The organism is Arthrobacter sp. AD-310, assembly GCF_054656615.1.
On the sequence record NZ_BAAHNO010000001.1, the window covers coordinates 70,932 to 119,671 of the forward strand.

A 48,740-nucleotide genomic window follows, 5' to 3' on the forward strand; every position below is an offset into this window, starting at 1 on the left:
TTTTCCGGCGGGGGCGGGGTCCCTGGGGGGTCCGGCCACTGCCATGTCCGCGGCCAATCGGCAGCGGTGCCACATTCCCGCCACCTTAGGATTGACCCATGACTGACACCTGGCTGATCGTCGGCCTCGGAAACCCGGGAGCCCAGTACCAAGGCAACAGGCACAACGTCGGCCAGATGGTGCTTGGTGAACTCGCAGGGCGCATGGGTGCCGGTTTCAAGACCCACAAGGCGCGCGCCCAGGTGGTGGAGGGCCGCCTCGGAATCGGCGGCCCCCGCGTCGTGCTGGCCAAACCGATGACCTACATGAACGTCTCGGGGGGACCCGTCGTCGGCCTTGCGAACTTCTACGGCATCGCACCCGACCACGTGGTGGCTGTCCATGACGAGATCGACATTCCGTTCAATACCGTCAAGCTCAAGATTGGCGGGGGAGAGGGCGGCCACAACGGGCTGCGCGACATCTCGAAAGCCCTCGCCACGAAGGACTACCTGCGGGTCCGGGTTGGGGTGGGACGCCCTCCCGGCAGGATGGATACCGCAGACTATGTCCTCCGGGATTTCGGCACCGCCGAGCTGAAGGAACTGCCGTTTTTGCTCGATGAGGCAGCTGACGCGGTAGAGGTGCTGCTGCGCGACGGCCTCACTGCTGCCCAGCAGAAATTCCATCCGGCGAAGTCCGCGGGGTAGCAAGCCAAAAGTTTAAGCGGTTTCAACCTGTTTCCCTGTCGGTGCCACAAGGTACTCTTCTTCCTATGCGGGGGAGCAAAGGGGCTACACTCCGCTATCGGGGATGTAGGGGATAAGTTCATGTCAATCGAGCCACTCAGCTGGGGACGTGGGTCAACACCTCACGACGTTGGACAGCGGCCGCACAGCACCGGGGCACCGGGGCCGCATTGGTCTGCGCCGGCCCGAAGTGCAAATCTCGATGCCGTCCGGACCGCGCTCACTACGGAAAACTCCCTGGGCGCAGTCATTACCGGCGGGCGGGGCGTCGGAAAATCGTCCCTTGCGCGCGCGGCCGTGGCAGACCTCGGGCCGGACGTCTGGTCGCTGCAGCTCCGCAGCGGACCCGCCGGATCCACCACCCCCTACGGTTGCCTCTCCTTCCTGCTGGCCCGCCTTCCCCAGGCCTACATGGGGTCACCGACCGCCATTCTCCGCGGCATCACATCCCTGATTCGCAGCGACGCCGCCGGCAGGCCCTGCGTCATCACCCTTGACACCTCCGGCAGCATCGATGACATGAGCGCCGGGGTGCTGCTGAACGTACTCCTGACCGGGACCGCCCGGATTATCGCCGTCGCCCCCAACATCAGCGACCTCCCGGCGGACTTCCACTGGCTGCTCACGGACCGGCGGCTGACCGAAGTCCGCCTCAGCAACCTCAACGAACTGCAGACCCGGCAGGTGCTGCTGTCCCTGCTCGGCCACCGGGTCTCAGCCAACCTGGTCGGCACCTATCACCGGATGGTGGGCGGAAACCCGCTGCTCCTCAAGGCCCTGGTCACGGAACAGCAGCTGTCCGGAAACCTGGTGCTCTCCGATTCGGTCTGGACCCTCCGCGACAAAGTGGTGCTCGACGGCGCCGCAAGCCTTGACGACATTGTCCGGTCCCGCTGGTCCCGGGAAACACCGGAAACCCGGGAAGTCATCGAGATGCTCTCGTGTGCGCGGCGGGTGGAGCTGTCCCGCCTGACCGCAATCTACAGTGCGGTTGTCGTCGCCGATATGGAAGACGGCGGCCTGCTGGAAATCGACGACTCCGACCACCGGTGGGTTTCGCTGCGGGAGAAGTACATCGGCGACGTCGTGCGGACATGGCTGAGTATCGCCCGGCGCCGGGAACTGCGCGGTATCCTGCTGGGCGGCACCGAACCGGACCCGGCGGCCATGACCGTCGAAGAGCTGATGGCTTTTGCGGCGTGGACCCATGAGTGCGAGGCCGAGCTGAGCCCGGCCCTGGCCCTGGCGGCCGCGGAGGCAGCCGTCCAGCTGTTCGACCCCAGATTCGCACTGACCTACGCAGACATGCTGCAAAGGACCGATCCGCAGTGGGTGCCCGCCCAGCGCCAGAAAGCGGACGCCTACCTCCAGCTGGATCTTCCCGCCCAGGCGCTGGCAGCGCTTGACGGAATTTCCCGGCCGGAGCTGGACGCCCTCGACGACGTCGAAGAGTACGCCAGCGTGGTGGCCACCAAGGCCCGGGTCATGATGCGGCTTCCGGAGCAGGCAGGCAACGTCCCCGGCCTGCTGGAGGAAGCCCGGAACCGGCTCGCGGCTTCTGCCGTCGGCGCCTCCTGGCCCGAGCCCGCCGCTGTGGCTGACAACCGGATCGCCCTCAGCGGCTTCGAATACCGCGCCTTCACGGGCGACTATGCCGAGCTCATCCCCGAACTTGAGGCAGCCGCCGATCCCGCCGTCAATCCGGACCCGGCCTACCGCATGCACTCGTCCATCATCCTGATGACCGCGCTGGCCATGACGGGAAGGGAGATGGATGCCCTGAGCCTGATGCGGCAGCTGGGCGGACAGATCAGCGACGCCTCCCACGTGGTGGGCCTGCGCGAACGGTACACGCGGGACGCCTACCTGGTCCTGCTGGTTGCCGGGCAATGGCGCCGGTGCATCGACCTCATGGGCAGCCAGGGCACGGAGGAACCATTCCGGCTTCCCTACGGCAGCGCCTCCGCAGAGCTTGCCACGGGCGTTGCGTACGTGTTCGCCGGCCGCGGGTCCGCCGCCCTGGAACCCCTGATGTCCGCCGCCGCGCAGCTCGAGCTGCAGCCCGTCCAGACCGCACTCCGGTTCGCCTATGCGGCCACGGCCCTGGCCCATGCACAAACAGGCAACGTCGTCCCGGCACGGAAGTACCTGGCCAAACTGGCCAGGACCTCGGGCACCTCCGGGGTCGCCACCGAATGCCTGATCGATTTTTGCGCCCTCGTGGCCGGCCGCTGGCTCAACGACCCCGATGCCGCCGCCCAGCTCAAGCAGTCTTCCCGGCGGAACATGGAGGCCGGCCGGTACACGCTGGCCGGGGTGGAACTCCTCGCAGCCACGGTCAACGGCAGCGACGCGGACTTCCGGCTCCTTGAGGACATCGCCGGGCACCGCCAGGGACCACTCGCGGAGGTTTCCCGGCTTATCGCCCTGGGCAGCCGCACCAAGGACGCCAAGACATTGCTGGCCGGTGGCGAACTGGCAGCCACCCTCGAACTGGACACCGTCGAGGCCCGCTGCATGGCGCTCGCCGTCGACTTCGCACGTCAGGACGGCGATTCCATCTCCGCCCGGACCGCCCAGGCCCGGCTGGACATCCTGGCCGCCACCGTCACCAACCTGCCCATCGTGCCCAGCAGTGGCAGCCCGCTGCTCACCAGCAGGGAGCGCCAGATTGCCCGGCTTGCCGGCCGGGGTGCATCAAACCGTGACATTGCCCAGGAAATGGGCGTGTCGGTCCGGACTGTGGAAGGACACCTCTACCAGGTGTTCACCAAGCTCGGCGTAACTTCCAGGGGTGATCTGACTGGACTCGTCTAACGGACACAAGCCCGCACCGGCCCACCGACCCCTTACCGGACGGCGGGAGCCGCTGGACCGGATCTGCAACATCATCCGCAACAACACGAGCCAGGCAGTCTTTGTCATGGCGGGACCAGGCCTTGGCAAATCCTCGCTCACGGAGGCCATCGCCGACCGGCTGGGCAGCGAGCTGAACATCCTCCAGATCCACGGCAGCTCCGCCCTTGCCGCGGTGCCGTTCGGGGTCCTTACCCCCTACACTGGCGACCTGACAGCGGAAGAATCAGTCTCGCCCGTCGCGGTGCTGCGCTCCATGTGGACGTACTTCGAGGGCCTCAAAGCCGGAAACCCTGGCCATGTCCTGCTGGTGGTGGACGACGCACACCATCTGGACGACGCTTCGGCGGGCGTCTTGGCGGACCTGATCTCGGCCGGATGGGCCAGCGTGGTCGCTGCGGCACGGCCCCGGCCCGGGCTGCCCCAGCCCCTGGACCAGTTGTGGTACGACGGGCTTGCGGAGCGGGTGGACCTGCGCCCACTGAACCGGGAACAGATCGAGGAGGTCCTGGAGCACCTCCTGGACGGCACGGTTCCGGCCGCCACCATTGATACCGCCTGGAGTGCCTCCGGCGGCAACCCCCGCCTCCTGGACGCGCTCCTGCACGACGCCGCGGAAGCCGGGATCCTTTCCAAGCGGAACGGCATCTGGATCCTGCTGGGCTCCCTGCCGGCGGACGGCGCCCGGCTGACGGCCGTGGTGGCCAAGGACCACCTCCGCCGCCAGCCGGAAGAGCAGGAAGCCATCAAACTGGTGGCGCTGGCAGGACCCGTGGGCCGGAAAGTCATCGAGGACATTTGCGGGGCGCCGGTCGTGCGGTCCCTCCTGGACCAGCAGATGGTGGTCGAAAACTCGGGCGTACCGGCCGAACTTTCCTTGTGGAACAGCCTGTTCGCCCATGCCATCAGGAATACCATCTCGGTATCACGCAGCCTGCAGCTGCAGGAAAAAATCCGGGCGCACCAGGACGGGGCGGTACTGCGGGGTGAAGGCAGGCTTCGTTCCGTGGAGTGGGCCCTGGAATGCGGCCTGAAGGTACCCGATGCCGACATGCTCGAAGCAGCCGGCGACGCCCTGCAGCTGTTCCGGAACGACAGCGCCCGGTCCATCGCGGTCAGGGTCCACGACCCGGAGCTTGCTCCCTTGGCCCGGGCGGTCCAGGCCAGGGCCCTCTACAACGAAGGGGCCTACGCGGATGCTGCCGCCTTGCTGGACAGCTGCTGGCTGCAGCTTGCCCGCCGGTCTGAGGGGCCGGCAGTCCTGCTGCTGCGCGTCTCCGCGCACCAGGGTGCCGGGCACCAGCTGGCGGCCGTTGCCGAGGACGTATGCGAGCAGGCGAAGCTGCACCCGGAGGCGCTCCAGGGCTGGCCGGCCGAGATCCTGCAGCTGCTGAAGGCCGGCGGCGAAGTGGACCATAAGTTGCTGGCAGCCCGGGTGGAAGACATCAGGGGCCGGGCCGGCAGCGGGGCCGGCCAGCCGGTCACAGCCGTCGGTGAGGCTCTGCTGGCCCACGCCCTGACAGCCGCCGGCCGCCCGGCTGACGGGTTGGACGCCGCGCTCCTGGCAGCCTCCGAGTTGGTCCCGCTGGAGGGCAGCCTGTTTTTCTTCCCGGAATTTGTCCTCGGGCGCCTGGTTACCAGCTACCTGGCCATGGGCGAATGGGAGTCGGCCGGCCGGGAACTCGACAACTACGCGGAAGCACACGCTGCCGGCGCCGGAACGTTCGACGGCAGCCTCCAGCTGCTCCGCGGCTACTCCCTGCTTCGGCAGGGGCGGATGGAACGCGCCTACCAGCTGCTGCTGCCCGCAGTGGAAGCGCTGAGGCTCAACGACCCCCTGCAGCTGTTCCGGTTCGGTTCGGCCCTGGGTTTCTACGTTGCGGCGCGGCTTGGTGATGCCGCCCAGGCGAAGCGGCTGGAACAGGACTACAAGGACGCCGTCGCCGGCGGGCCGGCCCACGACCCCCTGGCAGCCGCCTATGCGGCCGCGGCCGCCGAATATTTGTCCCGTGACGGCAAGGGCCTCGCCACGCTGCACACCATGATGACCGCTGCTGAAGCCGCCGGACGGGCAGGCCACCTGCTCGAACTCCTGGCCGTGTGCTGGGACCTGGGCGATCCCTCCGTGATCCCCATGGTCCAGGACGCCGCCCGCCACGTCCAAGGCCGGTGGGCGGCGGCCATGCTGACGCTCGCCACCAGCTGGGAGGCAGCCGACGGTGACGCGCTGATGGAGACCGCGGCAGCACTCGAGGAAGCCGGCTTCGTCAACCTCGCCCGCGAAGCGTACGCCCGCGCCAGCTCTGTCCTGGAACAGGCAGGGGAACGGCGCCGGTCCCGGCAGGCGGTGGCGCTGCGTGAGAAGTGCGACCACGAACTCGGCGAACGGTTCCGCGAAGGCCGCTTTATCGCCGCTGCCCCCGCCGTTCACCTCACCCGCCGGGAACAGGACATCGTGGAACTGGCCGTCCAGGGGCTCACCGACCGTGAAATAGCGCAGCGCCTGATGGTCTCCGTCCGGACGGTCGAAGGCCACCTGTACCGGACGTACGTCAAGCTGGGCGTCCGCAGCCGCGACGAACTGGAGTCCGCGCTGCCCAAGTAGGCGCCGCCGTCGTCCTCCTTGCGCCGGACCAGCTCCCCAAGCCGCCCTTGCGTTGCCTGATGCCTGCCCGGCTGCCCGGAGGATCATTGCGCGGCCCACCCGCCGTCCGCTGCAAGCACCTAAGTATTGGGCTTCGGGGAAAAACGAGTACACCCTACTCGTGTACGCAACGGCCCCGAAGGATTTACTTAAGGAGGCAAAGCAACGGCAGGCAGGACGGCCGGAGCAGCTGCCAGCAGTACCATCAAGGCCTCTTTCGACTTCCGGTCCCCAAGGGACCGGCTCGAGACGGGGCCGGCGACGTCAGAGTCTTCTGAGACCGAGACTCTCCCCCCAGCCGTCGCCGGCCCTCCGCTCCGCGGGCTGAAGCCCGGAGCGGCTGTGGCGGCTGTCCCTTCGGGCGGCCGCCACAGCCGTGCTGTGGGACAATTGAGTGTCATCCGTTGGCACTCAAGGAGATCGTTTTGGCCGTAGTAACCACGCCAGCCACACTGGAGCAAGCCGTCCCGGTCATCGATAACGCCGAGGTACTGCGGATCCGCAACGACTTCCCGGTCCTGAACCAGTCGGTCAACGGCCGGCCCCTTGTCTACCTCGACTCCGGTGCAACTTCGCAAAACCCGCTGAGCGTCATCGAGGCGGAGCAGGAGTTTTACGAGCAGCGCAACGCCGCTGTCCACCGGGGCGCCCACCACCTTGCCGTCGAAGCCACCGAGGCGTTCGAGGACGCCCGGCAAACGGTCGCGGATTTTGTCGGGGCAGACTACTCGGAGACCATCTGGACCTCCAATGCCACCGAAGGCCTCAACCTGATCTCCTACACCCTGTCCACCGCCGGGCTGTGGGCGGCGCAGGGCAGGGGTGACGCGGCGCTGAAGGATCTCGCCCTCCAGCCGGGTGACGAGATTGTGGTGACCGAGATGGAGCACCATGCCAACCTCATTCCCTGGCAGGAACTGGCGTTCCGGACCGGTGCCACCCTCCGCTATATCCCCATCGACGACGCCGGCAGCCTCCGGATGGACCAGGCCGCCGCGATCATCGGCAGCCGCACCAAGGTCCTGGCCTTCACGCACGCCTCCAACGTCCTCGGCACCATCAACCCGGTCCGTGAGCTTGTCGCCCTCGGCCGGGCCGCCGGAGCGCTCGTGGTCCTGGACGCCTGCCAGTCTGCGCCGCACATGCCCCTGGACGTCAAGGACCTGGACGTCGACTTCGCAGTCTTCTCCGGCCACAAGATGCTCGCCCCCACCGGCATCGGCGTCCTGTACGGCAAGCAGGAACTGCTTGACGTCCTGCCGCCCTTCCTCACCGGCGGTTCCATGATCACCACAGTCACCATGGAACGCGCCGAATACCTGCCGGCGCCGCAGCGTTTTGAAGCCGGCACCCAGCGCATCTCCCAAGCCGTGGCCCTTGCCACGGCGGCCAACTACCTGACGGAAACCGGACTTGACCGTATCCACCGGTGGGAGGCAGAACTGGGTGCCAGGATGGTTGCCGGGCTGGAAGCCCTGCCGGGCATCCGGGTCCTCGGTCCCGCCGCCGGACAGGAACGGATCGGCCTGGCCGCGTTCGACGTCGAAGGCGTCCACGCCCACGACGTCGGGCAGTTCCTGGACTCCCGCGGAATCGCCGTGCGCGTCGGCCACCACTGCGCCCAGCCGCTGCACCGCCGCCTCGGGCTGACCGCCACCACCCGGGCAAGCGCCTACCTGTACAACACCACGGACGACGTTGACCAGTTCCTCGACGCCGTGTCCGGCGTACGGGCCTACTTCGGCGCCTAGCCGCGAGAACGAAGGTAATCCATGAGCCTTGACCAGCTGTACCAGCAGATCATCCTCGACCATTCAAAAGCCCGCCACGGCAGCGGCCTCGCCGGCACAGTTGCTCCCGCAGGAGCAACCACGGGGCAGTCGCACCAGCTCAATCCTGTCTGCGGCGACGAAGTGACCCTGCGCCTGGCCGTGGAGGACGGCAAAGTGGCCCAGGTTTCGTGGGACGGGGCAGGCTGCTCCATCTCGATGGCCTCCGCGTCGGTGCTCAGTGAACTCGCCGAGGGGATGACCGTGGCGGAGCTGCACGAGGTCATCGACAGCTTCCGGGAGGTCCTGCGGTCCCGCGGCAAGGTCCACGCCGACCCGGAGCTGCTGGGGGACGCCGCCGCGTTTGAAGGGGTGGCCCGCTACGCGGCGCGCGTTAAGTGCGCCATGATTTCCTGGGTGGCAGCGGAGGATGCACTGAACCAGGCCGCCTGACCGGGCGCGGCACACACGAAAAAGGCTCTCCTCCCAGCCGGGAGGAGAGCCTTTTTTCGCGCGCGGATTATCCGAACAGTCCCATGATGCCGATGACGGCCGTGGCCGCCCCGAGCACCATGGAGATGCCGACCAGCACCACGTGCACGGTCAGGAACCTGGTGGCCTTGCCGGCGGCGTCGCGGGCACGCGGGTCCTTCATCACCCGGCGCAGGAACTGGGGCCAGACCACCAGCGACCAGAGGCCGGCGACGATCAGGACCAGCGCGGCGAAGACGGGCAGTTCCACGGACCTAGTGGCTTTCCAGCCAGGCCTGCGCCTGCTTGGCCTGCAGGTTCAGTGCCTTGGCCACCATCGGTTCGGCGGCGTCGGCGATCTTCCCGCCCAGGAACGGCACGGAGGACTTGACTTCGCCTTCGAGCTCAACGCGGGTGCCGGCGGCTTCGGCGACCAGGCGCTGCACGGCGGTGACGTCCACGGGTGCGCCGGCAATCTTCAGGGAGATGTTGCTCTGGCGGGAGCCGTCCGCGGCGGGGGCGTCCCAGTTTTCCACCTGGGTCACCTTCAGGTGCTCGCCCACGAACTTCCGGGCAATTTCCGGCAGGCGGGTGGTGGGCAGGGTCCGCACCGAGGTGGCGCTGAAGGCGCCGGCGACGTCTCCGTCAACGGTGAAGGACTCGAGGTTTCCGCCGACCAGCTGGCTGACGTGGCGCTGGAAGTCCTCGTTCACCAGGACAGCTGCGACGCTGTCGACGGAGTGCGGAAGGGAAGTGGTTGCGCTCAGGGCCATGGGTCCTCCTGGACGTTGGGGAACGGTTTTAACTCAAGCCATCCTACGGGGTTCCGGCCGGCCGTTCCGCATCCGCGAGCTTCTGTGCCGCACCGGTGATGTTCCGGGCCATCGCCGGGAAGATCAGGCTGTGGAACGGAAGGACCGCCAGCCAGTACAGCCGTCCACTGAGGCCTTTGGGGAAGAAGATGGCCCGTTGCCGGTACCTGCTTCCGGTTCCGTCAGGCTCCACCGACAGTTCCAGCCAGGCCCTGCCGGGCGCCCGCATCTCCGCCCGCAGCCGCAGCAGCTTGCCCCGCTCAAGCTGTTCGACGCGCCACCAGTCCACTACCTCGCCTGCCACGAGGGAGTGCGGGTGCCGCCGCCCGCGCAGCAGGCCCGCGCCGCCGGTGAGCTTGTCCAGCCAGCCGCGTACCTGCCACGCCAGGGGAAGCGAATACCAGCCGTTCCGGCCGCCGATGCCCTCGATGACGGTCCACACGTGCGCCGGGTCAACGTCGCCATGGAACGTCCGTTCGTCGATGTAGACGGTGTGGCCGGCCCAGTCGGGGTCGCTGGGCAGCGGGTCGGCCGCCGCGCCGGCGTTGGCCCAGGTGGTCTCCACCTGCCCGTCCCGCTCCTTGCCCAGGGCGAGGGCCACGGCGGTACGGTACGGCGTCAACCCGCCCTCGGGCTGCGGGATGACCTGGTCGATGTCATGCTCGTCGGACACCGCGTCGTGCTGCAGGGACTGGACCAGGGGAAAGGCCATGGACAGCGGGATGGGCGTGGTCAGCGCCACCCACATGCCCGCGAGCTTGGGAGCCGGGACAGGCAGGGCGAGGACCAGGCGGTGCGGCAGGCCCGCTTCCGCGGCGTACTCCTTCATCATGCCGGCGTAGGTAAGCACCTGGCGGCAGCCGACGTCGAACGTGCGGTTGACCGGTCCGTCCAGCGACGCGGCGGAGACCAGGTAGTACAGGACATCGCGCACGGCGATCGCTTCGATCCGGTTCCGCACCCAGCTGGGCGCGGGCATCAGCGGCAGCGTTTCGGAGAGGTGCCGGATCATCTCGAAGGAGGCCGAGCCGGAGCCGATCACCACCCCCGCCTGGAACACAATGGCGTCGACCGGGCTGTCCAGGAACACCTGGCCCACCGCTTCCCTGGACCGCATGTGCGTGGACAGCTCCACGCCCTTCGGATGCAGGCCACCCAGGTAGACGATCCTGCCAACCCCGGCGTCGGCGGCAGCCTGAGCGGCGACCCTGGCCATCGCCTTTTCCTTGGCCTCGAACCCGGCTCCTGCGGCCATGGAGTGCACCAGGTAATAAAAGACGTCGACGCCGGCCAGCGCCTTCTGCAGCGCATCGCCGTCGTCCAGGCTGCTTTCCACCACCTCCACACTGGAGCGCCACGGCACCCCGGCAATCTTGTCCGGGGACCGCACCAGCACCTTGACCGTGTGGCCGGCCTCAAGGAGGCGGGGCACCAGGCGGCCGCCGATGTAACCGGTGGCCCCGGTCACCAGGACGGTCTTCGGGGAAGGCTGCGCAGTTGAGGAGGGCTGGGCAGTTGAGGAGGGCTGTGCGCTGGTTCCGGTCATGCTGGCTCCTGTTCGTCAGGTTCTTTCCTTCAGCCATTCGGAGCCGCGCGTCCGGTGGACGGCCGCCCCGGCTGCAATGGCCCGGCCCTGCCAGCCTAATCTCCGGCCCTGCCAGCCTAACCCCCGCCCCTGATCGGGCAGCCGGGAATGTCGCAGCCGCGGGGTAGGCTGGAGGGTACCCGGGATTCGCAGCGAATTTCGGGTTTTCGCGTTGCCTGCGATCCACGATGATTCACCACAGGAGCTTCCGCCATGAGCCTTTCCGGCCCGGCCGCCGCCGGCACAGCCACAACAGCCCCGTCGCTGGACGGACTGCGCCGCGTCCTTGCCTCGGACCAGACCTTCGCGCGCGTCCGCGCGGAGGCAGCCAGGGGCTTCTCCGTCCGCGGGCAGGATTACCAGATCAGCGCCCCGGCCGGGCTGCGTCCGGTGCTGCTCGCCGAAATGGCAGACGGGCTTGCCGCCGCCGCTGAACAATCAGGCAGCGGGGAACCTGGCGTGGTGCTGGCCGTCACCGCCACAGGCCGGGAGGCGGAAGACCTGGCCGGCGCCCTGCGTGCCTACCTGCCTGCGGACGCCGTCGCCGAATTCCCCAGCTGGGAGACGCTGCCGCACGAGCGCCTGTCGCCCCGCTCGGACACGGTGGGCCGGCGCCTCTCCGTCCTGCGCCGGCTGGCCCACCCGCAGAGCTCGACGGCGGGACGCCTGCGCGTTGTGGTGGCGCCGGTCCGGGCAGTGGTGCAGCCCGTCGTGGCCGGCCTGGGCGACCTCGTACCGGTCACCTTGAAGGTGGGGCAGGACGTTTCGTTCACCGACGTGGTCAAGAGCCTCGCCGACGCCGCCTACGCCCGCGTGGACATGGTGACGCACCGCGGCGAGTTTGCCGTCCGCGGCGGCATCATCGACGTCTTCCCGCCCACCGAGGACCATCCCATCCGGGTGGAGTTCTTCGGCGACGAAGTGGACCAGATGCGCTGGTTCGCCGTGGCCGACCAGCGCTCGCTGTCAGCGCCGGGCATCCACCATCCCACCGAGCTGCATGCGCCGCCGTGCCGGGAAATCCTCATCACCCCCTCCGTGATGTCCCGCGCCGCGACGCTCAAGGCGCAGCTGCCGGCGGCGGCGGACATGCTGGAGAAGATCGCCGGTGGAATCGCGGTCGAGGGCATGGAATCCCTGGCGCCCGTGCTGGTGGACTCCATGGTCCCGTTCGTGGACCAGCTGCCCGGGGACTCGATTGCCGTTGTCATCGAGCCGGAGAAGGTCCGGACCCGGGCGCACGACCTCGCAGCGACCAATGAGGAGTTCCTGGAGGCGGCGTGGTCCACGGCGTCCGACGGCGGTGCCGCGCCCCTGGATTTGACGTCCCAGGCCACGGCGGCACTTCACTCGGCCAGCTTCCGTTCGCTGGCCGAGACCCGCGCGTCCTCGCTGGAGCACACCGTCTCCTGGTGGTCCATCACCTCGCTCGCCCAGGATGCGGAACTGCTCCCCGAGGTCGACGTCCTGAACCTGCACGCCCGGGAGCCCCGCGGGTACCAGGGCGACGTGGCCGAGATGATGGACTTCATCGGCTCCCACGTGCGCGACCAGTGGCGCATCGTGGTGGCCACCGAGGGACCCGGCCCGGCCCAGCGCCTGGCCGAGCTGTTCCATGACGCGGACATCCCCTGCGCCCGGGTGGACAGCCTGGACCACGAGCCCCAGCCCGGCATTATCGAGGTGACGACCGCCGCCGTCGGACGGGGTTTTGTCCTGGACGGACTGAAGCTGGGCCTGCTCACCGAAGCCGACCTGCTCGGCAGGACGTCCGCGGCGTCCACCAAGGACATGCGCAGGATGCCATCCAAGCGGCGCAACGCCGTTGACCCGCTGCAACTGGTGGCGGGCGACCACGTGGTCCACGAGCAGCACGGCATCGGCCGGTTCGTTGAACTCCTGCAGCGCAAGGTGGCCGGGGGCAGCGACGGGGTCCGCGAATACCTCGTCCTGGAGTACGCACCGTCCAAGCGCGGCGCGCCGGGTGACCGGCTGTTCGTGCCCACGGACCAGCTGGACCAGGTGACCCGCTACGTCGGCGGTGACACCCCGGTCCTGAGCAAGATGGGCGGCGCGGACTGGGCGAGCACCAAGTCAAAGGCCAGAAAGGCCGTCAAGGAGATCGCCGGCGAACTGATCCGGCTGTACTCGGCCCGGATGGCATCACGCGGGCACGCGTTCGGCCCGGACACCCCCTGGCAGCGTGAACTGGAGGAAGCGTTCCCGTATGTGGAAACACCGGACCAGCTGACCACCATCAACGAAGTCAAGGCCGACATGGAGCGGGAGATCCCGATGGACCGCCTGGTGTCCGGCGATGTGGGCTACGGCAAAACCGAAATCGCCGTCCGCGCGGCTTTCAAGGCGGTGCAGGACGGCAAGCAGGTGGCTGTCCTCGTGCCCACCACGCTCCTCGCCCAGCAGCACTATGAGACGTTCACCGAGCGCTTCTCGGGCTTCCCGCTGCGGGTCAAGCCTCTGTCCCGCTTCCAGTCGGCCAAGGAAGCCAAGGAGACGGCCGAAGGCGTGAAGAACGGGGCGGTGGACGTTGTCATCGGCACCCACCGGCTGCTGTCCAAGGACTTCGAGTTCAAGGACCTCGGCCTGGTGATCGTGGACGAAGAACAGCGGTTCGGCGTGGAGCACAAGGAGGCGCTGAAGAAGATGCGCACCAACGTGGACGTGCTGGCCATGAGCGCCACCCCGATTCCGCGGACGCTGGAGATGTCCCTGACCGGCATCCGCGAGACGTCCACCCTGGCCACACCGCCGGAGGAGCGCCACCCCGTCCTGACCTACGTCGGCCCCTACACGGACAAACAGACGTCCGCGGCGATCCGGCGCGAGCTGATGCGTGAAGGCCAGGTGTTCCTGGTGCACAACCGGGTGTCCACCATCGAACGGACCGCGGCGAAGATCCGCGAGCTGGTGCCGGAGGCCCGGGTGGAAGTCGCGCACGGCAAGATGTCCGAGAGCCGCCTGGAGCAGATCATTGTCGACTTCTGGGAGCGTCGCTTCGACGTGCTGGTGTGCACCACCATCATCGAGACCGGCCTGGACATCTCCAACGCCAACACCCTGATCGTGGACGGTGCGGACAAGTACGGCCTGTCCCAGCTGCACCAGCTCCGCGGGCGTGTGGGCCGCGGCCGTGAACGTGCCTACGCCTACTTCCTGTACCCGTCGGAGAAACCGCTCGGCGAGGTGGCCCTGGAGCGGCTTAAGGCCGTGGCCACGCACAACGAGCTGGGAGCCGGCATGCAGCTGGCCATGAAGGACCTCGAAATCCGGGGCGCCGGCAACCTGCTGGGCGGCGAACAGTCCGGACACATCCAGGGCGTGGGATTCGACCTGTACATCCGGCTGGTGGGCGAAGCCGTGGCGGACTACCGCGGCGAAGCCGAGGAGAAGGCAGCCGAGATGAAGATCGAACTGCCGGTCAACGCGCACCTGCCGCACGACTACGTTCCCGGCGAACGGCTTCGCCTGGAGGCCTACCGCAAACTTGCCGCCGCCCTCACCAACGAGGCGATCGACGAGGTTGTCGCCGAACTGGCGGACCGTTATGGCGAACTGCCGCTGCCCGCGCAGAACCTGGTTGCTGTTGCCCGGTTCCGGGTGGCGGCGCGGGAGGCAGGGCTGTCCGACGTCGCGCTGCAGGGCAACTTCATCCGGTTCTCCCCGGCTCAGCTGCCCGAATCCAAGGTGATGCGGCTCAACCGGATGTACCCGGGCTCCCAAACCAAGCCTGCGCTTGACGCCGTGCTGATTCCCAAGCCGAAGACGGCGCGGATCGGCGGCCGGGACCTGCAGGACGCGGAAATCCTGGAATGGGCCGACGGCGTCATCCGGAACATCTTCTCGGACGCGCCGCTGGCCGTCCCGCCCACAGCGGGCTGACGGATGATGGGAGGACACCACGCCGCGTCGGGAGCCGCGGCGTGGGTAGCTGTTGCGTCCACCGGACCGTACACGCTGGGCTGGTACCCGCTGGACGCCACGGGAATTTTGATTGGCGGCATGGCCACCGCGGGCACGGCCCTGGTGTGCGACTGGGACCACCGGTCGAGTACCGTGGCGCATGCGCTGCCGCCGCTGTCCAACGCGATAGCGCGGGGGATTGAAAACGCCAGCGGCGGCCACCGCCAGGGCACGCACTCGATCCTGGGGGCGGGGGTTTTTGTGCTCCTTGCCGGCCTGGCCGCCCAGTTCCAGATGGAGACACCATGGGGGCACCTCTCCGTGGGTGCCGGGCTGCTGTGCATGTTCCTGATCAATATCGCGGCCAAGGCACTGAAGTTGTTTCCCAAGAGCGGGTTCATCTCCAACTGGATCTTCGCGCTGGTCATGGCGGGACTGGTCACCGTGTATGCGCCGGAACAGTGGACGTGGCTGCCCATGTCCATGCTGATCGGGGTGGTGGTCCACATCGTGGGCGACCTCATCACCACCGGGGGAGTGCCGCTGCTGTGGCCCCTGGTGGTCCGGCCACCGAAGCTGCTCCGCAAGGTTCCGCTGCTGCGGAACGTGTGGCGGCCCAACGGTGCGTTGTCGTTGCCGCTTCTGGGCCGGGCGGGCTCCAAGCGTGAATGGCTGGTCCTGATTCCCGTCAGCGCCTACGCGATGGTGGGAATGACTGTGGCGGGCTGGTCAATCGCCCACAACCAGTGGACCCGGGTGGCCGACGCGGCCGTCGCCTGGACCCGGCTCTGGTTTTAGAGGCAGGAAGGCCCCCGGGACGCCGTCCCGGGGGCCTTCAGTTGCTGCTGCCTGGTTGGGATCAGTGCTCGCCTGCGGAGTCGGAGCGGCCCCAGATGGTCTGCGGGATCCAGAACGCCAGGGCGAACAGGACCAGGCAGGCGGCCATCGGCCAGGGGTTGTCCAGCGTGAGGAACGACAGCGAGTAGATGGCCCCGAAGAACAGCGCCATGATGATCACGAACAGCACCACGCTGCCGGCCAGCTTGTTCTCATTCTGCGGAGTGCGGACATAGCCCTGGTTCGCCGATTCCTGGCCGGACGCGCTGATCTTGCTGGACATAGTTCCTCCTCGGCCCCCGCGGGGCTCAATCTTGTGGCTGCGTTCCGCCTGCTGTCAGTACGCGGATGAACCCTGTTCACCCTTGACAATGGCAATACCGGAACTGGCACCAATACGTGTTGCACCTGCTGCAATCATAGCCTGAGCGTCAGCAAGGGACCGCACGCCGCCGGAGGCCTTCACGCCCATGTCCGGGCCAACGGTCCGGCGCATCAGTGCGATGTCCTCAACGGTGGCGCCTCCGCCATTAAATCCCGTGGAGGTCTTCACGAAGTCGGCACCGGCTGCCGCGGCAGCTTCGCAGGCAAGGACCTTCTGGGCATCGGTGAGCAGCGCGGTTTCGATGATGACCTTAAGGATGGCACCGCTGGCGTGCACGGCCTCAGCCACCGCGGAAATGTCCTCAACCAGCGCACCCTTGTCCCCGGCCCGGGCGGAGGCAATATTGATGACCATGTCCACCTCGTCGGCGCCGTCCAGGACGGCGCCGCGGGCTTCGAAGGCCTTCACGTCGGTGGGGGTCGCCCCCAGGGGGAAGCCCACCACCGAGCAGGTCAGGACGCCCGAGCCCTTCAGGGCCGTCTTGACGGTCTTGACCCATACCGGATTCACGCACACCGACTTGAATCCGTACTCGACGGCCTCCGCGCAGACCTTCAGGACGTCAGACTCCGAGGCTTCGGGCTTCAGCAGGGTGTGGTCAATGTAGGAAGCGATGTTCCCGCCGACCGCGGTACCGGCTGGTACTGCCTGAACGGAAGGGGTGGCTTCGTTGCTCATGATGGTCCTCTCCAAGGCCGGTGGGCCGGGACGTTGTAACGCCCCTGACTCGTTTCCGAACCATCTTGCCACAGCGCCCGGGACACCGGACCGGCCGGCAATGTCAGGCCGCGGCCTGCAGGACGGGACCGGCGGACGCTGCAGTCAGAAGCTGCGTGGCGCAGGCTCCCGCCGCCGAAGCCGCGGCCACCAGCAGGCCCAGCCGGACGCCGTCGAACGCCGCCGCGTCGCCGATCGCCCAGATGCCGGAAACGGACGTGCGGAAGTCGTGGCTGATGACAATCCCGCCGCTGGCCGCGGTGAGCAGGCCAGCGCTCGCGGCGAGTCCGTCGCGGGCCACCCGCTCCTCGGCGAGGACCACCAGGTCGCCGCTCATGCTGCTGCCGTCCTCGAAGATTACGGCAGAGGCCGCGAGCCCGGAGACCGACTGTCCGGGAACGACGGCGGCGGGCCGGGCGGTGGTGCGGATGGGGCGCACGCCGCGGGCGCGGAGCACCGCTTCGGCCTGCCCGGCCGCTGCGCCATTGCCCACCAGGATGCCCAGCGGGCGCCGGCCCAGTTCGCGGGTTATCCGGCCGACGGCCTCGGCGACCCGGGCGGCGTCGTCGATGGTCGAGTAGCTCAGGCACTGGGCGGCGCCTTCCACCGGCCCGGCCACGGGCGCGGATCCTGTGGCGATGACCAGGTGGTCGTAGGCGAATTCCATGCCGTCGGCGGTGGCGACCGTCTTGTTCACGGCATCGATGTGGCTGGCCGGCTGGCCGAACCGCACCGAAACCTGGGGGAGCATGGCCAGCTCCAGCAGTTCCTCCGGGGTGTCATCCCGGCTGCTAAGCACCGTGATGGTGCCGGCGAACCGGGCGCGGTCCAGCTGCGTGACCAGGGCCTGGGCTGCTGGCCCTGCCCCTGCGATAACAATGCGGGTGGCTGCGGAATCGGACGTGGAGGGTGCCGGAGCGGACATGTGCTGGCCCTTTCGCTGGCGGCCGTGACCGGCCGGAACTTCGTGATGCAACCCAGCGTAGGGCGGTGCTTTTACCGTTGTGTTTCCCGTCCATTGCCGGTCCGGGAGGGGTGCGTTCGCCAGTTTTTACCAGCCGGTAACAGAACCCGTGACGCGCCTCTCATCCGGCCGGCGTTGGACACAAACGCCGGGTGCAGACGGTGCTAGACCCGGATCCGGTAGCCCCGCTTGACCACTGTCTCCACCAGCCGCCCGTCCGGCAGGGAGGAACGCAACCGGCTGACGGTCATGTCCAGGGCGTGCACGGAGCCGCGAAGTTCCAGCAGGTCGGACAGCGATTCCCGGGACAGCACAGCGCCGCCAGCACCCAGCAGCGCCCGCAGGAGCAGCAGCGGGGCGGGGGCCAGCTCAACGGGCTGGCCGTCGATGCGCAGGCTCCGTCCCCGGAGCTCGATGCTGCCGGAGCGGGTGTCCAGCCGGCGGACGTGGTTCAGGGCCAGGTGTTCGCACACCAGCCGGATGAGCGCGCCCATGCGGAAACGTTCCGGGATCAGCGGCTTGATCCCTGCGTCAAGCAGCGGCTGGGCCGTGACCGGTCCCACCACGGCGGTGGTGACGTTTGTCTTCAGGCTCTCAATCAGCTGCTTGTAGACGCCCATCTCGTGGGCGGTGCTCCACATGGCGTCGACGGCGGGGGCGCTGGTGAAGGTGAGCACGTCCAGGTTGCCCGTGCAGGCGGCGTCGATGAGGCGCGGAAGCTTGTCCTCGCCGTCGGGCTTCACCCAGCGGTAAGGCGTGACGGTGAGGACGGTCGCGCCGGACATGCGGAGCCGCTCAAGCTGCCGGACATCCGTGTAGCCGTGCAGCTGCACGGCGACCGTCTTGCCGCGGACACCCTCGGTGAGCAGCATGTCCACCAGTGTTGCGGTGGTTTCGTCGCTGCTGATGCCGACGTCGGCCAGGCCGGCCGCGCGCACGGCGCCGCGGGCTTTGGGGCCGCGGACGAACATCCGGCAGGCCCCCAGCGTTTCGAGCAGTTCATCGCCGATGCCGAAGGAATCCGCGGCCTCGCACCAGCGGCGCATTCCGTACGCGGTGGTCGCGATGCAGAGGTCCGGCTTCGCCGCGATGATGGCGCGGGTGTCCTCGATGAGCCGGATGTCCTCCTGCACAGGGGCGATCTTGAGCGCCGGTGCATGGAGCACTTCCGCGCCGCGCCGTTCGAGGGCCTCGATCAGGTCCCTCGAGCGCCGGTGTGAGGTCACGCCGATGCGGAAACCTTCAAGCGGTGATTCGGCGGCGTCTGTCGCTTCTTCCGCGGGGGTGGCATCAGCCGGTGCAAGTGCAGTCATGGGTGTCAATCCTTTCACGAACCCAGCAGCGAGGCCGCCAGCCTGTCCAGGTCGGCTGCGGCCTCAGCATGCCCGCGGTTGGCTTCGGCCACCCGGACCACCTCGCCGATGACCAGCACGGCCGGGTTGCTGCAGCCGGCTGCGGCAGAGGTGATGGTGCCGAGGTTTGCGATGGTCGTGCGCTGGCCGGGACGGTAGCCGCGTTCCACCACTGCCACGGGCATGTCCGGGCGCATCCCCGCGCGGCGGAGGCCTGCTGCCAGCTGGTGGAGCGTGCCGATGCCCATCAGCACCACTATCGTGCCGCCGAGGCCGGCCAGGTGCTTGTGCTCCTTCTCCGTGAGCGGGGCGTGCCCGGACACGACCGTGAACATGTGGCTGACCTCGCGGTGGGTCACCGGGATGCCGGCGGCGGCCGGCACGGAGATGGCGCTGGTGACGCCCGAGACGACGTTGACCTTGACCCCGGCCGCGACGCACGCGGCGACTTCCTCGCCGCCGCGGCCGAAGACGTACGGGTCGCCGCCCTTGAGCCGGACCACATTGTTGCCCGCCAGCGCGCTTTCCACCATGAGCTTTTCGATGTCGGACTGGCTGACCTTGTGGTGGCCGGGCTTCTTGCCGACGTCGACGAGTTCGGCGGAGGTTAGCGACGGCAGCTCCTGGTAGGGGGCGAGCCGGTCGTAGAAGACCACGTCGGCGTCGCGCAGGGCCTTGATGGCTGCCACGGTGAGCAGGTCCGTGGTGCCGGGACCGCCGCCCACCAGGGTCACGTGGCCGGCCGGCCCGGCTGCAGGTTCGGCGGCCACGGGGATCCCGGCCGCGCGGCAGCGGTCCAGGAGCGCGTCCCAGCCGGGCTGCCCGTCGTCGACGGCCGCCACCAGGAACGGCTTCTCCGGCAGCGGGCCGTCGTGCGCGGCTCCCTCCGGGGTGCTGAGGCGGTGGACGACGGCGCCCGCGGCCTCATAGCGCCGCACGGCCTGCCGCGCCGCGGTGTCGGAGCCGGTGACCAGGACGTCGCGGCCGGTGAGATCAATGGTGAGCTGCATGCTTAGGCCTCGTTCCCGGTGGGTCCCAGCGAGCCGGAGCGGACGGCAATGGATGCGCCGAGGAGGACTTTGCCCTTTTCCTCCTGGGTGGCGGGACGCATCTGGCCGCGCTCGTCCGGGACGAAGGTGATGGAGTCGTCCTTCTGGTCCGGGGCGTTGACGAAGGAGCGGAAGCGGCGCAGGCGCTCAGGGTCTTTCAGGGTGTCCGCCCACTCGTCGATGTAGGTGTCGACGTGCTTTGCCATGGCCGCTTCCAGGTCCGCGGCGATGCCGAGGGTGTCCTTGACCACCACGTCCTCGACGTGCTTAATGCCGCCGTCGAGTTCTTCCTGCCAGCGGGCTGTGCGCTGCAGGCGGTCAGCGGTGCGGATGTAGTACATGAAGTAGCGGTCGATGTACTTGATCAGTGTTTCGTCGTCGAGGTCCTTGGCCAGCAGCTGGGCGTGCGCCGGAGTTGCGCCGCCGTTGCCGCCCACGTACAGGTTCCAGCCGTCGGCCGTGGCGATCACGCCGACGTCCTTGCCGCGGGCCTCGGCGCACTCACGGGCGCAGCCGGAGACACCCATCTTGAGTTTGTGCGGGCTGCGCAGGCCGCGGTACCGCAGCTCCAGCTTGATGGCCATGGCCACCGAGTCCTGGACGCCGAAGCGGCACCAGGTGGATCCGACGCAGGACTTCACGGTGCGCAGGCTCTTGCCGTAGGCCTGTCCGGACTCGAACCCGGCGTCCACCAGCTCCTTCCAGATTTCCGGGAGCTGTTCGAGGCGTGCACCGAACATGTCGATCCGCTGGCCGCCGGTGATCTTGGTGTACAGGTTGTACTTCTCGGCCACAGCGGCGATGACGCCAAGCTTCTTGGGGGTGATTTCACCGCCGGCGATGCGCGGAACCACCGAGTAGGTGCCGTCCTTCTGCATGTTGGCCAGGGCGCGGTCGTTGGTGTCCTGCAGGGTGCCGCGGCCGGCGTCCAGCACGTAGGCGCTGTTCTGGCTGGCCAGGATGTTGGCGATGGTCGGCTTGCAGATGTCGCAGCCCGCGCCGGTGCCGTACTTGGCCATGATCTCTTCGAAGGAGGTGAGCTCCAGGACACGGATGGCATCGAACAGTTCCTGGCGGGACAGTTCGATGTGCTCGCAGAGGGCCTTGGAGACTTCGACGCCGGACTTGGTGAGCTCGGTTTCCAGCAGTTTCTTCAGCATCGGCACGCAGGAACCGCACTGGGTTCCGGCGCGGGTGCAGCCCTTGAGCTCACCCAGTTCCTGCACGGGCGCGTTGCCCTCGCAGGCGCCGCAGCCGTTGATGGCGTCGCGGATGCTGCCGGCGGTGACGTTGTTGCAGGAGCAGAGGGTGGCGTCGTCCGGCAGTTCGGTTTCGGGGGCGTCGCCGCCGCCGGCAGCGGAGAGGAACGCACCGGGTTCCGCGGGCAGTTCGCGGCCCAGGAGCGGGCGCAGGCTCATGTACGGTGAGGCGTCGCCGACGAAGATGCCGCCGAGGAGGGTCTTGGCGTCGTCGGTGGTGACGATCTTCTGGTAGACGCCGCGGGCGGGGTCGGCGTAGACGATCTCGAGCGCGTGCTCGGTCTTGGCGAAGGCATCACCGAAGCTGGCGACGTCCACGCCGGAGAGCTTCAGCTTGGTGGCGGTGTCGAAGCCGGGGAAGGTGGCGTCGCCGCCGTGCAGGCGGTCTGCGACGATTTCGGCCATGGTGTTGGCGGGGGCCACCAGGCCGAGGCACATGCCGCCGAAGTTGGCTACTTCGCCGATGGCCCAGATGCCGGGGACCTCGGTGGCGCAGTAGTCGTTGATGACCACGCCGCCGCGGGGGCCCAGGCTGAATACCTGTTCTTCGCCCTCGGCGGCGCGGAAGAGTTCGTCCCGCGGCCGCACGCCGATGGCGACGATCACGATGTCGGCCGGGATGATGCGTCCGTCGGCCATCAGCACTCCGGTGACCTGGCCGTCGTCGTCCGTCAGAATCTCAGAGGGAAAGACGCCGCCGTGCACTTCGAAGCCCTTCGCCTCGATCAGGCGGCCGAGGGCCTGGCCGGCGCCCTCGTCCAGCTGGGTGTTCATCAGCCACGGGGCTCCGTTGATGACCACGGGGGTGGCGCCGAGCTGCTCGGTGCCTGCCGCCGATTCCAGGCCGAGGAGGCCGCCGCCGATGGTGACGGCATTGATTTTGCGGCCGAGCTTTTCGGTGAGGCCGGCAATGGACTTGTTGATGGCCCAGACGTCCTCAAGGGTCCGGTACACATGGGCGTGCTCGGCGCCAGGGAGCGGCAGGCGCGCGGCGTCGGAACCGGTGGCAACCACCAGCTCGTCGTAGGGGTACTTGTTGCCGGCGGCGGTTTCCACCGTCCTGGCTTCGGCGTTGACCTTCACAACACGCTCGCCGGTCTTCAGCTCGATGGAAGCGTGGTCCCACATGGCCGCGGTTCCCAGCGTCAGGTCGACGTCGACATCAGTGAGGGCCTTGGACAAGGCCACCCGGTCGTAGGGGAGGTGGGCTTCTTCGGTGAGGACAGTGACATGCCAGCCGTCAAGGCCACGGGCATGCATTGCGTCCGCAAAACGGTGGGCCGCGGGGCCGCCGCCGGCGACGACGATGCGGCGCGGAGTCTCGGTGCTGGAAGTCTGTTCGGTCACTGTGGGCCTTTCGCATGGGCCGCAGACGGTGCTCCGCGGCCTTCTCTGTCGAGCAGTAAATCCAGACTAGGAAGAGGCAGTTTCGCTTCAGTTTCCCAATTGTTTCGCCAACTTAACTTCTGCATCACGAACGCATTTCCGGGCGGGTTAGGTGTCTTTTACGCGCCCGACACATTCACTGCACCCCCGTGAAACACCCTGCGCCTAGCGTGGAACACGGCCGCCCAGGCAGCCAGCACCCCCAGACAACAAGCACCGAGACAACAAGCGCAGGGAAAGGAGCCGGAAGATGACGGCAACACTGGAACTTGGGGCACTTGACACCGGAACCGCCGCCGGATGGCACCGCGTCTGCTCCGTCGACGACCTGGAACTCTCCTGGGGCGAAGCCGCCCTGGTCGCGGGCCGGCAGATCGCCCTGTTCCGCACCGGGCTGAGCGAGGTCTTCGCCGTGGCACAGGAGGATCCCGCCACTGGAGCGCACGTTATGGCGCGCGGCATCCTCGGGTCCAAGGGCGCACGCCCCACCATCGCCTCGCCGCTGCACAAAGAGGTCTATGACCTAGAAACCGGGGAGTGCTTCAGCAATCCCGGGCTGCGGATCGAGGCCTTCGGCACCCGGATCGTCGACGGGTTCGTCGACGTGGAGCTGTAACGCACTTCGCAAAAAAGGGGCGCCGCCGGCGCCCCTTTTTAGGCGTTAAAGCCTGAGGCCTTAGAGCCCCAGGGCCTCGCTGACATCCCGGCGCACCTCATCCAGCGCGGCGCGGGCCGCCTGCCGTGCGGCCGGCAGCTCCGCGGCGGACGCTGCATGCTGGATGACCTCCAGGTAGCACTTGAGCTTCGGCTCAGTGCCGCTGGGCCGGATGATCACGCGCGTCAGGTTGCGGGTGACGTACAGCAGCCCGTCGGTGGCCGGCAGCTGTTCGGTACCCACGGCCAGGTCGGTGGACACTTCGACGGCGGAGGACCCGAAGGCCTCCGGCGGTGTAACGCGGAGCCGGTTCATCATGGCATCCAGGAGGCCGAGGTCCGCCACCCTGATGCTGAGTTGGTCGCTCGCGTGCAGGCCGTGCTTCAGGTACAGCTCGTCAAGGGTGTCGAAAATGGTTTTTCCCTCCGCCTTCGCGGCGGCGGCGAACTCGGCAATAAGGACGGCGGCCGAAATTCCGTCCTTGTCCTTCACAAGGTCCGGCGCCACGCAGTAGCCCAAGGCTTCCTCGTAGCCGTAGACGAGGCCGGGGACCCGCGAAATCCATTTGAAGCCGGTGAGGGTTTCCTCATGGGTGTAGCCGGCTTCGGCGGCGATCCGGGCCAGGAGCCGCGACGACACGATCGAATTGGCGAAGACGCCGGACGGTCCCTCGGACCCGTCAGCGTCTCCGGCCGCGAGCCGGGCAGCCACATGCGCGCCCAGCAGGGCTCCTACTTCGTCGCCGCGAAGCATCCGCCACGCCCCTGAGTCGGGGTCCTTAGCCGCGACTGCTGCCCGGTCGGCGTCGGGGTCGTTGGCGATCACAATGTCGGCGTCCAGCCGTGCCGCGGCTTCCAGGGCCAGGTCCAGGGCGCCCGGCTCCTCCGGGTTGGGGAAGCTGACGGTGGGGAAAGCCGGGTCCGGCTCAGCCTGTTCGGCCACCAGCGTGACGTCGGCGAAACCTGCCGCGTTCAGCACTGCCAGCGCCGTGGCACCGCCGACGCCGTGCATCGGGGTGAGCACGATGCGGAGGTCGCGGGCCGGGAAATGCTCCTTGTCTGCCAGGGCGGCCATGGCACTCTGGTAATCCGCGGCGATGGAACCGTCCAGCACGGTCCAGCCCTCGGAAGCCAGCGGAACCGACTCCAGGGGACCCACCTCGCTGATCCGGGACGCGATGTAGGCGTCGTAGGGTGCGACGATCTGGGCGCCGTTGCCGCTTTCGGGGACGGCATGGCGGCCCAGGTAGACCTTGTAGCCGTTGTCCTGTGGCGGGTTGTGGCTGGCTGTGACCATCACGCCGCCGTCGCACTCCAACGCACGGACAGCGTAGGCCAACAGGGGAGTGGGCAGCGCCTCCGGCATCAGGAAGGTCTCAATGCCCGCGGCGGTGAAAATCGCCGCGGTCTCCGCTGCGAAAACGTCCGAGTTGTAGCGGGCGTCGTATCCGACGACGGCGCGGGGCCGCGTTCCGGGCGCGGCCGTGCCCACCGCATCCACCAGGAAGGCGGCCAGGCCGGCAGCGGCACGGCGCACCACCACGCGGTTCATCCGGTTGGGTCCGGGACCCAGCGCCGCCCTTAGCCCCGCAGTGCCGAACTGGAGGGTGCCGCGGAAGCTGTCCTCGAGTTCCTGCCGGGCTGCCGGGTCGCCGCCCTCCACCAGCCGGACGAGGTCAAGGAGGGCTGCCGACGTTGCGGGGTCCGGGTCTTGGGCGGCCCAGGCGCGGGCTTCGTCGAGCAGGCGGAGATCGGCATCGGAAGACGTCATGGGCATAACGCTATCGTCATTGCTGCCGCACTTCGCGTAACGCGGGCTCTGTTCCGGCCCTCCGAAGGCCTGTTATTGGGCGATGGCTGACCCCTGGTTCATCAGAGTTTGGCGATGATATCGGCGAGGAGCCGCGAGATCCGCGGGCCGGCCGCCTGCCCCGATTCGATGACTTCCTGGTGGCTGAGCGGCTGCGGGCTGATGCCTGCAGCGAGGTTGGTGACCAGGGATATGCCGAACACCTCCATGCCTGCGTGCCGCCCCGCGATGGCCTCCAGCGCCGTCGACATGCCCACCAGGTCGGCGCCGATGCGCTTGGCGTACTGCACCTCTGCCGGCGTCTCGTAGTGCGGCCCCGTGAACTGGGCGTACACGCCCTCCTCGAGGGAAGGATCCACCTCGCGGGCCAGGTCGCGGATGCGGGAGGAATACAAATCTGTCAGGTCCACAAACGTGGCACCCTCCAGCGGGGAGGCCGCGGTGAGGTTTATGTGATCTTTGATGAGGACCGGCGTGCCCGGCGCCCATCCTTCATTGAGCCCGCCGCAGCCGTTGGTGAGGACCAGGGTGCTGCAGCCCGCGGCGGCGGCGGTACGGATCCCGTGCACAACGGCCCGTACGCCCTTGCCCTCGTAGTAATGCGTCCTGGCGCCCAGGACCAGGGCGCGTTTGCCCTCCCTGCCCAGCACCGAACGGATGGTGCCCACGTGGCCCTCCACCGCGGGAGCGTGGAAGCCGGGAACCTCTTCGGCGGACAGCGTGGCGGTGGTTTCGCCGATGAGGTCCGCTGCCGCACCCCAGCCGGAGCCCAGGACCAGGGCGACGTCGTGGCTGTCCACTCCTGTTTCCTCGGCAATGTAGTCGGCCGCTGCGCGGGCGGCGGCGAAGGGGTCCGTGTTCAGGAAGTCTGTTGTACTCACGAGTACAAGTTATCCTGCCGCTCCTGTTGCGCCCACCACACATCTGTGTGAAAAGGCTCCGGGATTCTTGGTGCTGCGCCTTCGAATGGGCGAGAATGTTGGATTGTGACTACGCATCCAGATTTCAGTTCACCCCGGATCGCAATCCTGGGAGGTGGTCCGGGCGGGTACGAAGCCGCCATGGTTGCCGCCTCGCTGGGGGCGCAGGTCACCATCGTCGAACGCGCCGGGCTCGGCGGATCGGCAGTCCTCACGGACGTTGTGCCGTCCAAGACGCTCATCGCCACGGCGGACCTGATGACCCGCGTGGCCGAGGCCGGCGAACTGGGCGTCAAGTTCGACGTCGACGGCGGCGACTTTGTCCCGGTAATGCGAGCGGACCTCAAGCACATCAACGACCGCCTGCTCAACCTTGCGCGGAGCCAGTCCAAGGACATCCATGACGGCCTGGAGAGCCAGGGCGTCCGCATCCTCGCCGGTTCCGGCCGGCTGCTGGACAACCACACCATTGAGGTCCTCACCGTGGACGGCACGGAGATCGTGGAGGCCGACACCATCCTCCTGGCGGTCGGCGCGCACCCGCGTGAGCTGCCCACCGCGCGCCCGGACGGCGAGCGGATCCTCAACTGGACGCAGATCTACAACCTGGACGAGCTGCCCGAGGACCTGATCGTTGTTGGTTCCGGCGTCACCGGCGCCGAGTTCGCTTCCGCCTACAACGGCCTCGGCTCCAGGGTCACGCTGGTGTCCAGCCGCGACCGCGTGCTGCCCGGCTCCGACGTGGATGCCGCCGTTGTCCTGGAGGAAGTGTTCGAACGCCGCGGCGTGCGGGTCCTGTCCCGCTCCCGCGCCGAATCCGTGGAACGCACCGACGACGGCGTCGTCGTCACCCTGGGCGACGGGACCAAGGTCACCGGCAGCCACTGCCTGCTTTGCCTGGGCTCCATCCCCAACACTGCCGGCATCGGCCTCGAGGAAGCGGGCGTGGCACTCAGCGAAAGCGGCCACATCAAGGTCGACGGCGTGTCCCGCACCTCCGCGCCCAACATCTATGCCGCCGGCGACTGCACCGGCGTCCTCCCGCTCGCGTCCGTCGCCGCAATGCAGGGCAGGATCGCCGTCGCGCACTTCATGGGCGACGTGGTGACACCGCTGAAGCTGCACCAGGTGGCGTCCAACATCTTCACGTCTCCGGAAATCGCGAACGTGGGCGTGTCGGAGGCCGAGATCGATTCCGGCAAGTACCAGGGCGACGTGGTGAAGCTGTCCCTCCGCAGCAACGCCCGCGCCAAGATGCGCAACGCCAAGGACGGCTTCGTGAAGATCTTTGCCCGGAAGGGCTCCGGCACGGTGATCGGCGGGGTTGTGGTTGGTCCCAACGCTTCCGAACTGATCTTCCCCATCTCGATTGCGGTCAAGCAGAAACTGCACGTGGACGACGTCGCCAGCACCTTCACCGTGTACCCGTCGCTGACCGGATCCATCTCCGAGGCCGCACGGCGGCTTCACGTCCACCTCTAGAGGGGGCGGGCAGGGGACGGGAAAGTCTGGACCCTGCCCGTGCCGCATGCATAGACTCCTTCAAGGACCGGCCGGGAATTCCATTCGAATTTCCGGCCGTCCCTTTATCAGCCATTGATGCGAGGAGAGTCCCATGGAACTGCAGGACGTCAAGTGGAACGAGCAGGCCCGGGAGAAGATCCTCCTGGACGCAGACCGGGCATTGCAGGAGGCGGTCAAGGAGGCTGCCTCGTCCTTGCCGGATGCAGGGAAGGAAGAGGTGTACAAGTTCCTGTTTGAAAAGCTGAAGCCGCAGTTCGTTGACTTCCAGCCCGGGCCGGACCTGACCCAGTACGCCGAGGCCGTGGCCGGCGGGGAATTCTCCGCTAACGGTGAATCACAGGCTGAAGGGTAGGTCCGGGCATGTCCATGGCTCTCGTGCGTCCCCGCCGTGGCAAGATGATCGGCGGCGTCTGCGCTGCCCTCGCCACGCGCTTCGGACTTCCCAAATTCCTGGTGCGCCTCGGCTTCGTGATCTTCGGCCTGGTGGGCATCGGGGAACTGGTCTACATCGCGCTCTGGATCATTATTCCCAAGGAGCAGGGGTAAGTCAGCGGAATGGGTTGGCCCCGGGAATCGGGGCCAACCGCATGGCTCGTTATGGGCCCATCCCCTCGAAAGCCTCCGGGTACGGCCAATCGTGCCCGTTGCAGAGCGTTCCGGGACGTTCGAACGACGTCTTGTCTGTTGGATCCAGGAAGTCGGCCCGCACCGCCTGCCCGTAGGACTGCACCCGGCCGCCCTCAACCGGATCGTCAGGCTCGTCGTTGAGCCCGGAGAAGGAGCAGATGGAGTTGGCGTGCTCCGGGCCCCGTTCTGTCTGCCCTTGGGCGAAGGCAGGCCCGCTGCTCAAACCGACCAGCGCCAGGGTACAGACTGCGGCGCCCAGCAGTGATTTCCTATGCATGGCTTTCCTCTTTCCGTGGATTTTTGCGCATCGGGACACACCCGTGGCGGGAACGATACGCAGGCGGTAGTGGTTCCGGTAGGCGTAGGGCCAATCACTGTGGGAACCCACATCAGATTTCCGGCAGGGGATTGGGGCTCCTGCATACGCGGACTGCGCTGTTACACTCTGCTCATGATCGGGCCTCCCCTTTGCGGGAAACGGGCTGGTGCGTCCCAGGCAGCGGCGCTTCATCATCAGCAGTTTGGCCTGGGCGTCCTTTATGCTGCTGCGAGCGGCGTCTGCATTGGTTCGCTGGCCGGAGCGGTAGCCTGATGTGCATCCGGCGGGCGTGAGGAAGCGCAGCATGAGAGATGACGTTCCCGACTTCCCCAAGCTCCCGCCTCCGCCACGGGACGGCCAACTGGGGCTTGCAACTGTCTTCGGTGCCTTGGGGCTGTATGTGATCTACCTTTGGGCAACGATTGCCGTTGGCCCTCCCATGGCGTGGGCCAGCAGCCTCCTCGCCGGACCGTCAGCCCTCGTGCCGGTCATCGTCTATCTGGGCATGGCCATTGTCCTGGCTGTCGAACCCCGTACTGCCAGGACGGGCGCCGGGCTGCTGATCGGCTTGGGTATTTTTACGCTGCTCGGCGGGGGACTATGCGTGGGGTCCCTTGTGCAGGTGGGGATTTAGGACTGAACGGCTGGGCTGACGGGCGGCCGGCAACGCGGACTTTGGACTCTGGAACGCAGCAGGCGGACAGCCGGACACTGGGACCATGGTTGATTCCGGGTCCCTTGCCCCGCGGCTCCGCTGCTTCAAGCGTGCCCTTGTGGTGCCGGCCGCGGCGCTTGGCCTTTTGCTCGTCTCATGCGCCCCGCAAGGCGGTTCAGCGCCGCCGGCAGGGGGATCCGGGGTGCGGCAGGGAGAAGAAAGCCCGGCCTGCGAGCTCATCACCTACGACATCGCCGCCACTGTCCTGCCGGGACTCACCCCTGTTGGGCAGCAGAGTGCGCAGCGGCCGCCGGGCACCAAGGCCTACCTGTGCAGCTACTCAAACAAGTCCATGGAGGGCGGCATGGTTGCGCTGTCCGTGGCCCTGACATCACCGGCTTCGGACGGCGACAAAGCCAGGGCCAGATCGATGCCCGACTGTACCCCGGTTCAAGGCATCGGTGATTTCGCCTGCCTGCAGTGGACCGGCTACTTCCAGGGTGAAGCCGGGGGTGCATCCGCCAACGTGGTCCTGCATGCTGTCCGCGGCGATGAAGTTCTCGAGATGCCCTATGTTGTGTCCGGTCCCATGAACGGCGGCAGTACTCCCGACGGCGGCGCGATGGCCGGTGCCGTAGCGCAGGCTGCCGTGGATGCGGGGTGGGGCAATGGAGAGGAGCTGGTTGTGCCGGCTGCCCCGCCCGTGGGCCCACTGTCCGCTACGAAGTGATGAAGGGACTGCGGCCCCCTACTCAGGCGGCCGCGACCGCCTGGAAGTGTTTTTCGATGATCCCCTTGATGTCCTCGTGGCAGCCGCCGCAGCCTGTGCCGGCACGAGTGGCCTTGGAGACTTCTGCCACGGTGGAGCAGCCATCCCCGACGGCGCCCTGGATGGCAGCACCGCTGACTCCGGCGCACCGGCAGACGGTACCGGCGGGATCGGCAGCTGCTGATCCGGGCACCTGGTCCGGCCCGTCCAGCCGCAGCAGCAGCGAGCGGTCCGCCGGCAGCTCCGCGGAACGCTCAAACAGTCCCACCAGCTCGGCCGCCGTGCGGGGCATGCCGACGGCCACGAGCCCTTCCAGGACGCCGCCGCGGGTGGTCATTTTTACGTAGCGGCCGTGCTCCGGGTCGGCCCACTGGGAAACCTGGAGCCGGGGACGGCCGTTGGCTGCGCCGGCGCTCAGTGCTTCCTCGTCCCAGGGGTCGGCAGTGTTGTCCCCGGCGACGGCCATGTTCAGGCCGCGGGCCTTGAGGACAATGACCCCTGGCTTTTCGGCCGGCAGTTCGGGGAGCAGGTCGGCCTCCGCCGCGAGGCCGGAGGCCAGGAGCGTCAGGTACTCCGCGAGCCACTCGGCCTGGCGCCACCCCGGACCCACCAGCCCGGACGGACCCTTGGCGTTCCGGCAGTCCGGGCAACCAGGGTCAGGGCAGCGCACCTCCGCGCAGTCGCCGATGGCGAAGATGTGCGGCTCGTGGTGGGCCCGCAGCCGGTGGTCCACGAGGATCCCGGAACCTGTGGACAACCCGCAGCCTTCAGCAAGCCCGGTGCGGGGACGGACGCCGCACGAGATGACCAGGAGGTCCCCGTCGATCGCCGAACCGTCATCGAGCAGCAGTGCCGAGAATCCGCCGTCGGGCGCGTTGTGCTCAACGCCGATGGAGCGCGCGTTGCCGGCCATCCGCACGCCGCAGCGACGCAGCTCCGCGGCCAGGACGGACCCGCCGCCCCGGTCGATGTTGCGCCCCAGCGGGTACGGGCCGTTGTGGACCACCGTGACAGTGGCGCCTTCCTCGGCGGCGGCCAGGGCTGTCTCCAGGCCCAGGATTCCGCCGCCAAGGACCACCACGCGCTTGCCGCCGTCGACCGCCTGCCGCAGCACGTCGGCGTCCCGCAGATCCCGCAGGGCCGTCACGCCGGCCGGCAGGACAGGGGACGTGGGGTCGGGGTTGATGCCTGTCAGATTGGGGATGACGGGCCGCGAACCGGTGGCGAAGACCAGGCGGTCATAGTGGACGGCCGCACCGTCGTCGAGGAGGACCTGCTGCCGGGCGCGGTCCACCCGGCGGACGCGGGTGCCGAGCCGGACGTCTACACCCTCGGCAACCAGCGCGGCGGCGTCCGCGAGTGCCAGTGCGTCAACGGTGGTGCGTCCCACGCCGAGGTCGGCCACGAGTACCCGGTTGTAGGCAGCCTCCCTTTCCTGGCCCACCACCGTCAGCCCGGCCTGTCCGGACCGCACGGCGGGCAGGAGCTCGTCCACCAGCCGGGCGGCAACCGGACCGAATCCCACAATGACAATCTGCTCGCTCATGAGGCCTCCATCGTCTGAAGCACTGTGCTGGTCACGGGCGCGGCCACGGGCCGGACCCATACCTGGTTGAACTTGAACTCGGGCATCCCGGAAATCGGGTCCGTGGCGGCTTCCGTCAGGCGGTTGGCGCTTTCGAGTTCGGGGAAGTGGAAGGGAAGGAACACCGTCTCAGGGCGGATGGCCGTGCTGATCTCCGCACGGCACACCACCTCGCCTCGTTCGTTGGCCACGGAGACCAGGGCGCCCTCGGTGATGTCCATGGCGGCCGCCGCGGCCGGGTGGATTTGAACCCTGGCTTCCGGCCGGGACGCCAGCAGTTCGGGCACCCGCCTCGTCTGCGATCCGGACTGGTAGTGCTCCAGCAGGCGGCCCGTGATGAGGGTCATGGCCTTGGCGCCGGCCTCAGGGCCGGCAACAGGCGTACGACGGCGGCGCGGCGTCACGGGCGTCATAACCGCCTTGCCGTCGGGGTGGGCAAAGCGGTCCCGGAACAGCCGGGGTGTGCCGCTGCTGCCCGCGGGGTAGGGCCAGTAGGCGGCTTCGCCGCGGTCCAGCATGGCGTAATCGATGCCGGAGTAATCGGCCGGCCCGCCTGCTGAAGCGAGCCGGAGTTCCTCGAACACCGTCTCCGGGTCCTCGCTGTAGGTGGACGGGGCGTCGAGCGCTTCAGCAAGCCGGGCCATGATCCAGAGTTCGCTGCGGGCACCCGCCGGCGGGGTAAGCGCCCGGCGGCGGCGGAGTACACGGCCTTCCAGGTTCGTGAGGGTGCCTTCCTCCTCCGCCCACTGCAGGACGGGAAGGATAAGGTCGGCCTCGGCTGCGGTTTCCGACATGAAGAAGTCGCACACCATGAGGAAGTCCAGGCTGCGGAGGCCGGCAATCACGGCGTTGGCGTCGGGGGATGCCACCACAATGTTGGACGCGTGGACGAAAAGGCACCGGACGCCGTCGTCCTTCCCCAGGGACTTCAGGAGCTGCACGGCGGGGAGCCCGGGACCGGGGATCAGGTCCTCCGGGACGCCCCAGACGCCGGCCATGTGGGCGCGGGCAGCGGGATCGGTGATCTTGCGGTAGCCGGGAAGCTGGTCTGCCTTCTGGCCGTGCTCCCGGCCGCCCTGGCCATTGCCCTGGCCGGTGAGCGTGCCGTAGCCGCTGCGGGCGGAACCGGGCAGCCCCAGCAGGAGGCTGAGGTTGATGGCGGCGGTGGCGGTGTCAGTGCCGTCAACGTGCTGTTCCACGCCCCGGCCGGTGAGGATGTAGCTGCCGCCCTTGCGGGCTCCCGCGGCGAGCCGGCGGGCGGTTTCCCGGATCAGTTCTGCCGGGACTCCGGTGAGGGACTGGACGCGTTCGGGCCAGAACGCGTTGACGCTGCGGGCTACGGCGCTGTAGCCGGAGGTGCGTTCCTCGATGTAGGCGGTGTCCACCAGATTCTCGTGGATGACCACGTGCGAGATGCCCAGCAGGAGGGTGAGGTCTGTGCCCGGCAGGGGCTGGAGGTGGATACCACCGCCGTCGGAGGTGAAAGCCGCCGTGGCGGAACGGCGGGGATCCACCACGATCAGCCCGCCGGCGTCGCGCGTTCCCTTAAGGTGCTGGACGAAGGGCGGCATGGTTTCGGCCACGTTCGAGCCGAGCATGAGGATGGAGCTGGCGCTGTCCAGCGCCTCCAGCGGGAACGGCAGGCCGCGGTCCACCCCGAAGGCGCGCATACCGGCGGCGGCCGCGGAGGACATGCAGAAGCGGCCGTTGTAATCGATGCGCGAGGTCCCCAGGGCCAGGCGGGCGAACTTGCCCAGCATGTACGCCTTTTCGTTGGTCAGCCCGCCGCCGCCGAAAACGCCGACGGCGTCAGCACCGTAGCGTGCGCGGGCGTCCTTCACGGCGGACACGGCGATGTCCAGGGCGTGCTCCCAGCTGATGGGCCGGTGGACGCCGTCTGCGCCCTTGAGCAGGGGCTCGGTGATGCGGCCGGGGTGGTTTAGCAGGGTGGCGGAGGTCCAGCCCTTGCGGCAGAGCCCGCCGCGGTTTGTCGGAAATTCCCGGCCTTGTACTTCGAGGGGGGCAGCCGTGGCTGCAGGGGCGGTGGAAAGTGCCACGGGGACTGGCCCCGGCTGGGAAGCCGGGGCCAGTTCCGCTGGTGACGTGAGCGTCATGGCGCACTGCAGGGCGCAGTAAGGGCAGTGCGTGTCGGCGCTGTTGGTCATGTTAGACGTGTCCCATCGCATTTCGGTTGGCGTTGCGGATGTAGAAGAACCAGCACACTGCCAGCATCAGGGCGTAGGCGCCCACGAAGCCGTAGAAGGCCGGGGTGTAGGAACCGCTGGCGGAGTTGGAGGCGTTCAGGACCTGGGGGATCACGAACCCGCCGTAGGCGCCGATGGCGGAGATGAGACCGAGGGCCGAGGAGGCCAGGCGCTGCGTGGCCACGGAGCTGGCGCCCGACTTCGCGGCCCGGCTGGAGGTGGCGAAAATGACCGGGATCATCCTGTAGGTGGCGCCGTTTCCGAAGCCGCTGGCCGTGAAGAGCATCAGGAACAGGACCAGGAACAGCCAGAAGTTCTTCAGCGGCAGGGTCCAGATCATGGTCAGGGTGATTGCGGCCATGGTGGCGAAGGCCGCCACGGTCATCCGGGCGCCACCCATCCGGTCAGCCATGCGGCCGCCGTAGGGGCGGGCAAGGGAGCCGACCAGCGGGCCAAGGAAGGCCAGGGACAGTGCCACGGCGCCGACGCTGATGGAGGAGAACTCGGGGAAGTAGTCCTTGATGAGCTTGGGGAAGACACCGGCGAAGCCGATGAACGAACCAAACGTGCCGATGTACAGCAGCGCCATGATCCACAGGTGAGGTTCCTTCAGGGCTGCCACCGAGCCGGCGACATCCCCCTTGGCGCTGGTCAGGTTGTTCATGTACTTCCAGGCACCGAAGGCGGCGACCAGGATGAACGGTACCCACATCCAGCCGGCCAGCGGCAGGTTGACGGTGCCCATGGCGAGCAGGGTGATGGCAATCGGCACGGCGAGCTGCGCGACGGCGGCACCCATGTTTCCGCCGGCTGCGTTCAGGCCGAGGGCCCAGCCCTTTTCACGCGCCGGGTAGAAGAAGGTGATGTTGGCCATGGAGCTGGCGAAGTTGCCGCCGCCGAAGCCTGCCAGGGCGGCCACCAGGAGCATCACGCCGAACGGGGTTTCCGGGTTGGATACACACAGGGCCAGGCCGATCGAGGGGATCAGCAGCAACAGGGCTGAGACGATGGTCCAGTTGCGGCCGCCAAACCTGGGGACCATGAACGTGTAGGGGATACGGAGCGTGGCGCCCACCAGGCTGGGCATCGAGATCAGCCAGAAAATTTCCGAAGTGCTGAACGTGAACCCGGCTGCGGGGAGCTGGACCACCACAATGGACCACAGCTGCCAGACGACAAAGCCGAGGAATTCGGCGAAGATGGACCAGTTGAGGTTGCGGCGGGCAATGGTACGGCCTGCGGATTCCCACTGTTCCTTGTTCTCGGCATCCCAGTTGGCGATCCAGCGGCCGGGGCGGAATTCAAGGGCGGGAGCGTCTGCGGTGCGGGTAGTGCCGGGCTGTGCGCTGGCGGATGCGGTTGCGGCTCCAGGGCCTGTGGCGTCATCAAGGTCCAGGGCATTGCCGGCGCCGGCATCAGCGGTGCGGTCAACAGTCACGGGGTACCTCCTTCAGGGGATGTTGTTCCTCCAAGGTAGGTACGGCGCGTTTCACGGACGGACGCCTGATGTTAACGGGCTGTGACATTTGCCTATCGGCGGCTTTCCGGCAACGTTAGGCCGCGTGAGGTTCGAAAAATGAGACGCACGGCACACGTCCGCATAGTGGATCTTTCGTCCATTGACTGGACCGCGGGAACTAAGATTGGACTCTAACTATTTCGCGCCGGAGGCTCTCCAGTGCCCCGGCCGGTTCTCACGAAAGCGTTTACATGTCTTCCACCGATACGTCCACGGTGCCGGTCCCGTCCCAGCCGGTGAACTCGCGCGGGCGCGTGATCGTCGCCAGCCTCATTGGCACCACGGTCGAGTTCTACGACTTCTACGTCTACGCCACCGCCGCGGTGCTCGTTTTCCCGCAGCTCTTCTTCCCCAGCGCCAACGAAACCACCCAGCTGTTGAGCTCCTTCGCGGTGTTCGGCGTTGCGTTCATTGCCCGCCCGCTGGGCTCGATCGTCTTCGGGCACTTCGGTGACAAGTTCGGCCGCAAGGGCACCCTGGTCGCCTCGCTGCTGACCATGGGTATCGCCACGTTCCTCATCGGCTGCCTGCCCACCGCCCTCGTGCCGGGCTGGCAGTTCTGGGCTCCGGCCCTGCTGGTGGTCATGCGGTTTGCCCAGGGCCTTGCCCTCGGCGGTGAATGGAGCGGCGCGGCCCTGCTGGCCACCGAAAACGCGCCCGCCAACAAGCGCGCCATCTACGGCACGTTCCCGCAGCTCGGTGCCCCGATCGGCTTCATCATCGCCAACGTCATCTTCCTGGTGTTCAGCTATGCCCTGTCCCCGGCCGACTTCATGGCGTGGGGCTGGCGCGTGCCGTTCCTGCTCAGCGCCATCATGGTGATCATCGGCCTGTACGTCCGGCTCAAGCTGATCGAAACCCCCGCCTTCACCAAGGTGATCGAGTCGAACGAGGTCGCCAAGCTGCCCCTTGGCCGCGTCTTCAAGACCAGCTGGCGGCAGCTGATCCTGGGCACATTCATCATGCTGGCCACCTATGTGCTGTTCTACCTGATGACCACGTTCACCCTGACTTACGGCACCCGCCCCGCCAGCCTGGAAGCGGCCCGGGCGGCTGCGGAGAAGGCAGGCAAGCCCATGACCGAGGCCGCCGCAGCGGCGTTTGTGCCCGGACTGGGCTACACCCGCAACGACTTCCTCTGGATGCTGATTGCCGGCGTCGTCTTCTTTGGCATCTTCACCCTGGTCTCCGGTCCGCTGGCCGAGAAGTACGGCCGCCGCAAGATGCTGATCACTGTCACCGCCGGGATTTTCGCTTTCGGCCTGCTGTTCGTCCCGCTGTTCAGCGGCGGGTTCGTCGGCACCATGGCGCTGCTGATCATCGGCTTCTCCCTGATGGGCCTGACCTTCGGTCCCATGGGCGCGCTGCTGCCGGAACTGTTCCCGACGAATGTCCGGTACACCGGCTCGGCCGTCAGCTACAACTTCTCCAGCATCCTGGGTGCAGCGGTGGCACCGTTCATCGCCGTTGCCCTCTGGGAGGCCGCGGACGGCAGCCCGGTCCTGGTGGGTATCTACCTGACCGCCATGGCCGTGCTGACGCTCATCGCGCTCTTTGTCAGCAAGGAGACCCGCGACCTCGACTACGAGAACAACGTCGCCTGACCTTCCAGCCTGGACGTTCCAGCCCGGTTCGTGACTGAGATGCCCGGTGTGTTCCCCGATTTCGCGGGGGACGCGCCGGGCATCCGGCTTTCCGGCAGGGTGTAACCGGGCAGGAAGACGCGACGGCGGTGGTCCCCGGACATGCCGGGATGTCACCGGGCGTAGCGTGCCACGAAGTTGCGGAGGATCTTCATGGGTTCGGTGACAATGAACTGCCGCGCGTTGTCCATCAGTTCTTCAGCGGACTCCGGTGGGAAGTAGCCGGCATGCCGGTAGATGTCGATGCGGGTGCACAGGCCTTCGGCATCCAGTTCGGGATGGAATTGGGTGGCGTAGAGGTTGGTGCGGATCCGGAACATCTGCACCGGGCAGGCAGCCGACCGCGCCAGCAGCACGGCGTGCGGCGGCAGCGAACTGCACGCTTCCTTGTGGCCGGCAAACGCCGTAAACGCCTGCGGCAGCCCCTGCAGCAGCGGGTCCTGCAGGCCGTCGTCAGTGAGGCTGATCTCCACGGCTGCGAGTGGCTCGCCGTAGGTCCGGTCGATCACGGCGCCCTGGTGCCTTCCCAGCGTCCCGACTCCATAGCAGGCGCCCAGGAATGGGGAATCGCGGGCGACCAGCTGGTCCAGCAGGCCTGACAGTTCCCGTTCCACCCGGTGCTGGGTGGCGGTCTTGTGTTCCGGCGGGTCGCTGGACGTGAACGGACTGCCGCCCACGATCACGCCGGAGTAGTGGGAAAGGTCGAGTTCCGGCAGGGGAGCTGCTTCGAGCCGGATCCGCCGCAGCTCGCGCTCCTCCAAACCGCCGTACTCCAGGTACGCAGCGTACTCATCTTCGGCGGCGGCTTCCTCGGCGCGGGAGGCCAGGAGCAGGAAAGGCAACATCTGCTAAGTGTGCCTGCTCCCGGCCTAACGTGTCAGCAGCCTGCGGCCGCCTAGCTCGCCGCCGGCTGGCTCAGTGAGCGGCGGGACTGCGGCCGTGCTGCCGGGTCCGCGTGCCGGTGGACGAGTTTCCAGTAGCCTTCCTCGCGGCGGAAGACGCTGGTCACGCGGAGCGCAAACTCCTCGGCAACGGGCGCTCCGTCCAGCCGGGCCCGGAAGTGTTCGGTCTCCACCAGGTAGGCGGTGTCCCGGGCCGTGTAGGACGTCACGGTATCGAAGCCCAGCATCTCGCCGTCCTGGAACTGCCGTGCGGCCTGGTCAAGCCGCGCTTCCACCTGCGCCCAGCCGCGGGCGATGCCGCCAAACGGGTTGGCGAGCGTGACGTCGTCAAGCCGCGAGTACAGGTCCTTGATGGGGGCGGGGTTGCCCCGCGTGATTTCGGGAACCGCCGCGTGGTAGCGGTCGACTTCTTCCTGGAAGCTGGGTGCGAGCATGGATGCCTCCGGGGCTTTCTAGTCTTCGATCATGGCGATGATGGCGCCCGCGGACACCGTTTCGCCGGAGGAGGCTTCCAGCCCGATGATCGTGCCGGAACGGTGCGCGGTCAGGGGCTGCTCCATCTTCATCGCCTCCAGGACCACCACAAGGTCGCCCTCGGCCACCACGTCGCCATTGGTGACGGCAACCTTGACGATGGTGCCCTGCATGGGGGAGGTCAGGGCATTGCCGGTGGCAGCTGCCGGACCGCCGGAGCGGACACGCTTCTTCGACTTGGCCGGCTTCGCCGCGGCAGCGGATCCGGTGCCGGACGCACCCAGGGATGCGGGAAGGACCACTTCCAGGCGCTTGCCACCCACTTCCACCACCACGCGCTGGCGCTCCTCGGCACTCTCCTCACCAGCAGCGCCGTCGGGCGTCCAGGCCGGAAGGTTGTTGACGAACTCGGTCTCGATCCAGCGGGTGTGGACCTTGAACGGACCCTCGGCCGGTGCGAACGCCGGGTCGGACACCACAGCGAGGTCGAAGGGGATAACGGTGGGGATGCCTTCCACCACCATTTCCTCCAGTGCACGGCGGGACCGCTCCAGTGCCTGCCGGCGGCTGGCGCCGGTGACAACCAGCTTGGACAGCATCGAGTCGAAGTTGCCGCTGATGACGTCGCCCTGTTCGATGCCCGAGTCGATCCGGACACCGGGGCCGGTGGGGTTCTTCAGGACGCGGATGGTGCCGGGGGCGGGCATGAAGTTCCGTCCGGGGTCCTCGCCGGTGATGCGGAACTCGAAGGAGTGCCCGCGGACTTCGGGATCCCCGTAGCCGAGCTCTTCGCCCCGGGCCAGCCGGAACTGTTCACGGACCAGGTCGATGCCGGTGACCTCTTCGGAAACACAGTGCTCCACCTGGAGCCGGGTGTTCACTTCCAGGAAGGAGATAGTGCCGTCCTGGCCCACGAGGAACTCGCAGGTGCCGGCGCCGAGGTAACCGGCTTCCTTGAGGATAGCTTTGGAGGATTCGTACAGCCGCCGGTTCTGTTCCTCGGTCAGGAATGGGGCGGGGGCTTCCTCGACCAGCTTCTGGTTGCGGCGCTGCAGCGAGCAGTCACGGGTGGACACCACCACGACGTTGCCCTGGGCGTCGGCCAGGCACTGGGTTTCGACGTGCCGGGGGGAGTCGAGGAAGCGCTCGATGAAGCATTCGCCCCGGCCGAACGCAGCGGTGGCTTCACGGACCGCGGATTCGTACAGTTCGGGGATTTCCTCGCGGGTGCGGGCAACCTTGATGCCGCGTCCGCCGCCGCCGAATGCCGCCTTGATGGCAACGGGCAGGCCGTGGCGGTCCACGAAGTCCAGGACTTCCTGGGCGGACTCCACGGGGTCGGCCGTTCCGGGAACCAGGGGTGCACCCACTTTTTCGGCTATGTGGCGGGCCTGGACCTTGTCGCCCAGGGCGGCAATCGCTTCGGGGGAGGGGCCGATCCAGGTGATGCCGGCGTCGATCACGCGGGCGGCGAACTGGGCATTTTCGGCCAGGAAGCCATAGCCGGGGTGGATCGCGTCGGCGCTTGACTGGCGCGCGGCGTCGATGATCTTGTCCATCACCAGGTAGGACTCGGCGGCAGTGGTGCCGCCCAGTGCGTAGGCCTCGTCAGCGAGGCGGACGTGCAGCGCGTCGCGGTCGGGGTCCGCGTAGACGGCGACAGAGGCGATGCCTTCGTCGCGGGCGGCGCGGATGATGCGGACGGCGATTTCACCGCGGTTGGCGACCAGCACCTTCGTGAGGGTGGACGGCGTAAAACCTGCGGACTGCTCCGAATTTGCTGACAAGGCGTCTCCTTCTTTCCTTCAGGGAGCCTAGCGCGGTTTTGGAGGTTCCGCCGATATTACTTGCGGAATCCGCGTGTAAACGGCCGAGGCTTTGTAGGGAAGCTACAAGAGCCGCCCAAAGATGTCCTTTTACTGCCCCGCATCTACTGTGGCGCCCAAAGATCGGTGATGCGTACGTTCGCGGATGCCAGCAGGCCCCGCAGGGTGGACACGGAAAGGCCGACGACGGCGTGCGGGTCGCCGTCGACCTTCCGGATGAAAGCACCGCCAAGGCCGTCAATCGTGAACGATCCCGCACAGTGCAGCGGCTCGCCCGTGGCGATGTACGCCTCGATCTCCTCGGCGTCCATTTCAAGGAAGGAGACCTCGGCGGATGACACCGCCCCGAGTGTGGCACCCGAGCCGGGATCCCCGCCGTCGTCCTCAGGGTCGGTGTCCCGGCAATCCACCAGCCAGTGCCCCGTGTGCAGCACCCCGGCATTGCCGCTCATGCGAAGCATCCGCTCCCTGGCGACGTCCGCCGTGTATGGCTTGCCGTGTGCCTCGCCGTCGAACTCGAACACCGAATCGCAGCCCAGGACCAGTGCGCCTTCCGCCTCGGGCAGTGCGGCCACCGCCTCCGCCTTGGCGCGGGCCAGCAGCAGGGCGGTGTCGTGGGGATCGGTGACGCCGTAGTGGGCCTGGACGGCGGCCTCGTCGACGTCGGACACCAGGACCGAGTGCGTGACGCCGGCCTCGGTCAGGAGTTTGGTGCGGGCGGGGGACTGGGAAGCAAGAATCAGGCGGAGCACTGTTTCAGCCTAGTGGACCAGTTCCCCGGATGCCGTGGCGGCCTCCGGCCGGTGCAGCTTGGCGCCCTCCACGTCCACGTCCGGCAGGATGCGGTCCAGCCAGCGCGGCAGCCACCAGGACTTTTCGCCCAGCAGGTACATCACGGCCGGGACGATGGTCATGCGGACCACGAAGGCGTCGAGGAGGACACCGAACGCCATCGCGAAGCCCAGCGGCCGGACCATGGTGAGGTGGCTGAAAATGAAGCCGGCGAAAACGCTCACCATGATGATCGCGGCGGCCGTGACCACGGCGGCAGCGTGCCGGAAGCCCACCCGGACCGCTTCCTTGGCGGTGGAGCCGTGCATGTACGCCTCCCGCATCCCGGAGGCGATGAACACCTGGTAGTCCATGGCCAGGCCGAACAGCACGCCGATCAGGATGATCGGCAGGAAGCTCAGGACAGCACCGGGGTTGGCCACGTCAAAGACATTGCCCAGCCAGCCCCACTGGTACACGGCCACCACCGCGCCGAAGGCCGCGGCGAGGGACAGCAGGAAGCCGCCCGTGGCCAGCAGCGGCACCACGATGGAACGGAACACGAGCAGCAGCAGGATCAGGGACAGGCCGACGACGATCGCCAGGTAGGGCGGGAGGGCGTCGCCGAGCTTGGTGGAGACGTCGATGTTGCCGGCTGTTTGCCCGGTCAGGCCCATCGAAACGTCGTGGTCCGCCTTGATGTCGTCATTCAGGCCCCGCAGTTCGGAGACCACCTTGACTGTGCTGGCGCTGGCCGGGCCTTCCTTGGGGATGACCTGGAACACGGCGGTCCGGCGGTCGTCACTCAGGGCAACCGGGACCGCGGCCACGACGTTCTCCACGGACCGGAGCTTGTCTGCGATGTCGTACTGCAGGGTTTGTGCCTGCGCCTCGTCCAGGTTGGCAGGGAACTCGCCCACGGCCACGATGGGTCCGGTGACGCCCTCGCCGAAGCTGCGGGCAGTCAGGTCGTACGCCTTGTAGGCCTCGGACTCCACGGGTTCGGAGCCGCCGTCGGGAAGCGCCAGCTGCAGCTGGGTGGCCGGCAGTGCAAGGGTGCCGAGCAGGAGGACGCCGGCCAGCAGGGCAAGGAGGGGGTGCCTGGTGACGAGGCCGCCCCAGCCGTGTGTGCTGCGTTCGCGGTCCCTGGCGTCGTCTGCTGCTTCATGGCCGGGCTCGGCGTTGTGCGCCTCGGCCTTGGCCCAGGCACGCCTGGAGATGATCCTGCGCCCGATCAGGGACAGCATGGCGGGGGTCAGCGTGATGGCGACCAGTACCGCGACGGCGACAGTGCCGGCGGCTGCGAGGCCCATCACGGCGAGGAACGGGAGCCCGGGGACCACCAGGGCGGCGAGGGCGATGATCACGGTGAGTCCGGCGAAGACCACCGCGTTGCCGGAGGTGCCGGTGGCGCGGGCCACGGATTCTTCCGGGTCCATCCCCGCCAGGAGCTGGGTGCGGTGCCGGTTGACGATGAACAGTGAGTAGTCGATGCCGACGGCCAGGCCCAGCATGAGCGCCAGCATCGGGGAGATGGAGCTCATGTCGAACAGCCCGGAGAGGGCAAAGGTGATGCCGACGCCCACGCCGACGCCCACAACGGCCATCAGCAGCGGAAGGCCCGCGGCCACCAGGGTGCCCAGCATGATGATCAGGACCAGTGCCGCGACGGCGATGCCGATAATCTCCGCGATGCCGAACAGCTCCGAGATGTCCTCGGTGATTTCCTTGCTGGCCAGGGCGGTGACCCCGGCGGCAGAGGTCTCATGCGCAATCTCCTGCACCTGCTGGCGGACCTCGGGGGCCAGGCCGTTGATGGACGTGTTGAACTGGACCTGGGCTACGGCCGCGCGGCCGTCTTCGGAGACAAAACGGATGGCCGAAGATGCTTCGGCCTGCCGTTTGCCGAACTCCAGCTTGGCCTTGCTGGCCTCCAGCTCCCGGATGCCCGCGTCCAGGCGGGCCTGCCCTTCGGCCAGGGCAGCTTTTTGCTGGCCCAGCTGCGCGTCGACCAGGGCTGCCGGAGCGCCCGCCGCCGCAAGCTGCTGCTCTGCTGCCTCAAGCTGGGCTTTGCCTGCCTCCAGCTGCGCCCGGGAGGCGTCCAGCTGTGCCTGCCCCGCGGCCAGCTGCCGCTCACCGTCGGTGATCGCCTGGCCCGCCTGGTCAACCTGGGCCTGGGTGGCGAACGGGTCAACGGTGCCGCGGACCTCGGGGACCGTCTCCAGTTTCTTCAAGGCGTCGGTGACCGCGGCGCGGCTGGACTCCGTGAACCCGCCCTCGGGGGCCTCGAACACGATCGTGGCGGTACCGCCGGACGCGGAGGGAAGCTCCTCTTTCAGCTTGTCCGCGATGCGCTGGGTTTCCGTGCCCGGAATCTGGAAGTTATTGGAAAGCGTGCCGTGGAAGGCTGCCGCGGAGCCTCCGACAGCGACGAGGGCGGCAAGCCACAACGAGATGACCAGCCAGCGCCGGCGGTAGGAAAACGTGCCGAGTCGGTAGAGGAACAGTGCCATGGGAGGGGACCGATCTGATCAGGAGTGACGGGAGTTTAGCGTGGACAATGTGCAGGCGGGGATTTAGTGCCGTCCGCCGGGGTGCGGGCCCGCATTGAACCCGGCGCCGAGCAGCGCCATGGCGTCGATGAGGAGCTGCCGCAGCTCGCCGAGGGATTCCGGCGAGAGGTCGGGACCGCGCCGGGTGAACCAGACTTCCATGGCCGCCTTGCCGCAGGAGATGACCGAGCCGGCCAGCGCGTGGATGTACAGTTCGTCGGGCGCGCCCGGGGTTCCGGCCGCCCGTTCCCTCGCAACCGCGAAGACCTGTTCCCGGCAGTGGTCCCACGCCTCAAGTTCGGTGTGTGACATCAGGGGACTTTGCCGGGTGAGGGTGAAGAGTTCAGCGAGCGGTGCCACCGCCTTGGGATCGGCCAAAGCCACCAGGGCGGCTTCTGCCGATTTCAGGAGGGGCTCCCCGGCGGGCCGGAGCCTCAAATGCCGGATGGCGGTGTCCAGGAAGTTGTGGACGATGGACGCCAGTGCGGCGTCGGTGCTGCTGAAGTAGTTGAAGAACGTCCGGCGGGAAATCCCGGCCGCCTCGGCGATGTCCTCGGCCGTGAAGTTGCCCGGGCCCCTGGTGCGGAGGAGCTTCAGGGAGGCGTCGGTGATGGCCTGCCGGGTGGCCGCCTTGTTGAGCTCCCGGCGGGACTGGGCAGTCACGGCTTCTGCCGGCGCTGCTGCTGGAGTGGTTGGCACGCATTTACACTATGTGCAACTTTGCACTGTGTACAAGTTTGCACTGTGGGCAAGTTTTTTTCACAGCAGAATGAAAGGTTCCCGAAAGCTCCCGCTGAACCTGTTTTCCGATGCTTGTTATGCCCCGCAGGGGCAAACCATTTGCAGCCGTCGTTGACGGCGGATCAGGAGACACAAATGTCACATACAAAGAAGATGACCCTTGGCCTGTCAGCCGCGGCGCTGGCCCTCGCTGCTGGGATTGGCGTTGCCGGAGTCGCCTCCGCCACCACCACGCCAACGCCCACCCCGAGTGCCAGCTCCAGCGCGTCCGCGGACGGTGGCGCCGCGCAGGGCGGGATGGGCAAGCATGGCGGGCATGGTAGTGAGCGTGGTGTGGCGCAGGCATCCGCGCTCGCTGAGAAGCTGGGGGTGGAGGAGGCCAAGGTCACGGAGGCCCTTCAGGCGTTCCGTGAGGCCAACAAGCCCGGCACTCCGCCCGCGGAAGGTACAGCGCCTTCTGAAGGGAGCAAGCCGGACGCTGCCGCCCGCGACGCCGCCCTGGCCAAGTCGCTCGCAGAATCACTTGGCATCGAAGAGTCCAAGGTCACTGCCGCCCTGGAGGAACTGCGCGCTGAACGGCAGGCGGAGAAGGCGGCTGCCCTCAAGACCCGCCTGGACCAGGCCGTCGCCGACGGCAAGCTGACCCAGGCCGAGGCGGACGCCGTCACCAAGGCCGTGGAAAACGGCATTATCGGCGCCGGCCGACACTAGGCGGCCACGCCGCAAACGGGGGCACTTGGCGGCCCCGCAGGTTAGATGCCGGACATTAAACACAGGAAGTCCCCGGGTGGAATTCCCGGGGACTTCCCTCGATCACACTCTGCTGGCCGACAGCTGCGGATCACACACCGTGTGGCAGGCCGTAGGTCAGGCCTTGGCGTCCTGCAGCTCGCGGGCCGTGGTGTCCGTGCTGGTCCCGTCGGAGGGGGCAGCGTCGCTGTCCGTGGCCTCCTCCACAAACGGGGTGCCGTTGCGCGGTGCGTTGTACAGTCCCTCGTCGAGGATTCCCTGGCGCTTGGCCACGATGGTGGGCACCAGTGCCTGGCCGGCGACGTTCACCGCGGTGCGGCCCATGTCCAGGATCGGGTCGATGGCCAGCAGGAGGCCGACGCCGGCCAGCGGCAGCCCCAGCGTGGAGAGCGTCAGGGTGAGCATCACCACGGCGCCGGTGGTGCCGGCCGTTGCTGCCGAGCCGAGGACGGACACCAGGGCGATCAGCAGGTACTGGCTGAAGTCGAGCTGGATGCCGAAGAACTGGGCCACGAAGATCGCAGAAATCGCGGGGTAGATGGCTGCGCAACCGTCCATTTTGGTGGTGGCGCCCAGCGGCACCGCGAAGGAGGCGTAGGCGCGGGGCACGCCCAGGCTGCGTTCAGTGACGCGCTGCGTGAGCGGCAGTGTGCCCACGGAAGAGCGGGAGACGAATGCCAGCTGGACGGCGGGCCAGACGCCGGAAAAGTACTGCTTGACGGAGAGGCCGTGGGTACGGACCAGGATGGGGTAGACCGCGAAGAGAACCAGGGCCAGGCCCACGTAGATGGCGGCGGTGAACTTGCCCAGCGAACCGATGGTGTCCCAGCCGTAGACAGCCACGGCGTTGCCGATCAGGCCGACGGTGCCGATGGGGGCGATGCGGATGATCCACCACAGGACCTTCTGGATCACGGCGAGGGCGGAGGCGTTCAGGTTCAGGAACGGCTCGGCGGCCTTGCCCACCTTGAGGGCTGCCACGCCGACGGCGATGGCGATCACCAGGATCTGCAGGACGTTGAAGCTGACGGACGTGGTGACCGCGCCCGACTCGGCAACCGTGGAGCTGGCGCCGAGGCCGAGGAAGTTCTTGGGGAACAGACCGATGAGGAAGGCCCACCAGTCACCAACCTTGCTCGGGGCTGAACCTTCGCCGGTGATGCCGGTGTTGGCGCCCGGCTGCAGGAGGACGCCCAGGCCGATGCCGATCAGCACGGCGATCAGGGAGGTGATGGCGAACCACAGCAGGGTGTTCCATGCCAGCTTTGCGGCGTTGGATACCTGGCGGAGGTTGGAGATGGAGCTAACCACGGCGGTGAAGATCAGGGGAACGACGGCGGTCTGCAGCAGCGAGACGTAGCTGGAACCGATGGTCTGCAAGGTGGCGCCGAGCCCGTTGGGGCTGGCCTTGGTGCTGCCGGTGTACTTGGCCAGCAGGCCGAGTCCGAGGCCAACGATGAGCGCGGCGATGATCTGGAAGCCGAAGGAGCCAGCCCACTTGGGGAGCTGGAAGCCGGGCTTCCCGGCGGGTGCGGGAGTGCTTGTCTGAGTGGTCACCCGAATACGCTAGGACCAGACAAATACCACGTCGAACCAACATTGAGAAATATTACGCGCCACAGAATGCTGAAGAATCAAGAAAACCCCCCCAAATCAAGGGTTGCGGCGGCTTTTGTTACTTATTCCCTGCGACGGTGTGCTTAAAGTCTCCCTGGTGTCCGGCGCAAAAGGGCAGACGAGGGGGCCTTCCGGCAGCTTGCGTCAAAGCGACGAAGGAGCAGCAAGCAGAGGAAGGCGCCCTCGGCGGCCCGGGGGGTGGGCCGCGGAGCCGGGACTATGAGAGCAGTGCCCGGCGCAGGGTGTCGAGTCCTACCGAGCCGATGTTCAACGCCTTCGTGTGGAACTCCTTGAGGTCGAACCCGGGCCGGGCCTCAAGTTCGGCACGGATCTGCTCCCACAGCCGCTGGCCCACCTTGTAGGAGGGTGCCTGCCCCGGCCAGCCGAGGTAACGGGCGAACTCGAAGTTGAGCTGGCCTTCGCTGATGGCCAGGTTCTGCTTGAGGAACCCGTACCCCTTGTCCGGAGTCCAGGTTCCCGACCCCCAGCGTTCCGGCATCTCGAGCTCGAGGTGCACGCCGATATCGAACACTACGCGCGCGGCGCGCATCCGTTGCATATCCAGCATGCCCATGTGGTCGCCCGGGTCGTCCAGGTAGCCCAGTTCCTGCATCAGTTTTTCGGCGTACAGGGCCCAGCCTTCGCCGTGGCCGGAGGTCCAGCACACGTTCCGCCGCCACTTGTTGAGCAGTTCGCGCCGGTAGGTGGCGGTGGCCACCTGGAGGTGGTGGCCGGGGACGCCCTCGTGGTAGACGGTGGTGGTTTCCGCCCACGTCGTGAAGGTGTCTTCGCCCGCAGGGACGGACCACCACATGCGGCCCGGCCTGCTGAAGTCGTCGGAGGGGCCGGTGTAGTAGATGCCGCCCTCATCCGTCGGGGCGATGAGGCATTCGAGCTTCTTCATCACGTCCGGAATATCGAAGTGCACTCCGGCGAGTTCGGCCCCGGCTTTGTCGGAGAGTTCCTGCATCCATTCGCGCAGTGCCTCTTTGCCCTTCAGCCGGCGTGCGGGGTCGCTGTTCAGGATCTCCTTGGCTTCGGCAATTGATGCACCCGCCTTAATGCTGGCCGCCACCTGCTCCTGGCCGGAGATGATCCGTTCGAGTTCTTCCACGCCCCACGCGTACGTTTCCTCCAGGTCCACGGTGGCACCGAGGAAGGCGCGCGAAGCGAGGGCGTAGCGTGCCCGTCCTACGGCGTCCTTCTCCGGCGCCGCGGGCAGCAGTTCATTCTTGAGGAATTCGGCAAGCCGTGTGTAGGCGCCCCGGGCGGCGGCAGCGCCGGCGTCGAGCTTTTCCTGTACGTCTGCGGTGAGCGGCCCCGCCCCGGTGGCGGCGCCGGCGGCCAGCCTGGCGAAGAAGCCGTCTTCGGCGGCGTATTTCGTGGCCTGTTCGATGACGATCCTGACCTGCCGCGCCGCTGCCACCCGGCCGGCGTCGCGCGCCATGGCCAGTGATTCGATGTAGCCTGCGATCGCCCCGGGCACGTTGTGGGCCCGGCCAGCGATGTTGGCCCAGTCCTGCGCGGTGTCTGTCGGCATCAGGTCGAAGATCGCGCGGATGTCCTGGGCAGGGGATGCGATGTTGTTCAGCTCCGCGTATTCCCAGCCGGATGCGTGGATGAGCAGCTGCAGGCCAAGGCGTTCCTGCATCGCGTCCAGGGTCACGGCGTCCACGTCGTCCTGCGGCTCCAGGCCTTCAAGGGCCGCCAGGGTGTTGCGTGCCGCCTCGGCAAACCCGGCGATGCCCGCAGGGGAGAAATCCTGGTACTCGGTTTCGTGCCCCGGGATGCCCAGCGTCGTGGCGAACGTGGGGTTCAGCCGGATCAGGGTTTCGGTGTACTCGTCCGCGACGGCATCAATGGGGGAGTGCGGGCGTGTTGCGGGAGCGGTCTCGGTAGTCACCTCCCGAGACTAACCCGGGCCGCCGCGCCAACAAAGGAACTCCCGCCGGTGGGCCCACGCCGGCGAGGGACCCAAGTCGAGCGAAGCGAGGCTTGGGAGCCGGCGGGGAGGATCAGCCCTTGCTGCGCTTCCAGGCGCCCGGGCCGGGGGTGGGGGCGAGCCGCAGCTGCTGCCGGCGCACCCAGTGCCGGACGTTCGGCGTCCGGGCGGGCGCGGGGTCCGCCCCACCCCAGGACAATA

The 48,740-nt window shown here is 67.7% G+C and carries 38 protein-coding genes and 1 pseudogene; 15 read left to right on the top strand and 24 right to left on the bottom strand.

The window, feature by feature from the left end; translation table 11 throughout:
* The first annotated feature begins 98 nt into the window (after positions 1-98).
* The 5 genes from pth to sufU all read left to right on the top strand — a co-directional run bounded on the left by pth (position 99) and on the right by sufU (position 8,450).
* Positions 99-689: an aminoacyl-tRNA hydrolase gene (gene pth / locus ACYQ1Z_RS00325; RefSeq protein WP_459790334.1), complete on the top strand. Its 591-nt coding sequence runs from the start codon at positions 99-101 to the stop codon at positions 687-689.
* 120 nt (positions 690-809) lie between these two features.
* Entirely contained in the window at positions 810-3,545 is a 2,736-nt protein-coding gene (locus tag ACYQ1Z_RS00330) for a LuxR C-terminal-related transcriptional regulator (RefSeq protein WP_459790335.1), read from the top strand.
* A 106-nt stretch (positions 3,546-3,651) separates the two neighbouring features.
* Positions 3,652-6,189 carry a helix-turn-helix transcriptional regulator gene (locus ACYQ1Z_RS00335; RefSeq protein ID WP_459790336.1) on the top strand — a complete coding sequence of 846 codons (2,538 nt, stop codon included), beginning with the start codon at positions 3,652-3,654 and terminating at the stop codon, positions 6,187-6,189.
* A 464-nt stretch (positions 6,190-6,653) separates the two neighbouring features.
* The gene (locus tag ACYQ1Z_RS00340; RefSeq protein WP_459790337.1) at positions 6,654-7,979 is read left to right on the top strand and encodes a SufS family cysteine desulfurase; all 1,326 of its coding nucleotides are present in this window, start codon (positions 6,654-6,656) and stop codon (positions 7,977-7,979) included.
* Between the two features lie 21 nt (positions 7,980-8,000).
* Positions 8,001-8,450, top strand: coding sequence for a Fe-S cluster assembly sulfur transfer protein SufU (gene sufU, locus ACYQ1Z_RS00345; protein ID WP_459790338.1), 450 nt, complete (start codon positions 8,001-8,003; stop codon positions 8,448-8,450).
* A 67-nt stretch (positions 8,451-8,517) separates the two neighbouring features.
* Here sufU and ACYQ1Z_RS00350 read toward each other — a convergent pair whose 3' ends face one another.
* From ACYQ1Z_RS00350 to ACYQ1Z_RS00360, 3 genes are read right to left on the bottom strand one after another with little or no spacing between them, the layout of a single operon-like run.
* Positions 8,518-8,739, bottom strand: coding sequence for an SCO4848 family membrane protein (locus ACYQ1Z_RS00350; protein ID WP_459790339.1), 222 nt, complete (start codon positions 8,737-8,739; stop codon positions 8,518-8,520).
* Between the two features lie 4 nt (positions 8,740-8,743).
* Positions 8,744-9,241 (bottom strand): DUF2505 domain-containing protein, encoded by a 498-nt coding sequence (locus ACYQ1Z_RS00355; RefSeq protein WP_459790340.1) that lies wholly within the window; start codon positions 9,239-9,241, stop codon positions 8,744-8,746.
* Between the two features lie 43 nt (positions 9,242-9,284).
* The gene (locus tag ACYQ1Z_RS00360) at positions 9,285-10,826 is read right to left on the bottom strand and encodes an SDR family oxidoreductase (protein ID WP_459790341.1); all 1,542 of its coding nucleotides are present in this window, start codon (positions 10,824-10,826) and stop codon (positions 9,285-9,287) included.
* A 252-nt stretch (positions 10,827-11,078) separates the two neighbouring features.
* Here ACYQ1Z_RS00360 and mfd point away from each other — a divergent pair, with 252 nt between their 5' ends.
* Both mfd and ACYQ1Z_RS00370 read left to right on the top strand, forming a co-directional pair.
* Positions 11,079-14,765, top strand: a complete 3,687-nt coding sequence (gene mfd, locus ACYQ1Z_RS00365; protein ID WP_459790342.1) for a transcription-repair coupling factor — start codon at positions 11,079-11,081, stop codon at positions 14,763-14,765.
* A gap of 6 nt (positions 14,766-14,771) precedes the next feature.
* A complete protein-coding gene (locus ACYQ1Z_RS00370; protein WP_459790343.1) occupies positions 14,772-15,584 on the top strand; it encodes a metal-dependent hydrolase in 813 nt (270 codons plus the stop codon).
* Between the two features lie 61 nt (positions 15,585-15,645).
* Here the strand turns inward: ACYQ1Z_RS00370 and ACYQ1Z_RS00375 are convergent, their stop codons facing one another.
* The 6 genes from ACYQ1Z_RS00375 to nirB form a co-directional block, all read right to left on the bottom strand.
* A complete protein-coding gene (locus tag ACYQ1Z_RS00375) occupies positions 15,646-15,906 on the bottom strand; it encodes a hypothetical protein (RefSeq protein ID WP_459790344.1) in 261 nt (86 codons plus the stop codon).
* Between the two features lie 54 nt (positions 15,907-15,960).
* A complete protein-coding gene (gene deoC, locus ACYQ1Z_RS00380; protein ID WP_459790345.1) occupies positions 15,961-16,686 on the bottom strand; it encodes a deoxyribose-phosphate aldolase in 726 nt (241 codons plus the stop codon).
* 103 nt (positions 16,687-16,789) lie between these two features.
* Complete coding sequence (locus tag ACYQ1Z_RS00385; RefSeq protein ID WP_459790346.1) at positions 16,790-17,650, bottom strand: FAD-dependent oxidoreductase; 861 nt, start codon at positions 17,648-17,650, stop codon at positions 16,790-16,792.
* Positions 17,651-17,853: 203 nt separating this feature from the next.
* Positions 17,854-19,002 (bottom strand): uroporphyrinogen-III synthase, encoded by a 1,149-nt coding sequence (locus ACYQ1Z_RS00390; RefSeq protein WP_459790347.1) that lies wholly within the window; start codon positions 19,000-19,002, stop codon positions 17,854-17,856.
* A gap of 14 nt (positions 19,003-19,016) precedes the next feature.
* The gene (cobA, locus tag ACYQ1Z_RS00395; RefSeq protein WP_459790348.1) at positions 19,017-20,051 is read right to left on the bottom strand and encodes a uroporphyrinogen-III C-methyltransferase; all 1,035 of its coding nucleotides are present in this window, start codon (positions 20,049-20,051) and stop codon (positions 19,017-19,019) included.
* Positions 20,052-20,053: 2 nt separating this feature from the next.
* The gene (nirB, locus tag ACYQ1Z_RS00400) at positions 20,054-22,696 is read right to left on the bottom strand and encodes a nitrite reductase large subunit NirB (protein ID WP_459790349.1); all 2,643 of its coding nucleotides are present in this window, start codon (positions 22,694-22,696) and stop codon (positions 20,054-20,056) included.
* Between the two features lie 289 nt (positions 22,697-22,985).
* On the opposite strand from nirB, the gene nirD reads away from it, so the two are divergent.
* On the top strand, positions 22,986-23,351 hold the full coding sequence (gene nirD / locus ACYQ1Z_RS00405; RefSeq protein WP_459790351.1) for a nitrite reductase small subunit NirD: 366 nt from the start codon (positions 22,986-22,988) through the stop codon (positions 23,349-23,351).
* Between the two features lie 60 nt (positions 23,352-23,411).
* Here nirD and ACYQ1Z_RS00410 read toward each other — a convergent pair whose 3' ends face one another.
* On the bottom strand, positions 23,412-25,160 hold the full coding sequence (locus tag ACYQ1Z_RS00410; RefSeq protein ID WP_459790353.1) for a phospho-sugar mutase: 1,749 nt from the start codon (positions 25,158-25,160) through the stop codon (positions 23,412-23,414).
* 101 nt (positions 25,161-25,261) lie between these two features.
* Positions 25,262-26,080, bottom strand: coding sequence for a purine-nucleoside phosphorylase (locus tag ACYQ1Z_RS00415; protein ID WP_459790355.1), 819 nt, complete (start codon positions 26,078-26,080; stop codon positions 25,262-25,264).
* A gap of 105 nt (positions 26,081-26,185) precedes the next feature.
* Between ACYQ1Z_RS00415 and ACYQ1Z_RS00420 the strand changes: the two genes are divergently transcribed.
* The 3 genes from ACYQ1Z_RS00420 (at position 26,186) to ACYQ1Z_RS00430 (ending at position 28,189) form a co-directional block, all read left to right on the top strand.
* On the top strand, positions 26,186-27,601 hold the full coding sequence (locus tag ACYQ1Z_RS00420; RefSeq protein WP_459790356.1) for an NAD(P)H-quinone dehydrogenase: 1,416 nt from the start codon (positions 26,186-26,188) through the stop codon (positions 27,599-27,601).
* Positions 27,602-27,734: 133 nt separating this feature from the next.
* Positions 27,735-27,995, top strand: a complete 261-nt coding sequence (locus ACYQ1Z_RS00425; protein WP_459790357.1) for a hypothetical protein — start codon at positions 27,735-27,737, stop codon at positions 27,993-27,995.
* Positions 27,996-28,003: 8 nt separating this feature from the next.
* Complete coding sequence (locus ACYQ1Z_RS00430; RefSeq protein ID WP_459790358.1) at positions 28,004-28,189, top strand: PspC domain-containing protein; 186 nt, start codon at positions 28,004-28,006, stop codon at positions 28,187-28,189.
* A gap of 49 nt (positions 28,190-28,238) precedes the next feature.
* On the opposite strand, the gene ACYQ1Z_RS00435 is transcribed toward ACYQ1Z_RS00430, so the two are convergent.
* A complete protein-coding gene (locus tag ACYQ1Z_RS00435; RefSeq protein WP_459790360.1) occupies positions 28,239-28,547 on the bottom strand; it encodes a hypothetical protein in 309 nt (102 codons plus the stop codon).
* Between the two features lie 346 nt (positions 28,548-28,893).
* Between ACYQ1Z_RS00435 and ACYQ1Z_RS00440 the strand changes: the two genes are divergently transcribed.
* Positions 28,894-29,223: a hypothetical protein gene (locus ACYQ1Z_RS00440; RefSeq protein ID WP_459790361.1), complete on the top strand. Its 330-nt coding sequence runs from the start codon at positions 28,894-28,896 to the stop codon at positions 29,221-29,223.
* Between the two features lie 85 nt (positions 29,224-29,308).
* Positions 29,309-29,974 carry a hypothetical protein gene (locus ACYQ1Z_RS00445; protein ID WP_459790362.1) on the top strand — a complete coding sequence of 222 codons (666 nt, stop codon included), beginning with the start codon at positions 29,309-29,311 and terminating at the stop codon, positions 29,972-29,974.
* A 22-nt stretch (positions 29,975-29,996) separates the two neighbouring features.
* Here the strand turns inward: ACYQ1Z_RS00445 and ACYQ1Z_RS00450 are convergent, their stop codons facing one another.
* Genes ACYQ1Z_RS00450 through ACYQ1Z_RS00460 form a run of 3 tightly spaced genes read right to left on the bottom strand, consistent with a single transcriptional unit; the run spans position 29,997 to position 35,240 of the window.
* Positions 29,997-31,559 carry an FAD-dependent oxidoreductase gene (locus tag ACYQ1Z_RS00450; protein WP_459790364.1) on the bottom strand — a complete coding sequence of 521 codons (1,563 nt, stop codon included), beginning with the start codon at positions 31,557-31,559 and terminating at the stop codon, positions 29,997-29,999.
* Positions 31,556-33,763 carry a molybdopterin oxidoreductase family protein gene (locus ACYQ1Z_RS00455; RefSeq protein WP_459790366.1) on the bottom strand — a complete coding sequence of 736 codons (2,208 nt, stop codon included), beginning with the start codon at positions 33,761-33,763 and terminating at the stop codon, positions 31,556-31,558. The genes ACYQ1Z_RS00450 and ACYQ1Z_RS00455 overlap by 4 nt, the downstream gene beginning before the upstream one ends.
* 1 nt (position 33,764) lies before the next feature.
* A complete protein-coding gene (locus ACYQ1Z_RS00460; protein WP_459790368.1) occupies positions 33,765-35,240 on the bottom strand; it encodes an MFS transporter in 1,476 nt (491 codons plus the stop codon).
* 272 nt (positions 35,241-35,512) lie between these two features.
* Between ACYQ1Z_RS00460 and ACYQ1Z_RS00465 the strand changes: the two genes are divergently transcribed.
* Positions 35,513-36,925: an MFS transporter gene (locus ACYQ1Z_RS00465; RefSeq protein ID WP_459790370.1), complete on the top strand. Its 1,413-nt coding sequence runs from the start codon at positions 35,513-35,515 to the stop codon at positions 36,923-36,925.
* A 152-nt stretch (positions 36,926-37,077) separates the two neighbouring features.
* On the opposite strand, the gene ACYQ1Z_RS00470 is transcribed toward ACYQ1Z_RS00465, so the two are convergent.
* From ACYQ1Z_RS00470 to ACYQ1Z_RS00495, 6 genes are all read right to left on the bottom strand, one after another.
* Positions 37,078-37,809 carry a glutamine amidotransferase gene (locus tag ACYQ1Z_RS00470; RefSeq protein ID WP_459790371.1) on the bottom strand — a complete coding sequence of 244 codons (732 nt, stop codon included), beginning with the start codon at positions 37,807-37,809 and terminating at the stop codon, positions 37,078-37,080.
* 50 nt (positions 37,810-37,859) lie between these two features.
* A complete protein-coding gene (locus ACYQ1Z_RS00475; protein WP_459790373.1) occupies positions 37,860-38,300 on the bottom strand; it encodes a YybH family protein in 441 nt (146 codons plus the stop codon).
* 18 nt (positions 38,301-38,318) lie between these two features.
* Positions 38,319-40,127: an acetyl/propionyl/methylcrotonyl-CoA carboxylase subunit alpha gene (locus ACYQ1Z_RS00480; protein WP_459790374.1), complete on the bottom strand. Its 1,809-nt coding sequence runs from the start codon at positions 40,125-40,127 to the stop codon at positions 38,319-38,321.
* Between the two features lie 143 nt (positions 40,128-40,270).
* Positions 40,271-40,918 carry a Maf family protein gene (locus ACYQ1Z_RS00485; RefSeq protein WP_459790376.1) on the bottom strand — a complete coding sequence of 216 codons (648 nt, stop codon included), beginning with the start codon at positions 40,916-40,918 and terminating at the stop codon, positions 40,271-40,273.
* Between the two features lie 9 nt (positions 40,919-40,927).
* A complete protein-coding gene (locus tag ACYQ1Z_RS00490) occupies positions 40,928-43,450 on the bottom strand; it encodes an MMPL family transporter (RefSeq protein ID WP_459790377.1) in 2,523 nt (840 codons plus the stop codon).
* 63 nt (positions 43,451-43,513) lie between these two features.
* Positions 43,514-44,188, bottom strand: coding sequence for a TetR/AcrR family transcriptional regulator (locus tag ACYQ1Z_RS00495; protein ID WP_459790379.1), 675 nt, complete (start codon positions 44,186-44,188; stop codon positions 43,514-43,516).
* A gap of 177 nt (positions 44,189-44,365) precedes the next feature.
* On the opposite strand from ACYQ1Z_RS00495, the gene ACYQ1Z_RS00500 reads away from it, so the two are divergent.
* The gene (locus ACYQ1Z_RS00500; RefSeq protein ID WP_459790380.1) at positions 44,366-44,941 is read left to right on the top strand and encodes a hypothetical protein; all 576 of its coding nucleotides are present in this window, start codon (positions 44,366-44,368) and stop codon (positions 44,939-44,941) included.
* 156 nt (positions 44,942-45,097) lie between these two features.
* Here the strand turns inward: ACYQ1Z_RS00500 and ACYQ1Z_RS00505 are convergent, their stop codons facing one another.
* From ACYQ1Z_RS00505 to ACYQ1Z_RS00515, 3 genes and pseudogenes are all read right to left on the bottom strand, one after another.
* Entirely contained in the window at positions 45,098-46,537 is a 1,440-nt protein-coding gene (locus tag ACYQ1Z_RS00505; protein WP_459790382.1) for a dicarboxylate/amino acid:cation symporter, read from the bottom strand.
* 277 nt (positions 46,538-46,814) lie between these two features.
* The gene (locus ACYQ1Z_RS00510; protein ID WP_459790384.1) at positions 46,815-48,500 is read right to left on the bottom strand and encodes a DUF885 domain-containing protein; all 1,686 of its coding nucleotides are present in this window, start codon (positions 48,498-48,500) and stop codon (positions 46,815-46,817) included.
* A 112-nt stretch (positions 48,501-48,612) separates the two neighbouring features.
* A pseudogene (locus ACYQ1Z_RS00515) lies at positions 48,613-48,740 on the bottom strand (acyl-CoA carboxylase subunit epsilon); the annotation flags it as partial.

Coding starts and splice junctions, on each gene's coding strand:
- ACYQ1Z_RS00390 (WP_459790347.1), bottom strand. CDS start 19,002: ATGACTGCACTTGCACCGGCTGATGCCACCCCCGCGGAAGAAGCGACA.
- cobA (WP_459790348.1), bottom strand. CDS start 20,051: ATGCAGCTCACCATTGATCTCACCGGCCGCGACGTCCTGGTCACCGGC.
- ACYQ1Z_RS00470 (WP_459790371.1), bottom strand. CDS start 37,809: ATGTTGCCTTTCCTGCTCCTGGCCTCCCGCGCCGAGGAAGCCGCCGCC.
- pth (WP_459790334.1), top strand. CDS start 99: ATGACTGACACCTGGCTGATCGTCGGCCTCGGAAACCCGGGAGCCCAG.
- ACYQ1Z_RS00440 (WP_459790361.1), top strand. CDS start 28,894: ATGAGAGATGACGTTCCCGACTTCCCCAAGCTCCCGCCTCCGCCACGG.
- ACYQ1Z_RS00445 (WP_459790362.1), top strand. CDS start 29,309: ATGGTTGATTCCGGGTCCCTTGCCCCGCGGCTCCGCTGCTTCAAGCGT.
- ACYQ1Z_RS00435 (WP_459790360.1), bottom strand. CDS start 28,547: ATGCATAGGAAATCACTGCTGGGCGCCGCAGTCTGTACCCTGGCGCTG.
- ACYQ1Z_RS00360 (WP_459790341.1), bottom strand. CDS start 10,826: ATGACCGGAACCAGCGCACAGCCCTCCTCAACTGCCCAGCCCTCCTCA.
- ACYQ1Z_RS00475 (WP_459790373.1), bottom strand. CDS start 38,300: ATGCTCGCACCCAGCTTCCAGGAAGAAGTCGACCGCTACCACGCGGCG.
- ACYQ1Z_RS00370 (WP_459790343.1), top strand. CDS start 14,772: ATGGGAGGACACCACGCCGCGTCGGGAGCCGCGGCGTGGGTAGCTGTT.
- ACYQ1Z_RS00335 (WP_459790336.1), top strand. CDS start 3,652: ATGGCGGGACCAGGCCTTGGCAAATCCTCGCTCACGGAGGCCATCGCC.
- mfd (WP_459790342.1), top strand. CDS start 11,079: ATGAGCCTTTCCGGCCCGGCCGCCGCCGGCACAGCCACAACAGCCCCG.
- sufU (WP_459790338.1), top strand. CDS start 8,001: ATGAGCCTTGACCAGCTGTACCAGCAGATCATCCTCGACCATTCAAAA.
- ACYQ1Z_RS00385 (WP_459790346.1), bottom strand. CDS start 17,650: ATGTCCGCTCCGGCACCCTCCACGTCCGATTCCGCAGCCACCCGCATT.
- deoC (WP_459790345.1), bottom strand. CDS start 16,686: ATGAGCAACGAAGCCACCCCTTCCGTTCAGGCAGTACCAGCCGGTACC.
- ACYQ1Z_RS00375 (WP_459790344.1), bottom strand. CDS start 15,906: ATGTCCAGCAAGATCAGCGCGTCCGGCCAGGAATCGGCGAACCAGGGC.
- ACYQ1Z_RS00490 (WP_459790377.1), bottom strand. CDS start 43,450: ATGGCACTGTTCCTCTACCGACTCGGCACGTTTTCCTACCGCCGGCGC.
- ACYQ1Z_RS00465 (WP_459790370.1), top strand. CDS start 35,513: ATGTCTTCCACCGATACGTCCACGGTGCCGGTCCCGTCCCAGCCGGTG.
- ACYQ1Z_RS00500 (WP_459790380.1), top strand. CDS start 44,366: ATGTCACATACAAAGAAGATGACCCTTGGCCTGTCAGCCGCGGCGCTG.
- nirD (WP_459790351.1), top strand. CDS start 22,986: ATGACGGCAACACTGGAACTTGGGGCACTTGACACCGGAACCGCCGCC.
- ACYQ1Z_RS00425 (WP_459790357.1), top strand. CDS start 27,735: ATGGAACTGCAGGACGTCAAGTGGAACGAGCAGGCCCGGGAGAAGATC.
- ACYQ1Z_RS00455 (WP_459790366.1), bottom strand. CDS start 33,763: ATGACCAACAGCGCCGACACGCACTGCCCTTACTGCGCCCTGCAGTGC.
- ACYQ1Z_RS00430 (WP_459790358.1), top strand. CDS start 28,004: ATGTCCATGGCTCTCGTGCGTCCCCGCCGTGGCAAGATGATCGGCGGC.
- ACYQ1Z_RS00450 (WP_459790364.1), bottom strand. CDS start 31,559: ATGAGCGAGCAGATTGTCATTGTGGGATTCGGTCCGGTTGCCGCCCGG.
- ACYQ1Z_RS00410 (WP_459790353.1), bottom strand. CDS start 25,160: ATGACGTCTTCCGATGCCGATCTCCGCCTGCTCGACGAAGCCCGCGCC.
- ACYQ1Z_RS00355 (WP_459790340.1), bottom strand. CDS start 9,241: ATGGCCCTGAGCGCAACCACTTCCCTTCCGCACTCCGTCGACAGCGTC.
- ACYQ1Z_RS00330 (WP_459790335.1), top strand. CDS start 810: ATGTCAATCGAGCCACTCAGCTGGGGACGTGGGTCAACACCTCACGAC.